47 protein-coding genes and 1 pseudogene (1 of these 48 running past the window's edge) are annotated in these 49,684 nt (G+C 67.9%); 33 read left to right on the top strand and 15 right to left on the bottom strand.

Annotated features, from left to right (window positions below; translation table 11 throughout):
- Window positions 1–838, top strand: an 838-nt coding sequence (locus RR3_RS22750) for a hypothetical protein (protein ID WP_255325558.1), incomplete at its 5' end; no start/stop codon positions are given.
- A 74-nt stretch (window positions 839–912) separates the two neighbouring features.
- Here the strand turns inward: RR3_RS22750 and RR3_RS22745 are convergent.
- Window positions 913–1,269, bottom strand: coding sequence for a type II toxin-antitoxin system PemK/MazF family toxin (locus RR3_RS22745; protein WP_040270293.1), 357 nt, complete (start codon window positions 1,267–1,269; stop codon window positions 913–915).
- The gene (locus tag RR3_RS22740; RefSeq protein ID WP_040270291.1) at window positions 1,266–1,478 is read right to left on the bottom strand and encodes a ribbon-helix-helix protein, CopG family; all 213 of its coding nucleotides are present in this window, start codon (window positions 1,476–1,478) and stop codon (window positions 1,266–1,268) included. The genes RR3_RS22745 and RR3_RS22740 overlap by 4 nt, the downstream gene beginning before the upstream one ends.
- A gap of 209 nt (window positions 1,479–1,687) precedes the next feature.
- On the opposite strand from RR3_RS22740, the gene RR3_RS22735 reads away from it, so the two are divergent.
- The gene (locus RR3_RS22735; protein ID WP_040270289.1) at window positions 1,688–2,269 is read left to right on the top strand and encodes a GNAT family N-acetyltransferase; all 582 of its coding nucleotides are present in this window, start codon (window positions 1,688–1,690) and stop codon (window positions 2,267–2,269) included.
- 7 nt (window positions 2,270–2,276) lie between these two features.
- Here RR3_RS22735 and RR3_RS22730 read toward each other — a convergent pair whose 3' ends face one another.
- Window positions 2,277–3,308, bottom strand: coding sequence for a Ppx/GppA phosphatase family protein (locus RR3_RS22730; protein ID WP_040270287.1), 1,032 nt, complete (start codon window positions 3,306–3,308; stop codon window positions 2,277–2,279).
- A 113-nt stretch (window positions 3,309–3,421) separates the two neighbouring features.
- Window positions 3,422–4,396 carry a GlxA family transcriptional regulator gene (locus tag RR3_RS22725; RefSeq protein WP_040270285.1) on the bottom strand — a complete coding sequence of 325 codons (975 nt, stop codon included), beginning with the start codon at window positions 4,394–4,396 and terminating at the stop codon, window positions 3,422–3,424.
- Window positions 4,397–4,532: 136 nt separating this feature from the next.
- Between RR3_RS22725 and RR3_RS22720 the strand changes: the two genes are divergently transcribed.
- From RR3_RS22720 to RR3_RS22645, 16 genes are all read left to right on the top strand, one after another.
- Window positions 4,533–5,171 (top strand): isochorismatase family protein, encoded by a 639-nt coding sequence (locus RR3_RS22720; RefSeq protein ID WP_064065754.1) that lies wholly within the window; start codon window positions 4,533–4,535, stop codon window positions 5,169–5,171.
- A gap of 97 nt (window positions 5,172–5,268) precedes the next feature.
- A complete protein-coding gene (locus tag RR3_RS22715) occupies window positions 5,269–6,219 on the top strand; it encodes a formylglycine-generating enzyme family protein (RefSeq protein WP_040270283.1) in 951 nt (316 codons plus the stop codon).
- Window positions 6,220–6,371: 152 nt separating this feature from the next.
- Entirely contained in the window at window positions 6,372–6,602 is a 231-nt protein-coding gene (locus RR3_RS24995; protein WP_017679960.1) for a hypothetical protein, read from the top strand.
- A gap of 160 nt (window positions 6,603–6,762) precedes the next feature.
- Window positions 6,763–7,710: an ERCC4 domain-containing protein gene (locus RR3_RS22705; protein WP_017679959.1), complete on the top strand. Its 948-nt coding sequence runs from the start codon at window positions 6,763–6,765 to the stop codon at window positions 7,708–7,710.
- A 246-nt stretch (window positions 7,711–7,956) separates the two neighbouring features.
- A complete protein-coding gene (locus RR3_RS22700; RefSeq protein WP_040270267.1) occupies window positions 7,957–8,709 on the top strand; it encodes an SDR family NAD(P)-dependent oxidoreductase in 753 nt (250 codons plus the stop codon).
- A 146-nt stretch (window positions 8,710–8,855) separates the two neighbouring features.
- Entirely contained in the window at window positions 8,856–9,896 is a 1,041-nt protein-coding gene (locus tag RR3_RS22695; RefSeq protein ID WP_064065753.1) for an LLM class flavin-dependent oxidoreductase, read from the top strand.
- A complete protein-coding gene (locus RR3_RS22690; protein WP_064065752.1) occupies window positions 9,893–11,518 on the top strand; it encodes a long-chain-fatty-acid--CoA ligase in 1,626 nt (541 codons plus the stop codon). Before RR3_RS22695 ends, RR3_RS22690 begins: the two co-directional genes overlap by 4 nt.
- A gap of 80 nt (window positions 11,519–11,598) precedes the next feature.
- Complete coding sequence (locus RR3_RS22685; RefSeq protein ID WP_072786563.1) at window positions 11,599–13,563, top strand: LLM class flavin-dependent oxidoreductase; 1,965 nt, start codon at window positions 11,599–11,601, stop codon at window positions 13,561–13,563.
- Window positions 13,560–14,285 carry an SDR family NAD(P)-dependent oxidoreductase gene (locus RR3_RS22680; protein ID WP_064065751.1) on the top strand — a complete coding sequence of 242 codons (726 nt, stop codon included), beginning with the start codon at window positions 13,560–13,562 and terminating at the stop codon, window positions 14,283–14,285. Before RR3_RS22685 ends, RR3_RS22680 begins: the two co-directional genes overlap by 4 nt.
- 144 nt (window positions 14,286–14,429) lie before the next feature.
- Window positions 14,430–14,855 carry a nuclear transport factor 2 family protein gene (locus RR3_RS22675; protein WP_017679954.1) on the top strand — a complete coding sequence of 142 codons (426 nt, stop codon included), beginning with the start codon at window positions 14,430–14,432 and terminating at the stop codon, window positions 14,853–14,855.
- A 47-nt stretch (window positions 14,856–14,902) separates the two neighbouring features.
- Complete coding sequence (locus tag RR3_RS22670; protein ID WP_017679953.1) at window positions 14,903–16,000, top strand: LLM class flavin-dependent oxidoreductase; 1,098 nt, start codon at window positions 14,903–14,905, stop codon at window positions 15,998–16,000.
- 63 nt (window positions 16,001–16,063) lie between these two features.
- Complete coding sequence (locus RR3_RS22665) at window positions 16,064–16,558, top strand: flavin reductase family protein (protein WP_017679952.1); 495 nt, start codon at window positions 16,064–16,066, stop codon at window positions 16,556–16,558.
- A gap of 5 nt (window positions 16,559–16,563) precedes the next feature.
- Entirely contained in the window at window positions 16,564–17,811 is a 1,248-nt protein-coding gene (locus RR3_RS22660) for a bifunctional 3,4-dihydroxy-2-butanone-4-phosphate synthase/GTP cyclohydrolase II (RefSeq protein ID WP_064065750.1), read from the top strand.
- Window positions 17,812–17,891: 80 nt separating this feature from the next.
- Window positions 17,892–19,793, top strand: coding sequence for a helix-turn-helix domain-containing protein (locus RR3_RS22655; RefSeq protein WP_064065749.1), 1,902 nt, complete (start codon window positions 17,892–17,894; stop codon window positions 19,791–19,793).
- 96 nt (window positions 19,794–19,889) lie between these two features.
- The gene (locus tag RR3_RS22650; RefSeq protein WP_064065748.1) at window positions 19,890–20,942 is read left to right on the top strand and encodes a phosphotransferase family protein; all 1,053 of its coding nucleotides are present in this window, start codon (window positions 19,890–19,892) and stop codon (window positions 20,940–20,942) included.
- Between the two features lie 26 nt (window positions 20,943–20,968).
- Window positions 20,969–22,264 (top strand): acyl-CoA dehydrogenase family protein, encoded by a 1,296-nt coding sequence (locus RR3_RS22645; RefSeq protein ID WP_064065747.1) that lies wholly within the window; start codon window positions 20,969–20,971, stop codon window positions 22,262–22,264.
- Window positions 22,265–22,350: 86 nt separating this feature from the next.
- Here RR3_RS22645 and RR3_RS22640 read toward each other — a convergent pair whose 3' ends face one another.
- Window positions 22,351–23,277 (bottom strand): oxygenase MpaB family protein, encoded by a 927-nt coding sequence (locus tag RR3_RS22640; RefSeq protein WP_064065746.1) that lies wholly within the window; start codon window positions 23,275–23,277, stop codon window positions 22,351–22,353.
- Between the two features lie 174 nt (window positions 23,278–23,451).
- Between RR3_RS22640 and RR3_RS22635 the strand changes: the two are divergent.
- Window positions 23,452–24,695, top strand: a pseudogene (locus RR3_RS22635) (integrase catalytic domain-containing protein).
- Between the two features lie 260 nt (window positions 24,696–24,955).
- A complete protein-coding gene (locus tag RR3_RS22630; protein WP_064065745.1) occupies window positions 24,956–25,870 on the top strand; it encodes an LLM class flavin-dependent oxidoreductase in 915 nt (304 codons plus the stop codon).
- Between the two features lie 186 nt (window positions 25,871–26,056).
- Here the strand turns inward: RR3_RS22630 and RR3_RS22625 are convergent, their stop codons facing one another.
- Window positions 26,057–26,608, bottom strand: coding sequence for a TetR/AcrR family transcriptional regulator (locus tag RR3_RS22625; RefSeq protein WP_010593345.1), 552 nt, complete (start codon window positions 26,606–26,608; stop codon window positions 26,057–26,059).
- A 165-nt stretch (window positions 26,609–26,773) separates the two neighbouring features.
- Between RR3_RS22625 and RR3_RS22620 the strand changes: the two genes are divergently transcribed.
- Window positions 26,774–27,307 (top strand): thioesterase family protein, encoded by a 534-nt coding sequence (locus RR3_RS22620; protein WP_010593346.1) that lies wholly within the window; start codon window positions 26,774–26,776, stop codon window positions 27,305–27,307.
- Here the strand turns inward: RR3_RS22620 and RR3_RS24740 are convergent.
- Complete coding sequence (locus RR3_RS24740; RefSeq protein WP_159105356.1) at window positions 27,276–27,449, bottom strand: AMP-binding protein; 174 nt, start codon at window positions 27,447–27,449, stop codon at window positions 27,276–27,278. The genes RR3_RS22620 and RR3_RS24740 overlap by 32 nt on opposite strands.
- A 409-nt stretch (window positions 27,450–27,858) precedes the next feature.
- On the opposite strand from RR3_RS24740, the gene RR3_RS22610 reads away from it, so the two are divergent.
- The 10 genes from RR3_RS22610 to RR3_RS22565 all read left to right on the top strand — a co-directional run bounded on the left by RR3_RS22610 (window position 27,859) and on the right by RR3_RS22565 (window position 37,929).
- Window positions 27,859–28,662 carry an enoyl-CoA hydratase-related protein gene (locus tag RR3_RS22610; protein WP_010593347.1) on the top strand — a complete coding sequence of 268 codons (804 nt, stop codon included), beginning with the start codon at window positions 27,859–27,861 and terminating at the stop codon, window positions 28,660–28,662.
- A gap of 106 nt (window positions 28,663–28,768) precedes the next feature.
- Window positions 28,769–29,905, top strand: a complete 1,137-nt coding sequence (locus RR3_RS22605) for an acyl-CoA dehydrogenase family protein (protein WP_010593348.1) — start codon at window positions 28,769–28,771, stop codon at window positions 29,903–29,905.
- Window positions 29,906–29,937: 32 nt separating this feature from the next.
- The gene (locus RR3_RS22600) at window positions 29,938–30,834 is read left to right on the top strand and encodes an SDR family oxidoreductase (protein WP_010593349.1); all 897 of its coding nucleotides are present in this window, start codon (window positions 29,938–29,940) and stop codon (window positions 30,832–30,834) included.
- A 104-nt stretch (window positions 30,835–30,938) separates the two neighbouring features.
- Complete coding sequence (locus RR3_RS22595) at window positions 30,939–31,751, top strand: PaaI family thioesterase (protein WP_010593350.1); 813 nt, start codon at window positions 30,939–30,941, stop codon at window positions 31,749–31,751.
- A 48-nt stretch (window positions 31,752–31,799) separates the two neighbouring features.
- Window positions 31,800–32,072, top strand: a complete 273-nt coding sequence (locus tag RR3_RS22590) for a WhiB family transcriptional regulator (RefSeq protein ID WP_010593351.1) — start codon at window positions 31,800–31,802, stop codon at window positions 32,070–32,072.
- 148 nt (window positions 32,073–32,220) lie between these two features.
- Window positions 32,221–33,201, top strand: a complete 981-nt coding sequence (locus RR3_RS22585; RefSeq protein ID WP_010593352.1) for a quinone oxidoreductase family protein — start codon at window positions 32,221–32,223, stop codon at window positions 33,199–33,201.
- 106 nt (window positions 33,202–33,307) lie between these two features.
- A complete protein-coding gene (locus tag RR3_RS22580; protein ID WP_010593353.1) occupies window positions 33,308–33,835 on the top strand; it encodes a MarR family winged helix-turn-helix transcriptional regulator in 528 nt (175 codons plus the stop codon).
- 210 nt (window positions 33,836–34,045) lie between these two features.
- Window positions 34,046–35,200, top strand: coding sequence for an acyl-CoA dehydrogenase family protein (locus RR3_RS22575; RefSeq protein ID WP_064065744.1), 1,155 nt, complete (start codon window positions 34,046–34,048; stop codon window positions 35,198–35,200).
- A 27-nt stretch (window positions 35,201–35,227) separates the two neighbouring features.
- Window positions 35,228–36,025 (top strand): SDR family NAD(P)-dependent oxidoreductase, encoded by a 798-nt coding sequence (locus tag RR3_RS22570; protein WP_010593355.1) that lies wholly within the window; start codon window positions 35,228–35,230, stop codon window positions 36,023–36,025.
- Window positions 36,026–36,261: 236 nt separating this feature from the next.
- Window positions 36,262–37,929 carry an AMP-binding protein gene (locus RR3_RS22565; RefSeq protein WP_064065743.1) on the top strand — a complete coding sequence of 556 codons (1,668 nt, stop codon included), beginning with the start codon at window positions 36,262–36,264 and terminating at the stop codon, window positions 37,927–37,929.
- Between the two features lie 125 nt (window positions 37,930–38,054).
- On the opposite strand, the gene RR3_RS22560 is transcribed toward RR3_RS22565, so the two are convergent.
- Together RR3_RS22560 and RR3_RS22555 are read right to left on the bottom strand one after the other, a co-directional pair.
- A complete protein-coding gene (locus RR3_RS22560) occupies window positions 38,055–39,050 on the bottom strand; it encodes a helix-turn-helix transcriptional regulator (protein WP_234420111.1) in 996 nt (331 codons plus the stop codon).
- Window positions 39,051–39,199: 149 nt separating this feature from the next.
- Entirely contained in the window at window positions 39,200–40,357 is a 1,158-nt protein-coding gene (locus RR3_RS22555) for a LuxR C-terminal-related transcriptional regulator (RefSeq protein WP_010593358.1), read from the bottom strand.
- Between the two features lie 265 nt (window positions 40,358–40,622).
- Here RR3_RS22555 and RR3_RS22550 point away from each other — a divergent pair, with 265 nt between their 5' ends.
- Both RR3_RS22550 and RR3_RS22545 read left to right on the top strand, forming a co-directional pair.
- On the top strand, window positions 40,623–41,924 hold the full coding sequence (locus RR3_RS22550; protein WP_010593359.1) for an MFS transporter: 1,302 nt from the start codon (window positions 40,623–40,625) through the stop codon (window positions 41,922–41,924).
- 26 nt (window positions 41,925–41,950) lie between these two features.
- Window positions 41,951–42,964, top strand: coding sequence for an Rv3169 family protein (locus tag RR3_RS22545; protein WP_010593360.1), 1,014 nt, complete (start codon window positions 41,951–41,953; stop codon window positions 42,962–42,964).
- Between the two features lie 162 nt (window positions 42,965–43,126).
- Here RR3_RS22545 and RR3_RS25045 read toward each other — a convergent pair whose 3' ends face one another.
- The 6 genes from RR3_RS25045 to RR3_RS22515 all read right to left on the bottom strand — a co-directional run.
- On the bottom strand, window positions 43,127–44,209 hold the full coding sequence (locus RR3_RS25045; RefSeq protein ID WP_234420216.1) for an acyl-CoA dehydrogenase family protein: 1,083 nt from the start codon (window positions 44,207–44,209) through the stop codon (window positions 43,127–43,129).
- A 192-nt stretch (window positions 44,210–44,401) separates the two neighbouring features.
- On the bottom strand, window positions 44,402–46,060 hold the full coding sequence (locus RR3_RS22535; protein ID WP_010593362.1) for an AMP-binding protein: 1,659 nt from the start codon (window positions 46,058–46,060) through the stop codon (window positions 44,402–44,404).
- Between the two features lie 236 nt (window positions 46,061–46,296).
- Complete coding sequence (locus RR3_RS22530; protein WP_010593363.1) at window positions 46,297–47,097, bottom strand: SDR family NAD(P)-dependent oxidoreductase; 801 nt, start codon at window positions 47,095–47,097, stop codon at window positions 46,297–46,299.
- Complete coding sequence (locus RR3_RS22525) at window positions 47,097–48,050, bottom strand: acyl-CoA dehydratase activase (RefSeq protein WP_010593364.1); 954 nt, start codon at window positions 48,048–48,050, stop codon at window positions 47,097–47,099. The genes RR3_RS22530 and RR3_RS22525 overlap by 1 nt, the downstream gene beginning before the upstream one ends.
- Window positions 48,051–48,080: 30 nt before the next feature.
- Window positions 48,081–49,421 (bottom strand): 2-hydroxyacyl-CoA dehydratase subunit D, encoded by a 1,341-nt coding sequence (locus RR3_RS22520; RefSeq protein WP_010593365.1) that lies wholly within the window; start codon window positions 49,419–49,421, stop codon window positions 48,081–48,083.
- A 30-nt stretch (window positions 49,422–49,451) separates the two neighbouring features.
- Window positions 49,452–49,684, bottom strand: the 3' portion of a protein-coding gene (locus tag RR3_RS22515) for a 2-hydroxyacyl-CoA dehydratase subunit D (RefSeq protein ID WP_010593366.1). Its footprint extends 916 nt past the window's final position; 233 of the gene's 1,149 nt are visible here — the last part of the coding sequence; the start codon falls outside the window, past its right edge; the stop codon is at window positions 49,452–49,454.

The following is a 49,684-nucleotide window of genomic DNA, read 5'->3' as shown; positions in this document are numbered from 1 at the left end:
GTACGGCACGATGTCGATCATGTGTTCCGATGTGGCGGCGAACCTGCTCGACACGGTGCCGGGCCGCATGCTCGTCCAGCGGTATCTGCGTGCCTACCGCACCGCGGATCCGCAGCCGTCCGTCACCGAGTTCGTCGAGGCCGGCTCGCTCGAGGATTTCGTCGAGGACACGCTGCGGATCATCGGCGAGTACCTCTACGGCAACGGCGCCAACGAGATCCTGGATCTGGCTGTCGCCTCCCCCGCCGTCCGTGAGATGAGCGAGGCGATCTGCGCAGCCCTGCGCGCGCCGAGCCGCGACACGCTGGTCAGCCCGCAGGTGCATCAGGGCGCCGTCACCGAACTGAGCGTGCCACGGGTGCGCAACCGCGCGCGGCCCGGCGCGCTGCCCGACGGCGCGTTCTGGACCGCGACACCCCTCGACGACGGGACATCCGACACGTGGGGCACCAGCGGCGAGAACCTGCGCAGCGCGACCGACCCCGCCCGCTACACGGTGCACTTCGACCCGGACGTCGCGCGGATCGTCCGGATCGACACCGCCGACGACTGGGCCGAGCTGATCGCCGCGCATCCGCTCGAGTACCGCGGCGCGCACGTCCCGGACTGGCCGTCGATCGCCGAGCGGTGGGACGCGGTGCACCTGTCGGCCCTCGGCCTGCTGTGCGCCCATCCGCGGCTGTCGGAAGTGCCGTACGACCGGTACGAGGCGGGCGGCTACCGGCACAGCCAGTCCGGGCCGTGGCCCGGCGTCGGGGACTGGTCGACGGTGAGCACCGCATGGCTGCGGATCCCCGAGCGGTTCGAGATCCGCCCCACCGCCCCGGTCAGGCGATGAGAACCAGGGTGACGGACCTCGACCGGCAATGCGACCGCAACTCCCCGCGATCGCCCGGCCAGACATCGTGGCCGTCAGCGCAGATCGAGATGCAGCCGTAGAGCTTCGTCGAGCGCTGCGAGTGTTCTCACCCCGAGTTTTCCGACAGGTTCGGCGTCCAGGCGGCGCACGGACACCGAACGTACCTGTTCTGCCTGAGCTTTCGACGCTCTGGTCAGACCCGACTCGTCGGGTTCCACGAGTACCTGGAACGGAAAGACGTGTGAGGTGCTGGCGATCAGAGGAACGACGGTGACCACTCCTCTGCCCAGGTTCTCGGCGGTCGCGTTGGCGCGGTCGTTGCTTACCACCACTGCCGGCCGACGCTCGGCCGCTTCGCCACCCTGCGCCGGGTCCAGATCGACCCAGTGGATCTGCGCTCGGCGGATCATTCGGTGTCGGCCGTGGTGACGTCCCACGCGTCGTCCGTGTCGACCTCGGCAAAGGCCGTGGCATAGTCCCGTTCGAGTCCGGCTGCCGCGAGCAGGCGGACAGCGGCTCGGACGCCCGCCGACCGGCCGCGGAGCCCATGATCCCGGATGTACTCGTCGAGGACGTGGACATCCTCGTCCGGGAGACTGATCGTGAACTTGACGGTCATACTGCAAGCATGACCGAAGTATGACTGGTGCACATGATGCGATCCGCGGAGTCGGGTGCGATCAGTCGGGGCCGGGCAGGGCGTGTCCCCACGGCTCCGGCATGGACGCGATGCCGAGCGGCCGGAGACCGGAAAGCACCCCGTCACGCGACTGTGAGGAACTGAAAAGAACTCGCGGCCGCCGCAGGCGTGCCTCTACGCTCGGCGCGATGACCGAGATCCGCCCCGCCGAGCCCGCCGACGTCGACCGCGCGACCCGCACCCTGGCGCGCGCCTTCGCGGACTATCCCTTCACCCGCCACACCGTCGATGCCCGCGACCACCTGCGCCGCGTCGAGGAGTTGCAGCGGTTGTACCTGACCGAGATCGGTCTGCGCTGCGGGCGGGTGTGGGTGTCCGACGACGCCTCGGCCGTCGCGGTGTGGACCATCCCCGAATCCACCGGCATGCCAGAGGCTTTCGCACGCATCGCCGGCCGCGTCGCCGAACTGTCCGGCGATCGGGCCGGCGCGGCGGCGGCCGCGGAGGAGGCGCTGGCGCCGCTGCGGCCCACCGAGCCGGCGTGGTTCCTCGCGACCGTCGCCGTCGATCCGGACCGGCAGGGCTCGGGTCTGGGCGGCGCGGTCCTCGGTCCCGGCCTCGGGGAAGCCCGCGGGGCGGGGGTACCGGCGTATCTCGAGACGTCGTCGGAGCGGAACGTCGCGTTCTACCGCAGGCTCGGGTTCGACGTCGTCGGGGCGGTGGACCTGCCCGGCGACGGGCCGCGCACGTGGGCGATGCTCCGCGAGTAGTGTCCCGTCACGCGAATCCCGTTCGCCTCGACGCTTCCGTCGGCAACGACACCAGCTGCGCCTTCTCCGGCTCGGAGGGCACCAGCGGTTGCAGCGGCAACGCGGCGTCCGGGGCGGTCACCGTCGCCAGGTGCTGCAGCATCACGCCCTCGCGCAGCGCCCACGGACTCACGTCGAGCAGATCGACGTCGAGCGCGCGCATCGCCTCGTCGGCGACGATCGCACCGGCCGGGATCTGCCGGGCCCGTGCGGGCGAGATGCCGCGCAGCCGCGCCCGCTCGCTCGTCGGCAGCTGCGTCAGCCGTCCCGCCCAGCGGTGCACGTCGCTGCGGCGCAGGGTGCGGCGCACGAACGGGCCTCGTCGCTGAGGCGCCGCGCCGGTCAGCCGGGCCAGCTGCTTGAACGTCTTGGACGTGCCCACCACCCGTCCGAACTCTCCTTCCCAGCGCAGCCGCTCCGCCGACTCGCTCAGCGTGTCGCGCACGAAGTGACGCAACTCCCTGACCTGGCGCCGGCGCGGCGGGTCGGAATGGAGATAGGTGCGGGTGAGCAGCCCGGCGCCGAGCGGCAGCGACAGGACGAACTCCGGTTCGGCGTCGCGCCCGAACGCGATCTCCATCGATCCGCCGCCGATGTCGAGCATGAGGATTCGGCCCGCGGACCATCCGTACCAGCGGTGCACCGCCACATACGTCAACCGGGCCTCCTGCAACCCGGACAGGTACTGCGGACGGATCCCGCATTCGGCGTGGATCTGTTCGAGGACCGCATCCCGGTTCGCCGCGTCACGAATCGCCGCGGTGACGAACGGGTACAGCTGTTCCACCTCGTACCGGTGCGCCGCCGCGAGGGTGCGGCTCACGGCCTGGCAGACGCGTTCGATACCGGCCTCCTCCAGGCAGCCGTCGTCGCCGATCGCCTCCCCCAGCAGCGTGGAGGTCTTGACCGCGTGGATCGGCAGCGGCGGGGCCCCCGGCAGCGCCTGCACGATCTGCAGTTGCGCCGAGTTCGAGCCGATGTCGAGGACTCCGAGCCGCACACCTTCGAGTATTCTCCGGTCGCCGCTCCCCCACCACCGTTCCGAGCCGCCGTATCGTGCGGGTGACGAACGGCGGCCGGCTCACCGCGGTGACGGCGGATCGGTTTCCGGTGTCACAGCCGTGACTTCGTGCGCACCGGCGGGGTCGATGCGAACTGCCTCCGATAGGCCGTCGGGGTGACCGCGAAGGCGGCACCGAAGTTCTGCCGGAAGGTGACGGGACTTGGGAAGCCACACGCGGACGCGACGGCGTCGATGCTCCAGTCGGTCGTCTCGAGCAGAACGCGCGCCTCCTGCAGGCGACGTTCGAGGATCCAGCGTGCCGGTGTGGTGCCGGTGGCCTGCCGGAAGTGGCGGACGAAGCTGCGCCGGCTCATCTTCGCGTGGTCGGCGAGACGGTCGACCGTGAGCGGTTCGTCGAGCCGGGTCAGCGCCCACTCGAGCACCTCGGCGATCGCGGTGTCGGTGGCGGGCCGGGCGAGGGGACGCTCGATGTACTGCGCCTGTCCGCCTTCCCGGTGCGGAGCCACGACCAGGTGCCGGGCCACGCGGGCGGCGATCGCCGAGCCGAGGTGCTTGCGCACCAGGTGCAGGCAGGCGTCGATCGCCGAGGCGGTCCCCGCGGAGGTCAGGACGTCGTCGTGGTCGATGTAGAGCACCGACGAGTCCACCTCCGTGCCGGGGCAGCGTTCGGCGAGCAGCGGCATCGCCTCCCAGTGGGTGACCGCCGAGCGACCGTCGAGCAGTCCGGCCTCGGCGACGGCAAAGGCGCCCAGGCACAAGCCGGCGATCACGGCGCCCCGCGCATGTGCCTGGTACAGAATCTCTTTCAAGGTGTCCCCGACCGGCTCCGGGGGATGGGACCACGACGGGACGATCACGATGTCGGCCCAGTCGACCGCCTCCGGCCCGGCGACCTCTCCGATCGGGTACCCCTCGGCGGTGCGGACCGACCCGGCCCGGTCGCTCCACAATCGGGTCTGCCAGTCCGGGGCGAGATCGAGCCGGCTCACCTCGCCGAACACCATCAGCGGTGCGGCGAGGTGGAACATGGTGATGCCGTCGAAGGCGTAGACGGCGATGCGCATCCGATCCTCCCGAATTGGCCCGACTTCATCGAAAGTGTGCATTAGTGCCACTCACGGTCAGGGTAGCGCGCGGGAACAATCGAACGGGAGGCGCCCCGCCGGGGCGCGAAACCCCTCGACCACCCGGGAGAACACTGTGACCGCACCCCGCCGCGCCCTCGTCGTCGTCGACGTCCAGCAGGAATACTTCGACGGCCCGCTCGAGATCCAGCATCCGCCGCGTGAGGAGTCGCTCGCCAACATCGCCGCCGCTCTCGACGCCGCCGCGGCCCACGACGTGCCGATCGTCGTCGTCCAGCACCGCATGCCCGACGGCGCCCCCGTCTTCGTCGAGGGCTCGACCGGGTGGTCGCTGCATCCGGAGATCGAGCGGCGCATCGACCCGGCGTGCAAGCGGGTCGACAAGCAGTACGCGAGCGTCTTCGCAGGCACCGACGTGGCCGAGTGGCTGCGTGCCCGTGAGGTCGACACCGTCACGATCGTCGGCTTCATGACCAACAACTGCGACCTCGCGACCGCCGCGGAAGCCGAGGCGCTCGGATTCGCCACCGAGGTCCTCTCCGACGCCACCGGCGCGATCCATCTCGCCAATCAGGCGGGGCAGGTCTCCGCTCAGTCCCTGCACGCCACGCTGATGGTGTTGTTGCAGTCCAACTTCGCCGCGGTCACCACGACCTCCGAGTGGATCGCCGCCGTGAAGTCCGGCGCGACGCTGCCCACGAGCAATCTGGTCGAGTCGGCCCTGCAGGGACGTTCGGCGGCCGCGCCGGTCTGACAACCAGCGGCGACATACCAAGTCCCGCCGGCACACGAAGTACCTGCCGGCGGGACACCCCGCCCACTCGGCTCGCAACTCTGCGAACCTGGAGTACATGGCCACTCACCCAGCGACGTCCGCCCCGCCGAAGAACATGACCTGGATCCCCGGCGGAACGTTCTGGATGGGGTCGGAGGAGTTCTATCCCGAGGAGCGTCCCGTGCACCAGGTCCGGGTCGACGGGTTCTTCATGGACGAGCACCCGGTGACCGTCGCCGAGTTCCGGCGGTTCGTGAAGGACACCGGGCACGTCACCACCGCCGAGACGGCACCCGATCCGAAGGACTACCCCGACGCCGAACCCGACCTGCTGGTGCCCGGGTCGCTGGTGTTCGTGCCGCCGCCCGGGCCGGTGCCGCTCGACGACTACCGCCGCTGGTGGGCGTGGACGCCGGGCGCGCAGTGGCGGCACCCGGAGGGGCCCGGCAGCACCGTGGCCGGACGCGACCGTCACCCGGTCGCGCACGTGTCGTACTTCGATGCGCTCGCCTACGCGCAGTGGGCCGGTAAGGAGCTGCCGACCGAGGCGGAATGGGAGTTCGCCGCGCGCGGCGGCCTGGATCGGGCGCGGTTCGTGTGGGGCGACGAGTTCGCTCCGCGTGGCCGTTACCGCGCCAACACCTGGCAGGGCCGCTTCCCGTGGGAGAACACCGGCGAGGACGGCTTCGTGGGGACCTCGCCCGTCGGGTCCTACCGTCCCAACGGGTACGGACTGGTCGACATGGCCGGCAACGTGTGGGAGTGGACGACGGACCACTACACCGCGCACCACGGCGCCGACGGACGGGACACCGCCCCCGCGCATGCCTGCTGCATCCCGAGCAATCCCCGCACGGGTGCCGGCGACGGGTCCGGCCCGTACCCGCGGCGCGTGATCAAGGGTGGGTCGCACCTGTGCGCGCCGAACTACTGCCTCCGCTACCGCCCGGCGGCGCGGCAGGGCGAGTCGGTCGAGACGTCGACGTGCCACATCGGTTTCCGCTGCATCGTGCGCCCGAACATGTGACGAGGCCGGTGACCGGCATCGCGGTCACCGGCCTCGCAGTGCCGGGGGTCAGCGCGGAACGTCGCCGAGGATCGACACCCGCTCCATCACGCGCCGGTGCGGGAAGCACCGGCGGGTACTGCTCCCTCATCTGCTCGAGGCGCTCGGCGGTCGTGCTCCGGCCGAAGGACGGCACGAAGTCGTGCTCGTTCCTCGCCGTCTACGTCACGGCGCTGGTCCCCCTCTACGCGGCAGTGGTCCCGGAAAGCCCGGTCGCGGAGGAGACCGCCGAGTTCGGCCGGTTCGCGTTCACCGGAACGCTCCATCACGTCCGGATCGATCTTCCCCCCGGCGGGGGTGTGCGGGCCGACGACCGCCGCCGGGTCGCGCTCGCCACCCACTGATCGCTCGCCGACTGCGCAGTTGTCGTGGCGCCACGCCGATGCGGGCGACGACAACTGCGCAGTCGCGGCCGAGTCGGAAGCTCGAATTCGGAGCAAAGAGCGTGGCCGAAGCGGCAGGCAACATCTCCGCGTGCTCGCCCGGAGTGAGAACCTGACACCTGTGGAGATGGTGATCGCGGTGAACCCCGACCCGGCGTCCAAGCTGGGCTACCTGCTGCGCGTGCCCCTCGACGGCGGACTGGTGTTCCGCACCTCCGGCACCTGGCCGCGCACGAAGGCGCTCTACTGCCACCCCGTGCCGAGCGACGAATGGCCCGCCGACCCCGAGGTCGTCGAACGCGTCGCCGTCCGGTCGTGCGCACGCCGCGGCGCGGCGATCGACCTGGTGCTCGACCGCGGCCGGGAGAACCGGTCGCAGATCGTGTACACCACCGCCCGCGGACGCGACGTCGTGTTCTGGCAGTCCCCGCGCACCCGCAAACAGGCCCGCCCCAATGTGCGCACCCCCACCGCCCGCGCCGCAGGCGTCGCCGACCTGCCGATCGTCGTGGACTCGCACGAGCGCTACGCCTACCGGTTCGCCGACCAGCAGGTCGTCCTCACCAAGCGGGCGCTGCCGTGCGGCGACTACGGCGTCTTCCACGACGACCGACTCGTGGCCTCGGTCGAGCGCAAGTCGGTGCCGGACCTGGTAGGCAGCCTGACCAACGGCACGCTGCGCTACGCACTGGCCGAGCTGGCCGCGCTGCCGCGCGCCGCGGTGGTCGTCGAGGACCGCTACTCGGCGATCTTCGCCCTCGACCGGGTGCGGCCCGCGACCGTCGCCGACGGTCTGGCCGAGTTGCAGGTGCGCTGGCCGAACGTGCCGATCGTGTTCTGCGACACCCGCGCCCTCGCGGAACAGTGGACCTACCGGTACCTCGCGGCCGCGTACGTCTGGGCCGAGACCGAGAGCCCGGCGATCGCCCGCATCGCCGCACCCGCCCCCACGACACCGTCGACAGCCGAGGTGCGAGCATGGGCCCGCACGCAGGGCCTACCCGTGCCGGACCGCGGCCGGCTCCGCCCCGAGGTGTGGCAGGCGTGGCACGAGGCTCACCCGGACTGACGCGAGCGCCGACTGCGCACATCTCGTGACGACACGCCGGGCAGTGGCACGAGAAGTGCTCAGTCGCCGTGCGGTTCGGTGGCGTGCGCGCTCGCAGCCCCCGAACCCGTCCGTTGTGCATGCCTCCAAACACCTTCCCGCAACGGTGTGTCGCCGGGGACATCCGATCCCTACTGTCGGCGGCACCGACGTGTCCTGCATCACACCGAGGACGTCGGGCCTCCATCGAACAGAAGGAAGTCGACGATGACACTGAACGGGAAGATCGCGATCGTCACCGGCGCCGCGCAGGGAATCGGCGCAGCGACCGCCCAGCGGCTGGCCGCCGAAGGCGCGACGGTGATCGCGGCGGACATCCAGGACGCCGGGGCGACCGTGGACGCCGTCCTCACCGCCGGCGGCAAGGCCGAGGCGCACGCCCTCGACGTGCGCGTCCGGAGCAGCTGGGCCGACACGGTCCGCGAGGTGATCGAGCGGCACGGCCGCGTCGACCTGCTCGCCAACGTGGCCGGTGTCGTCAACATGATCAGCGAGGACAGCGTCGTCGGGCTCACCGAGGAGGCGTGGGATCACGTCATCGGCACCGACCTGAAGGGTGTGTGGCTCGGGATGCAGGCGGTGATCCCGAACATGATCGAGCGTGGCGGCGGCCGGATCGTCAACATCGCGTCGATGGCGGCGCTGCGCGGCCTGCCGAACCTCGCCTCGTACTCGGCGGCGAAGGGCGGCGTCGTCTCCCTCACCAAGCAGGCAGCGTTCGAGTACGGCGACAAGAACGTCCTCATCAACGCGATCTGCCCCGGCACGATCGACACCCCGATCCTGGCGGACATCACCGACGAGATGCGCGCCGCGAACGCCAACGCCCACATCGTCCGGCGTCTGGGCCGGCCGGAGGAGATCGCGTCGATGGTCGCCTACCTGATGCGGGAGGGCAGCTTCCTGACCGGCGAGATCTACCCGGTCGACGGCGGGTGGGCCGCCAAGGGCAACTTCTGACGGACCGCCGCGCGAGCGTGGGTGGATCCGGCAGCACGGTTGGATTCACCCACAATCGCCCTCCCATCCCCCTCTTCACCGTCGGGCCTCATGCCACCAGGGTGTGATCTGCGACATAGCCCGATCCGACTCGAAGGACGCGCACCGTGAACGACGAGCACTGCACTTTCGGCCTGTGGTACGACTTCCGCAACCCCACGCGATGGCCGCGCAGCTTCACCGACTTCTACCGGCAGAGCCTCGAACAGATCGCCTGGGCCGAACGCTGTGGGATCGGCTCGGTGTGGTTGACCGAGCATCACTTCATGGAGGACGGCTACACCCCGTCGCCGTTCGTGCTCGCCGCCGCGATCGGATCGCACACCGAGCAGCTGCGCATCGGCACCAATCTGATCGTCGCCCCGCTGCACAACCCGATCCGGCTCGCCGAGGACGCGGCCACCGTGTCGCTCCTGACGGCGGGCCGCTTCGATCTGGGAGTCGGGCAGGGGTACTGGCAGCCGGAGTTCGAAGCGTTCGGCCGCTCGCTGCGGCACCGGCCGAGCCTGCTCGAGGAGGGCATCGCGCTGATCCGGCAGGCGTGGGACGGCGACTGCGTCGAGTTCCGGGGCAGCCGCTTCGACTTCCCGGCACTGCCGGTGACGCCGCAGCCGGAACGCACCCCGCAGGTGCTCGTCGGCGCGATGGCCGACCCGGCCATCGACCGGGCGGCACGCATCGCCGACGGGTTCCTCAGCACCCAGAACGCGCACCACGAGACGTACCTCGACGCACTCGAGCGGCACGGGCGCCCCCGCGACGCCGGCCGCATCTACGCCGGGCAGTGGGCGGTGATCGCCGACGATCCGGAACGTGAATGGGCCCGGATCGGGGAGCACGCGCTGTACCAGATCAACGGCTACATCCGGATGGGGGCGTTCGGGCCGCCGGAGTCCACCCCGTTGTTCGACTCGCCGCAGGCACTCGTCGACGCGGGGGCGTTCCAGCTGTGGGACGCGGCGACCGCGGTGCGGGAACTCACCACCCTGCTCGTGGCCCGGCCGCAGGTCAAGGACGTGCACTTCTGGGCGCAGCTGCCCGGCGAATCCGTCGACAGCGGTTCGGCCCGGATCGAGCTGCTCACCTCGAAGGTGATGCCCGAGGTCCGGTCGGCGGTGGCCGCCGCCCGGCAGGAGGTGCCTGCATGACCCCGTCTCCGGGCAGCCCGCTGGTGATCACCGACTTCCTGTATCGCGCGCGGGAATTGTTCTCGGCCAAGACGATCACGCAGTACCAGGACGGCGGGGCGATCTCGCGGTACACGTACCGCGACTACACCGACCGGGTGTTCCGGTTGGCGGCGGCCCTGATCGAACTCGGGGTGCGGCCCGGCGACCGGGTGGCGACACTGGCCTGGAACCATCGCCGGCACCTCGAGCTGTACCTGGCGGTGCCCCTGGCGGGTGCGGTGTTGCACACCGTCAACCTGCGGCTCGAGGCCGACGAGATCGCCTACATCGTCGACCACGCCGACGACCGGATGATCTTCGTCGACACCGCGCTGCTGCCGCTGCTCGACACCGCCCGCGCCCGGCGGCCCGGCATGCTCGTCGTCACCACCGACGGCGACGGGATCGACCTGCCCGCCCAGGACGCACTCACCGACGCCGCCGCACCCTTGACCGAGCCGGTTCCCCGCGACGAGAACGACCTCGCGGCACTGTGCTACACGTCCGGCACCACCGGTTTCCCCAAGGGGGTGGGGTATTCGCACCGCGGCCTGTACCTGCACACGTTCACCGCGTGCCTGGCCGACGGGCACGCGATCTGCGAGCGCGACACCGTCTGCCACGTCGTGCCGATGTTCCATGCCAATGCATGGGGAATTCCGTTCGCGGCGTTGATGACCGGCGCGAACCAGGTGCTGCCGGGACCGCACCCCGCGGTGCCGGACATCGCCCGGATCCTCGAGGCCGAACGCGTCACCTACGTCGGGATGGTGCCGACGGTCGCCGTCGAGCTGGTGCGCCACGCCCTGGCGACGGGAACGGACCTGACGAGTCTGCGCGCACTGGTGCTCGGCGGCTCGACCCCGACCCCGGAACTGATCCGCAGCATCGAGGAGGACCTCGGGGTGCCGGCCTATCAGGGCTGGGGCATGACGGAGATGTCGCCGATGGGCACGTTCGCCCGGCCTCCCCGCGCCGCCGACGACGATCCGGGCAGGCGCTACGAGTACATCCGCCGGCAGGGGCGGTTGCTGCCCGGGTTGCGGTGGAAGCTCGTCGACGACGACGGCGCTGTAGTTCCCCACAACGGTGTCGATCGGGGTGAGCTGCTCATGCGGGGCCCGTGGGTGGCCGAACGATACTTCCGCGACGAGCACCCGGAGGCGTTCGTCGACGGCTGGTTGCGCACCGGCGACATCGCCACCATCGACGAGGAGGGTTACCTCACCATCGTCGACCGGGCGAAGGACCTGATCAAGAGCGGCGGCGAGTGGATCAGCTCGGTCGCGCTCGAACAGGCATTGGTGCAGGTCCCGCACGTCGCCGACGCCGCGGTCGTGGCCGTGCCGCACGAGAAGTGGCAGGAGCGGCCCCTGGCGTTCGTCGTCGCCGAGGAAGGGCAGGTTCTCGACCCGGAGGCGGTGCGTACCGCGCTCGCCGACCTCGCACCCCGCTGGTGGGTGCCCGAGCAGGTGGTGGTCGTCGAGTCGTTGCCGCGCACCAGTGTCGGCAAGGTCGACAAGAAACGCCTGCGCAGCACCGTCGACGCCCGGGTGTTTGTGGACTCCCACAACGGCGGCGGAGCCAGATTCCCCGCCTGAACCGGGCACCGCTCTAGCGTCGGGTCCACCGGTGCGGCGCGGGCGGCCCCGCCGGAGGCGTCGTCGCAAGGAGGCACACCGTGAAGTTCGGCATCTTCTACGTCCTCGAGTGCCCGGACCGGGACTTCTCCCGGGCCTACCGCGAGATGCTCGAACAGATCGCCTACGCCGAGCAGCTCGGCTTCGACGAGGTGTGGCTGGCCGAGCATCACGGCAGCGACTACGGGTCGATGCCGTCGCCGCAGGTGGCGGCGGCGGCGATCGCCGCCCGCACCGAACGGATGCGGATCGGCATCGCGGTGAGCAACCTGACGTTCGACTGGCCGGTGCGCATCGCGGAGGACTACGCGATGGTCGACGTCATCTCCGGTGGCCGCCTCGATTTCGGGGTGGGGCGCGGCTACCAGCCGGACGAGTTCCACAACATGGGCGTCGCCGATCTACAGGGCGAGAGTCGCGAGGTGTTCGTCGAGGCGCTCGAGATCGTGCGGGGCCTGTGGAGCAAGAAGCCCGGCGAGCCGTTCTCCTACCACGGCAAGCACTTCGACCTCGACAACGTCGACTGCCGCCCGACCCCGGTGCAGCGGCCGACCCCGCCGATCTACATTGCCTCGATCAGCCCGGAGACCCTGGATCTGGCGGCCGACCAGGGCTACAACATGCTGGTCACGCCGACGTTGATGACGATGCCGGAGCTTAACGCGTTCGTCGTCGACGCCAAACGACGGCTGCGCGACCTCGGCCGGGACGTGCTGAGCCTGGATTTCCCGATGAACTGGCAGATCCACCTCGCCGACACCGAGGACGTCGCGGTCGAGAACGCGCGGGACGCCCTGACCTGGTATTTCGATGCGGCGCTCGCGGCGGTGCCGCAGGGCCCGGACGTGCCGGCGACCTACGAACGCTACGCCGAGCTGGTCGCCGCGGCCGACGAGGCCGGCGGCATGACCGTCGAGGGGCTGCGCGACGGCGGCGTCGTGTACGTCGGTGATCCCGACGGCCTGACCCGGCAGCTCGAGTCGCTGCACGACGAGACCGGCCTGCAGCACCTGATCTGCTGGATGCGGTTCGGCGGCCTGGCCCACGAGAAGGTGATGCGGTCGCTCGAGCTGTTCGCCGAACACGTCATGCCCCGGTTCCGGGATCGCCCGGCCGTGGTGCCGAGGGCCCTGCGGCCCGACCCGGCCACCCCTCTGCTTTCCCATCCGCTCGATCCCACTTCCCCACTCGCACAGGAGGACATCATGGGTTATCTGCCCGTCGAGAACGACCGCCGGATCTACTTCGAACACCACCGCGGGGAGGGTCGGCCGATCGTGCTGATCCACGGCTGGGGTGCCACGGCCCGCGCCTGGGACACGACACTGCCGGCGCTGCGCGCCAACGGCAACGAGGTCGTGACGCTCGACCTGCGGTGCTGCGGCCGATCCGACAAGGACTTCGACGACGTGTCGATCGCCGCGCTGGCCGCCGACGTGGTGGCGCTGGTCGAGCACCTGGACCTGGACCGGCCGGTGATCAACGGCTGGTCGCTCGGCGGGGCGGTGGCGACCGCGGCCGCCGCGCAGCTCGGGGAGCGGGCGTCGGCCTTGGTGCTCACCGGTGGGGCGTCGCCGCGGTACACCGCCACCGACGACTGGCCGCACGGGGGGACGGTCGCCGACGTCGAGGGTGTGCTCGCCGGCGCCGCCGCGAACCGGGCCGAGACGTTCCGCGGGGTCGCCGCGGCGGTGTGCGCCCAGGATCCCGGCGAGGCCGTGCTCGAGTCGATCTGGGACATGTTCATGTCGATGGGTCCGCGGGGCGACGACTCGCTGCGCGATCTGGCGACGATCGATCTGCGCAAGGAGATCGCGGCGCTGGAGGTGCCGATCCTGCTGCTCCACGGGCGGCTCGATGCGTTCGTGCCGTTCTCCGGCGCCGAGGCGGTGCCGGCGCTCAACGACCGCGCCGAGGTCGTGGAGTTCCCGTCGAGCGGGCATGCCCCGTTCCTCGAGGAGCGGGACCGCTACCTCGCCGCGTTGACAGGATTCCTGAACCGATGAGCGGCGTCAGGACGTGGCTGGTCACCGGCGGTTCCCGGGGCATCGGGCGGGCCGTGGCGGAGGCCGCGGCCGTCCGCGGCGACAACGTGGCGGTGTTCGCCCGCAAGCCGGCGACGGCGCCGTGGACGCACCCCGAGCGGGTGGTGGAGATCAACACCGACATCAGCGATGCGGCGTCGGTCGGGCTCGGGGTGGACGCGGTGTTCGACCGGTTCGGGGCGCTCGACGTCGTGGTCAACGCCGCGGGTGTGCACCGCGGCGGCCAGATCGACGATCTGCCCCGCGCCCACTGGGACGAGGTGCTGGCCACCAACCTCACCGGCGCGTTCGAGGTGGCCCGGACCGTCGTCCCCCGGCTGTCCGCAGGGGCGGCGATCGTCAATGTCGGTGCGGTGGTGGGTTTCCGAGGGTTCCCCGGCGACGTCGCCTACGGTGCGGCGAAGGCCGGGCTGAGTGGGCTGACCCAGGTGCTCGCCGTCGAGCTCGCACCGCGGGACATCCGCGTCAATCTCGTCATCCCCGGTTTCGTGGACACCGACATGACCTCGGCGTTGACGGGCCGGGCCCGGGAGCGGGTCGTCGCGGCGATCCCGATGGGCCGAACGGGCCGCCCCGAGGAGATTGCGCAGGTCGTCGTGGGTGTCGCGGACGCGCCGTACATGACCGGCTCGGTGGTGGCCACCGACGGTGGGCTGATGTCCTCGTTCAGCTCGCGGTCGTGACCGTCCGGTCGTTGTAGCGGCCTACAACGACCGGAAAACCGGCGTGACCCACACCACAGTCTTCCGGATACCGTCGGAGGCAGCAGTTGGGAAGTTCTTCCCCCGCTCCCTGATTCGTCCAAGTCCTCACTCGAAGGAGCTCAGATGGACAACGTCGCGACCGCCGGAAGCCTCGAAGCGGCCAACAAGAAGCTCGTCGCCGAGTTCATGGAGGTGTTCACCTCCGGCGACGTCGAGGCGATCCTCGGCTACCTCGCCCCCACCGCCACGTGGTGGGTGGCCGGCACCATCGACGGAATCTCCGGGACCAAGACCAAGGAGGAGTTCCGCGAGATGCTCTCGGGCCTGTCCGCGACCACCAGGACCGGGGCGATCGCCCTGACCCCGCGGGCATGGACTGCCGAGGGCGACCGGGTCGCCGTCGAAACCGAGTCGTACTCGGAGATGGCCAACGGCCGCGTCTACAACAACCTCTACCACTTCGTCTTCGAGATCCGGGACGGCCTGATCCAGTCGGTCAAGGAGTACCTCGACACCGAACACACCCGGGCCGTGTTCCTCGCACCCTGATCCGCTTCCCGTCTCCCTCCATCCCCCTCACACAAGGAGTTACGTCCATGGACGTCGGCATGCTGCTCGTGTTCCAGAACTACCACGAAAACGTCAGCGACCAGGAAGTGTTCGTCCGCGAGCTCGAGATGGGCGTCGCCGCGGAGAAGTACGGCTTCGATGCCGTCTGGTCCGCCGAACACCACTTCGACGACTACTCGATGTGCCCGGACAACATGCAGATCATGTCGTACCTCGCGGCCCGCACGTCGACCGTCAAGCTGGGCACCGGCGCGGTGATCCTGCCGTGGAACAATCCCGTCCGCGTCGTCGAGAAGATGACGATGCTCGACATGATGTCCGAGGGTCGCGCCCTGTTCGGCATGGGCCGCGGGCTGGCCAAGATGGAGTACGACGCGTTCGGCATCCCGATGGACGAAGCGCGTGGACGGTTCATCGAAGCCGCCAACCTCGCGATCGAGGGGCTGCGCACCGGTGTGGTGGACCAGCCCGACGGCGAGTTCTACCCGCAGCAGCGCGTCGAGATCCGTCCGGCCCCGAACCCGGCCTACGAGTGGGGACGCGACCGCCTGTTCGGCGCCGCGATGTCGCCCGACTCGGTTCCGGTCATCGCCGATCTCGGCGTCCGCATGATGACGTTCATGCAGTTCGAGTTCGGTAAGCACGCCGAGGCGATCAATCGGTGGCGCGACCTGTACCGCGAGCGCTGGAACACCGAGCCGCTGCCGCCGGTTATCCAGGACTTCGTGATCTGCCACGAGGACGCGGAGGAGGCCCGTCGCCTCGCCTACGAGCACGTCGCGCGGTATTTCCTGTCGGTGATCAAGCACTACGACTTCGCCGGCGAGCACTGGCGCGAGACGAAGGGCTACGAGACCTACCAGGTCGGCGCCGACATGATCCGCGAGGCCGGAATGGAAGCCGCGGCCGACGCGTACGTCGAGGCCAACGTGTACGGCACGCCCGAGCAGATCGTCGAGAAGTACGCCGCCCGGCACGAGATGATCGGCGACTTCTTCGCCAATGCGGCGTTCGCGTTCGGCGGCCTGCCGATCGAGCAGGCGGAGAAGGCCCTGAAGCTCTACGGCGAGAAGGTCGTCCCCGAGCTCCACAAGATGAAGGCGCCGGTTCCGGCGAACGCCTGAGCCGTTCGGGGCGGTGCCCGGTCCCGTCGGGCACCGCTCCGGCCGACCCCGTCGGAGGACGAGATGAATCCAATTGCCGCCCAAGAGTTCACCGCCGAGTTCCGGGACGTGATGGCCAGTGTGTGCACCCCGGTGACGGTGGTGACCGCACTCGACGGTGCCCGCCCGCACGGCACCACCGTCAGCGCCTTCGCCTCGCTGTCGCTCGATCCTCCGATGGTCCTGGTGGCCCTCGACCGCGGGTCCGACCTGCTCACGGTCGTGCGGTCCGGAGGACGTTTCGGGGTGAACGTCCTCGGCCACGGCCAGGACGCCCTCGCCCTGACGTTCGCCCGCAAGGGCACCGACAAGTTCGACGGGGTCGACTGGTCGCTGTCGGCCGGGGTGCCGCGGGTCGACGCGGCGCCGGGGTGGTTGGCGTGCCGGGTCGCCGACCTCGTCGACGGCGGCGACCACGTCGTCGTCCTCGGGCACGTCGAAGCCGCCGCCCGCGTCGACCATCCGCCGCTGACGTACCACCGGCGCACCTTCGGCACCCACAGCGCAGAACAGGAGTAGTCGCCATGCCACGGACCAGCCCCGCTCAGGACGTCGAACTCGCGGTCGAGACCCTCGCCGCCGGCGGCATGGTCGTCGTCGTGGACGACGACGACCGGGAGAACGAAGGCGACCTCGTCGCGGCCGCCGCCACGATGACCGCCGAGCAGATGGCGTTCATCGTCCGGCACACCACCGGCATCGTCTGCGCGCCGATGACCGCGCACCGCGCCGACACCCTCGACCTGCCACTGATGGTCGAACGCAACACCGACGCGCACGGCACGGCGTTCACCGTCACCGTCGACCACGTCTCCACCGGGACCGGGGTCAGCGCGCAGGACCGGGCCGCGACCGTGCGGGCACTCGCCGACGACACGACCGAACCTGCGGATCTGCGCCGGCCGGGCCACGTCTTCCCGCTGCGCGCCCGCGAGGGCGGGGTGCTCGCCCGCGCCGGGCACACCGAGGCGACCGTGGATCTGCTGCGTCTCGCCGCGGCCGGGGACGTGGGGGTGATCGGGGAGATCGTCGCCGAGGACGGCTCGATGCGCCGCGGCGCCGATCTCGTCGCGTTCGCCCGGGAGCACGGCCTGCCCCTGCTGCGGATCGCAGACCTGGTGCGATACCGGGCTGCGACGGAGCCGTTCGTCGAGCTCGTCGCCGAGGCGACGATGCCCACCGAGTTCGGGGAGTTCCGGGCCGTGGCGTTCCGGTCGGTGCTCGACGGCACCGAGCATCTCGCACTGGTCATGGGTGACGTCGCCGCCGCCGGGCGCACCTCCGACGGGGTGCTGGTGCGGGTGCACAGCGAGTGCCTGACCGGCGACATCCTCGGTTCGCTGCGATGCGACTGCGGGGCGCAGCTCGAGCGTGCGCTCGCCGAGATCGCCCGGGAAGGGTGCGGGGTGCTCGTGTACCTGCGCGGCCACGAGGGCCGGGGCATCGGGCTGGCCCACAAGATCCGCGCGTACTCGCTGCAGGAGCAGGGCCTCGACACCGTCGATGCGAACCGGGCGCTCGGTCTGCCCGACGACTCGCGCAGCTACGGGGTGGGCGCCCGGATCCTCGCCGACCTGGGCGTGCGGCGGATGCGGCTGATCACCAACAATCCCGGCAAACTCGGTGGGCTGGAGGGCTATTCGATCGAGATCGTCGGGCGGGTGGCGTTGCCGACCGTCGTCACCGCACACAACGTGCGCTACCTGCGGGCCAAGCGGGACCGGATGGGCCACGAGCTCGACGGCGCACTGGCGACTGTGATCGCGACCTGATTTCCCGTAGATTGTGATAATGAACAACATCGACACGTGGCGGCGCCGCACCCTCGGGCGCCGGGAGGTGAGGTAGACGCATGGCGCTGCCGAGCGGGAACGTCGAGCCGACGACGCCTGAGCACGGCTCCGCCCGTGCGACGGTCCCGACCGCCGCCCACGCGCCCACCCTGGTGGCCCACCCCGCGACCCGGCCCCGCGAACGCGACGTCATCACCGCGTTCGCCGAGATCACCGGGGAAGCCATCGGCGACGCCGACCTCGAACAGCTGCTGCGCTCGGTGTGCGTGAAACTGTGCACCGTGCTCGGGGTGTCCCGCAGTTCGCTCTACCTCAGACGCCCCGACGGCCGGTTCCGCGGCGCCGCGGGACACTGCGCCGACGAGGGTGACATCACCGAAGCCGTCAAGCGCCAGGAATCCGGGATCGCCGGCGACCACTTCAGCCGGGAGATCATCGAGACCGCCCGGTCGGTGCTCATCGAGGACGTCCCCAACGACCCGCGCCCCCATCGCCGGACCATGGAGCACTGGCGGGTCCGCGCCATGCTCGGGGTGCCGTTGGTGTTCGACGGAGAGGTCATCGGCCTGCTCTTCGTCGACAACAAGGATCTTCCCCGCCGTTACACCGCCGAGGACATCGAGATCGCCGAGATGTTCGCCCAGCTCAGCGCGTTGTTTCTCACCCAGGCGATGCTCAACTCGCGGCTGCGGGCACAGGCCTCGGAGATCACCCGCAGCCGCAACACGCTCGCCTACCTCGCCGACGTGCACCGCAAGCTCACCAACGCCGTGCTCGAGGGCGCCGACATCCAGCGCGTGGTGCGGCTGCTCAGCGACCTGTCGACCAAGCCCGTCGTCCTCTACGACGAGGACTTCCGGGTACTCGCCTGGGCGGCGCCGGTCACCCTCGGATTGGACCGCGCCCCGGTGATCTCGGAGCAGATCCGGCGCATGCCCTCGGTCGAGGCCGAACTCGCCGGCCTGAGCCCGGACCGGCCGTCGGCCGTGGTGCCGCCCACGTTGTCCGTCGGCCTCGGCCGCCGGCATCTGCTGTGCCGGCTGATGATCGAGGGCAAACCCAACGGCTACCTGGGCATCGTCGAGGTCGGCCGTTCGCTCGAGCAGGTCGACGCGAACATCGCCGAACACGGCGCGACGGTGCTGTCCCTGCAGATCCTCTCCGAACGCCGGCAGATCGAGACCCAGGGCCAGGCCCGCGACGACTACCTGTCGGATCTGCTGCGCAACACCCGCGACAAGGAACACCTGGTGCGGCGCGGCCCGCAGTTCGGTATCGACCTCACGTATCCGCACGTGCTGGTCCGGTTCACCCTCGCGGCGAACCAGCGGATGTCCGCCTCCGCCGCGCAGCGTCTGGTCACCCGCCGCTTCCAGGAGGTGCTCGGGATCGACGAGCCGGCGGCGGTGAAACTGCCCGGCAGCGTGATCGTCCTCGTGCCGCTGCCCGACGGTGGCTGCGCGGAGGAACTGCAGCGGGTGCGCGACGCGGTGTCGCGGATCCGCGCGTCGCTGCAGCCGCAGCTGGCGACCGGCGCCACCGTCATCTCCGGTGTGTGCCGGGAGGTCACCGACTTCTCGCAGGCCGCCCGGGAGATGCGGGAGGTCGCCGAGATCGCGCGGTCGTTCGAATGGTCCGCCGGGGTCCTCGACGTCACCGAGCTCGGACTGTTCCGGCTGGTCGTCAGCTCCGGCCGGGTCAAGGAGGCGGTGCACTTCGCGCACGAGTACCTGCACGCCGTGCAGACGGCCGACGACGGCGTCCTGCTCGACACGTGGCGCGCGTTCGTCACCGCCGAGGGGCGGGTCCAGGGCGCCGCACAGACGCTGGACGTGCACGAGAACACGGTGCGCTACCGGATGGGCAAGATCAAGGAACTGACCCGGCTCGATCCGGCCAGTCTCGACGTCATGCTCTCGGCGCGGCTCGCCTTCCAGATCCTCGACTTCTCCGGGAGCTGACCAGCGCGGACCCTACTCCCACGGCGGTTGTGGAAACCCACAACGAGCGACGAAAGCCGCACTGCCCCCACCGGACCCGGCCGATACCGTCGTGGTATGCCGACCGATATGACAGACAGCGAACTGACGGGGATCGATCTCCCCGCGCTGCGCGACTGGATGGACGCAAGCGGCCTCGGTGCCGGCGACCTCACCGAGGTCTCCCCGATCGGCGGCGGAACGCAGAACATCATGCTCGCGTTCGAGCGGGCGGGAACCCGCTACGTTCTCCGCCGCGGACCGAAACACCTTCGCCCGCACTCGAACCGGATGATGCTGCGGGAGATGACCCTGCTGCGTGCCCTGGCCGGGACCGCGGTGCCGCACCCGAGCTTCATCGCCGGGTGCGAGGATACCGACGTCCTCGGCGCCGTCTTCTATCTGATGCACGCTGTGGACGGCTACAACGCAGCGGAGAGCCTGTCCCCCGCCCACGCCGCCGACCGGGACACCCGCCGTCGCATGGGCCTGGCAATGGTCGACGCGCTCACCGAACTCGGCCGGGTCGACCCTGCCGCGATCGGTCTGACGGGATTCGGACGCCCGGAGGGGTTCCTCGAACGGCAGGTGGGCCGCTGGACCAGCGAACTCGAGTCCTACACGCTGCTGTCCGGATATCCCACGGTGCTGCTGCCCGGCGTCGACCGCCTCGCGTCGTGGCTCGACGACAACCGGCCCCGGCAGTGGACACCCGGCATCCTGCACGGCGACTACCACGTCTCCAACGTCATGTTCGATCGGATCGCCCCCACGGTGAATGCGATCGTCGACTGGGAGATGGCCACCGTCGGCGATCCGCTGCTCGACCTCGGCTGGATGCTCGCGATCTGGCCCGAGACCGACGGCGAGCCCGACCTGCTCGAAAGCCGCCTCGCCGACGCCGGTGGACTGCCCACCCGTGCGGAACTGGTGCGGCGGTACGCCGAGAACACCGACCGCGATCTCGCCGCCCTCGACTGGTACACCGCGCTGGCCGCGTTCAAACTCGGCATCATCCTCGAAGGCACCTACGCCCGCGCCTGTTCCGGGCAGGCCCCCCGCCCGGTCGGCGACCGGCTGCACCGGTACGCCCTCCACCTGTTCGAGCGCACCCTGCGCTTCCTCGACTGACCCGCCGACCCCGGAGGTAGACACACATGGCATGGGATTTCTCCACCGAACCCGAATTCCAGCAGAAGCTGGACTGGATGACCGCCTTCGTGCGCGAGGAGATCCGTCCGCTCGAAACCCTCGAGCTGACCTGGCCGCAACTGCTCACCGCGATTGCGCCGCTGCAGCAGAAGGTCAAGGCGCAGCAGCTGTGGGCCGCGCACCTCGACCCCGAACTCGGCGGACAGGGCTACGGCCAGGTCAAGCTCGGTCTGATGCACGAGATCCTCGGTTCGTCACCCCTCGGTCCGATCGTGTTCGGCTGCCAGGCACCGGATTCCGGCAATGCGGAGATCCTCGCCGCGGTCGGCACCGACGACCAGAAGCGCCGCTGGCTCGACCCGCTGCTCGCCGGTGAGAAGTACTCGGCCTTCGCCCTGACCGAACCGGACAACGCCGGCGCCGACCCGACCAACCTGCAGACCACCGCCGTCCGCGACGGCGACGACTGGGTGCTGAGCGGCGACAAGTGGTTCATCAGCAACGCCTCGACCGCCGACTTCGTCATCGTCGTCGCAGTCACCGATCCCGACGCCGAGCGACACCGCCGCGCCTCACAGTTCATCGTCCCCATCGACACCCCCGGCCTGGACGTGGTGCGCGACATCGCCTCGATGGAGAACCCGTCGCCGCGCGAGAACACCTACGGCTCGCACTGCGAGGTGACCCTGCGCGACGTGCGGGTCGGTGCCGACGCGCTGCTCGGCAATCCCGGCGACGGCTTCCTCATCGCCCAGAAGCGGCTCGGCCCCGGCCGCATTCACCACTGCATGCGGTGGATCGGCCAGGCCAACCGCGCCTTCGACATGATGTGCGAACGCGCCACCTACCGCTTCGCGCACGGCAGCGTCCTCGGCGAGAAGCAGACCGTGCGCAACTGGATCGCCGACTCCGCCGCCGAGATGCAGGCACTGCGGCTGATGACGCTGCAGGCCGCCTGGGTGATCGACACCCAGGGCACCAAGGCGGCCCGCAAGGAGATCGCCATGATCAAGTACTTCGGCGCGAAGATCCTGCACGACATCATCGACCGCGCCGTGCAGACCCACGGCTCCCTCGGCTACAGCTCCGATCTGCCGCTCGACTTCATGTACCGCGCCGCGCGCGCCGCGCGACTCTACGACGGCCCGGACGAGGTGCACCGCGACACCGTCGCCAAGCTGATCCTGCGTGGCTACGAAGCCCCTGCCGACCGGATCCCCACCGAGCACGTGCCCACCCGGCGTCGCGCAGCGCGGGACCGCTACGCCGCGCTGTTCGACGAGGTGCTCGCGTCCGTGTGAACCCGGGGCGCGCCCGGCGACCGAGCGTGCACTTCTCGTGCCACTGCCCGGCGTGTCGTCACGAGAAGTGCACGTTCGTCGAACGCTCAGGAGGTGCCGGCGGGCTCGTGCGCGCCGGTGTAGTGCATCGGGCTGTCGCGCAGGTGCACCGGCGGCAGGTTGCGGTCGGGGGTGTGCACGACGGGTGCGTCCGACGGGACGCGTCCCCGGGCGCGGTCCCAGCCGGCGCGGGCGCGCGGGTGGTAGCGGTAGCGCCGGGGAACGAGCTTCTCCCCCAGCCCGATCGAGCGCCCGATGATGCGGTGCAGGCGCTGTTCCCGGCGCGAGAAGGGGTAGCCCAGGAGTTCGCGCACCGGCGGGTCGTACAGGCCGATCGTCAGCCAGACGAACCCGCGGGTCACGGGCGGCCGCAGCACCGCCCACACGCTCGCAGGCACCCACCGCAGGAACGGCGGCCGGCCCAGGTGCGAGAGGTCGAGCACGTCGCGGGTGGCCTTGTTGTCCTCGAGCACCTCGCGGCACATGCGGTCCCAGTAGGCGAGGAAGTCCTCCCAGCTGCCGGGGACGGGCCGCATCGACATCCCGTAGAGCCGGTACCACTGGACGTGCTCGTCGAACAGCCGGTGCTTGTCGGCGAGCGGGAGCGGACCGTCGAACCACTCGATCGAGACGACGAGGCTGTAGAAGAACGTCGCGTGCGCCCAGTAGAAGGTGTCGGGGTCGAGGGCGTGATAGCGCCGGCCCTGCTTGTCGATGCCCTTGATCGTGTCGTGGTACCCGCGCACCTGGGCGGCGGTCTCCGGGGCGCGCGGACCGTCGAAGACGACGCCGTAGATGGGGTACAGCGAGCGGTACAGGCGTTCCCAGCGCTCGTCGAAGAACTGCGAGTGCTCCTCCACGGCCGCGCCGAGACCGGGATGCATGTTCTGCATCGATCCGGCCCACGGCCCGAACACCATTCCGCGCCAGCCGCCGAAGTACTTCCACGTCAGGTTGTCGGGCCCGAGCGGCACGAGCTCAGTTTGACTACGCACGTTGTCAGTTTGAGGGCGGGGCACGGAGGGTGTCAAGGGCGCGCGTTGACTCATCCAAAATGCGCGCGTAGAGGTAGTCGTTGCCTCAAATGAGAATGCGCGCGTACGGTGCGCCTGCCGTGTCCGGCCTGGGCCGGGCGGTAGGCCCGGACGATGGGGCTGTCGATGAGTCAACGCAAGGCCGTGACCAAGACGATCGCGACGCGGTACGCCCGGGCCGACAAGGCCACCAAGGGTGTCATCCTCGACGAGTTGTGTGCCACGACCGGCTGGCACCGCAATCACGCCCGCAAGGCGTTGATGCAGGCGTTGCGGCCCACCGCGGTCAGGCGACGCACCCCGAGATCACCGAAGTACGGCTCCGACGTGATTGCGGCGCTGCGGTTCTGCTGGGCGGTGCTCGGTGCGCCGGCGGGCAAGCGCCTCGCGGCGGTGCTGCCGGACCTGGTGCCGATCCTGCGTCGGTTCGGCGAGTTGAGCATCGACGACGCCACCGCAGAGTTGTTGGTGTCGATGTCGGCGGCGACCATCGACCGCCGGCTTGCCGAGGACCGGCGCAGGCTCGATCCGAAAGGCAGAGCGCACACCAAGCCGGGGTCGGGTGCTCGAGTCGCAGATCCCGATCCGCACGTGGGCGCAGTGGGGCGACGCCGTGCCCGGGAACGCGCAAGATCGACCTGGTCGGGCACGAGGGCGGCAACGCGGTCGGCGACCATGCCTACACGTTGACGGTCACCGACATCGCCACCGGGTGGACGGAGAACCGGAGCGTGCCGAACAAGGCGCGCAAGTGGGTGCTCGCCGCCCTCGAGGAGATCGCCGGCATCCTGCCGTTCCCGATCCGCGGGGTCGACTCCGACAACGGCAGCGAGTTCATCAACCATCACCTGCTCGCCTGGTGCGCGCAGCGGCAGATCACCTTCACCCGGTCCCGGCCCGGCAACTCCAACGACGGCGCGCACGTCGAGCAGAAGAACTGGGCGATTGTACGGACCGTGGTCGGCTACCACCGCTACGACACATCGGCAGAGTTGTTGGTGCTCAACGGTATTTGGGTTCTTCAATCGAGTCTGTCGAACTTCTTCTGCCCGCAGCAGAAGCTGATATCGAAGGTACGTGACGGGGCGAAGGTGACCAAGAAGTACGACACCGCGACCACTCCGCATCGTCGCGTCGAGCGGCACGATGCCGTCACCGCCGAGGACAAGGCGATCCTCGCCGGCACCTACGTCACGCTCAACCCGGCAGCGATCCAGCGGCAGATTCAGGCCCTGACCGCCGAGCTGCTCACGCTCACCACCGCCAAGGCCGGCCCGGGGCGTACCCCCATCGTCGAGCCCTCCTCCACGCGCGCATCCTTGAATGAGTCAACGAAGCGCACCTCGCGCGCATCTTGACGTGAGGCAATAGGGGGCGCGCGGACTTGCTCGCATCTTCGGAATCGGCCCACGCCAGGCCATGTGCGGATGCCGGAGGGGCGGACAAGTTCGGCCGCAGCGTCGGGAACGGCGATCGGTCGGCACGCAGTGCTTGCTCCTGTCGAACCGCGCTGATGCCGAGCCGGGGATCGACACGTCGATCGACACCCGCGAGGCGCCCTCTTGCCACTCGACGATTTCGGACCTATGGTCAGTCCAATACTTCGGAAGGGGGTCGCGTGACCGTCCAAGTCGGTTTGTCGATCACAGATTCCATACTGGTTCCCGACCCGCTCGCCCGGCGACGACTGCTCGCGTCCGTCGCCGATGCCGGGTTGGACCACATCACGGTCGGGGATCACATCAGTTTCCACGGCGGTACCGGCTTCGACGGGACGGTCTCCGCCACCTCGGTGCTCGCAGCCCACGACACGCTCTCCGTCGTCATCGGCGTCTACCTGCTTGGGTTGCGGCATCCGATGCTCGCAGCTCGACAGATCTCGACCATCGCGCAGCTCGCCCCAGGGCGGTTGATCCTCGGCGCGGGAGTCGGCGGCGAGGACCGATCGGAGATCTCCAACTCCGGAGTGGACCCACGCACCCGGGGTCGCCGCTTGGACGAAACACTCGAGGTTCTCCGGGCATTGTTGTCCGGCGAAGAGGTCACCCACACCGGAGAGTTCTTCACCCTCGACCGTGCCCGGATCCTGCCCGCGCCCCAACCGACCGTGCCGATCGTCATCGGCGGCCGAGGCGACGCCGCGATCCGTCGAACCGCGAAGTACGGCGACGGATGGCTCGCCATCTTTTCGACGCCCCGCCGATTCGGCGAGACACGCACCGCGATTCTCGACGCTGCCGCCCGCGAGAACCGCACGCTGAGCACCTTCGGAGTCAACGTGTGGTGCGGACTCGACGACGACGCCGCCACGGCCGACCGCCTGGTGGGCGAGCAGATGCAGGCCCTCTACCACCTTCCCCGGGACAAGTTCCGGCACCTGGCACCGGCCGGCACGCCCGAACAGGTCGCCGAGTGGCTGCACCCGTTCGTCGACGCAGGAGCGGACAGCATCACGCTCATCCCCGCCGCAACCTCGATGGAGGCATCCGTCGAGCACGCCGCCGCCGTGCGGAAGCTGCTCGTCGAGAGCTGATCGCCGCACCTCGGGATCCGACTCCGCACACACCGCCTCGCAGCGCAGTTCGTCGGTGAAGCCGACCTGGACGACAAAGATACGAGCGCCGTGACAACGTGATCGTTCGGCGGCGGAACCACCTCGCCGACCACCGCGCCGATCGCCGACGAGCATCGGCCCCAGGGAGTCGGGCAGCGACGGTGGTCAGCCACGGAAGGCGTCGAGCCCCTCGTTCGTGAGACGGACGATCAGGTCGGCCAGCCCGGGGGTGCGGCTGACCTTGGTCGGCCAGTAGGCGATCGAGAAGATCGTGCCCAGGCAGGTCTGGGTCGCCACGGCGACCTCCGCCGGTGTCGCCCGGGGGAGACACCGGGCCACCGCGGTTTCCCAACAGCCGACATAGAGCTTGCGCCGGCGATTGACCTTGCGGCGCCAGGGGTCCACGAGTGACCGGTCTTCACGCTGGGTCACATTGACCAGGTGTCGGTGCCGGATCGCGAACTCGACATGATGGCGGACCAGACGCTCGAAGTCGCTGTCGGCGTCCTCGTCCATGGGCTCCGCGGCGCGGATCAGCTCGTCCATCGCCTCGTCGAACAGGGTGGCCAGGATTTCGTCCTTGCCGGAGAAGTGCCGGTAGATCGCCGGCCCGGTGAGTCCCGCACGAGCACCCAGCTCGTCAACGCTCGTTCCGTGGAATCCCTTTTCGTAGAACAGTTCTGCGGCGATGTCAAGAATCTTCCGGCTCCTGTCCACTCGCCGAGTTTAGCACGATGTGTGAACGATCGTTATACTGCGGGAACGCTTCCGGCCGTGCGACGCGGGCCGAGCGACAGGGACGGCGCATGCCGACGGTCGCGCCTCGAAGGCATGGACGCGCCGGCAACCGACCGCCGTCAGGATGCACCCGTCAGGAGACCGATGACCGCCACCGTCACCCTGCCCACCTACGACCAGGTCGTTCGTCTTCCTCGCGAGTACGGCCCGTTCGTCGTCCCGCCGGACTTCGAGGACGCCAACGGTCACATGAACATCCGGCACTACCTGGATCTGGGTGCCGAAGCGATCGACACCGCGTTCCGCAGGATCGGTCTCACCGACGACTACCGGGCCACACGCAGGCAGGGCTTCTTCACCGCGGAGCATCACCTGAAGTACTACGCGGAAGTGCACGTCGGCCACCGAATCTCGGCCTACTTCCGGGTCGTCGAACGCTCCGACAAGATCATCCACGGCATAGCCCTGCTCGTCGACGACACGGCCGAGGCGCTGGCGAACACACTCGAGGTCGTCGCACCCCATGTCGACCTCACCACCCGGCGCGTCGTTCCGTTCGCCCCGGACGTCGCGGAGGCAGTCGATCGGGAACTCGCGGCCACCGAGGAGGTCGGCTGGCCGGCGCCGCTGTGCGGAGTGATGGGGATCAGGTCGCGGCGGAATCGAGCCGGTCGATGACCGGCACCACGACGAGACCGGCCTTGGCGATACCGAACATCGTCACCACAGCCTCGACGGAGTTCGCGTAGTAGAGCAGAACGCGTTCGCCGGCGGCCAGACCCGCCGGTCGAGCAGGTCGCTCACGGCCATCCGATTCCAACGCTGATCCGCGTAGCGGGCGTGCAGTGTCGTGACGTCGAATTCCATGAAGTTCATTCTCCGTGGATGAGGGCATGGCGGAACGCGCCCGGTCGGGAGCACAGCGACGAGCGAACCCTACGGTCGGTCGGTCCCCCGCGACGCACCTCGAACCGGTCGCGAATGTCGATTCCTGCAGGTAACTCCCGCGAGGATTCGACCGGGATCGTCCTCCGCCCCGGTTCAGCCGTGGGCATACTGCGCGGTTCCCCCCCTCGGCCTCGGGCCGCAGCTCGCAACCCACCCCTTGAAAACGATCGTTAACGCGGATACATTTGTCATACGGTCGGACCAAACCCGACGACCCCGTCCCCGCGACCTGTTCTCGCGGCGACGGCGAGCCACCAGAGCAGGAAGGGACCAGCAGGTCGATGACTGATTTCACCGCATTCACGGACGTGACGTACGAGGTCGACAACGGGCTCGCCTGGATCACGATCAACCGGCCGGATCGCTACAACGCCTTCCGCGCCCGCACGGTCGACGAGCTCGTCAAGGCCTTCAAGGCGGCTTGGGGCAGCTCGGAGGTCGGCGCCGTCGCACTCACCGGCGCCGGCGAGAAGGCCTTCTGCTCGGGCGGCGACCAGAAGCAGCGCATGGAGACCGGTGACTACGGCCCGTCCGACAGCGGCCTGTTCGAGGTCGAGGCCCTGCACCGTGTCATCCGGGACACCCCGAAGCCCGTCATCGCCGCCGTCAACGGTGTCGCCGTGGGCGGCGGACACGTGCTGCACCTGCTGTGCGACATGTCCATTGCCGCCGAGCACGCCATCTTCGGACAGAACGGCCCGCGGGTCGGATCCTTCGACGCCGGCCTGGGCACCGGTTACCTGGCCCGCGCCATCGGCGAGAAGCGGGCGCGGGAGATCTGGTTCATGTGCCGCCGCTACAGCGCCCAGCAGGCCCTGGAATGGGGTCTGGTCAACAAGGTCGTGCCCGCCGACCAGCTCCGCGCCGAGGTCCGGGCGTGGGCCGACGAGATCCTGCAGCTCTCCCCCACCTCGCTCAAGGTGCTCAAGCAGTCGCTCAACGCCGACACCGAGCACTTCATCGCCCAGGGCAACATGGCCTACTCCACGCTCAAGCTGTTCGGTGAGTCCGCCGAGGCACTCGAGGGCATCAGCGCGTTCAACGAGAAGCGCAAGCCCGACTTCTCGAAGTTCCGCGGCGCCTGACCGCCCCCAGCTCCCGGGCGGCGGGACACCACCGTCCCGCCGCCCGGTGACCTACCTTCCCGATTCTGTCGTCCTCCCCGGTCCTTCACAGAGAGCAGTTGTCGACATGCGCTTCAGCCGAGAACAACAGGAGTTTGCACTCGCGGTCCGCGAGTTCTGCGACGCCGAGTGCAAAACTCTTCAACAACGCGATGCTCTCACCGCGGACGGCACCGTGGCCAACAGCCAGGTCATCCTCGACAAGTTTGCGGGGCTCGGCTGGCTCGCGGTGTCGTTGCCCGAGGAATTCGGCGGTGGCGGCGCCGGGATGATCGAGGAGTGCATCTTCCTTGAGGAGACCTCTCGCGGCCTCGCCCCCATCACCGGTTACTCGACCGGCCTGACCGCCGCCCAGACGTACCTGCGCTACGGGACCGAGGAGCAGAAGCGCACGATCGTCTCGAATATGGCCGCGGGCAAGCTCGAGGCGATCGCCCTGAGCGAGCCCGGGGCGGGATCCGACCTCGGCGGCGTCCGCATCAAGGCCGAACTCGTCGACGACCATTACGTGATCAACGGCCAGAAGACGTGGATCTCCGCAGCCCACGTCGCCGAGCACGTCCTGCTGCTCGCCCGCACCGACTCCTCCGGTTCCAAGCACGAGGGTCTGACCCTGTTCATGGTGCCCACCGATACTCCGGGCCTCGAGATCCACGGTATTGCCACCATGGAGGCCCGCACCTGCAACGACCTCTACTTCACCGACGTGGCCGTCCCGGTCACCGCAGTGGTCGGCACTCCGAACCAGGCGTGGCGCCACCTCATGCGCGGCCTGAGCGTCGAGCGGCTCATCATCGCCACGATGTCGCTCGGTGCGGCCGAACGCGCGCTCGACGACGTCATCGCGTTCGTCACCGAACGCGAGCAGTTCGGTCGCAAGGTCGGCAGTTTCCAGGCGATCCGTCACCGCATCGCCGACCTCGCCACCGAGATCGCCTTCGCGAAGTCCTTCGTCTACGAGGTCGCCGAACGCATCGACGCCGGTGAGGAGGACAATCTCAACCGTGAGGGCTCGATGGCCAAGCTCAAGTGCACCGAGATCGCGAAGAAGACCACCCTCGAAGCCATGCAGATGATGGGCGGCTACGGCTACACCCGCGAATACGGGATGGAGGAGCAGGTGCGTCGATCCCTCGCACCGACGATCTACGGCGGCACCAACGAGATCCAGCGCGAAATCATCAGCAAGAGCCTGGGACTGTGATTCCCGATTCCCCGACCGATAGGACCCCTGGCATGACCACCTCCCCGTTCACGTCCGAGGCTCTCGCCGGCAAGCGAATCCTCATCACCGGCGGCGGAACCGGCCTCGGTCGCGGCGTCGCCCGCCACCTGGTCGACCACGGCGCCGACGTCCACCTCTGGGGTCGCCGGCCCGCCGTCCTCGAAGAAGCCGCCACCGAGGCGTCCGTCTCGCGACCCGGCTCGGTCCACTGGCAGACCGTCGACGTCCGCAACGCCGACCTGGTGTCGTCGGCGATGGACGAGATCTGGACCCTGCACGGCCCGCTCACCGGCGTGATCAACAACGCCGCCGCCAACTTCATCGCCCCCACCGAATCACTCAGCCCGCGAGCCTTCGAGGCCGTCACCTCCACCGTGATGAACGGGTCGTTCAACACCACCCACGCCGCCGGTCGCCGCTGGATCGAGGGCGGCACCAAAGGCGTGGTCCTGTCCACGCTGACCACCTGGGTGTGGAGCGGCTCGGCGTTCGTCGTCCCCTCCGCGATGGCCAAGGCGGCCGTGCATTCGATGACGATGTCCCTCGCGGTCGAATGGGCGCGTTACGGAATCCGCCTCAACGCTATGGCCCCGGGTCCGATCCCCACCGACTATGCCTGGGAGATGCTCAACCCCACCGACAAGAGCGCGGTCGGCGCCACTCAGGCCGACCAGGTCCCGATGGGGCGGATGGGCACCATCGAGGAACTTGCCAACCTGACGATCTTCCTGCTGTCCGACGCCTGCGACTACCTCACCGGCCAGACCATCGCCATGGACGGCGGCCAGATGCTCGCCGGCCCCGGCACTTTCGCCGGTCTGACCTCCATGACCGACGCGGACTGGGCCGCCGCACGCGAACGCAGTAAGGCCGCAAGCGAGACCGCCAAGGCTCAACGCGGCGTCTGAGCTTCCCACCCCGACGGGCCTGACCGCCGGAGACCACTCTCCGGCGGTCAGGCCCTCGGGCGCGTTCCCGCACTCGGCGACACCGCACGTCCGTCAGGAGAGCCATGACCACCGACAACCCCACCGCGCTCCGATTCTTTTCCACCGGCGCCGAAAGACTGTTTCGAGTCGCCGACGTGACCGGGGACGACACCAACGGGTACACCGAAATGGTCACGGGGCCATGGCTTGCCGACGAACTCGGACGACCGTGCCGAGGAACTCTCGGTGTCGCGATGGACGACGTGATGGGACATCTCGTCAATGGAATGACCCCCGAAGGATTCTGGGCCGTGAGCACCGAAATCCATCTCGACTTCGTAGCGGACCCACCGGTCGACGGATCGGTTCTCCGCGCCGAGAGCTGGGTTCTCGGTCGAGGGGCGCAGACGGGGCTGGCCGGTGGTCGGGTCGTCGACGCGCACGGCCGTCTGATTGCGTGCGGGTCCACCCGCCTTCAGACCGTGCCGCTCACCGACCCACCGGGCGCACCCGTGGTCTCCCCCGACGACCTGGACTCTCGACTCCGTGCCCACTCGATCATCGACCTGCTGGGGGCAGAGCACGCGCGGGGGGCCAATGGGATCGAGTTCGGCCCGTCTCCGACGCTCGCGAATCCGATGGGCAACATCCACGGCGGTGTGCTCCTGTGCGCCTCCGAGATCACGGGTTCGGCCGCGCTACCCACCGACGCGGAGTTCCGCACCACCTCGATCCACATCTCGTATCTGCGCCCGTGTCCGTCGGACGAACCCGTCACCTTCGCGCCGAAGGTTGCGCACCGGGGTCGCAGCCTCGGGATCGTCGAGGTCTCCAGTCGCACCACAGCCGGAAAGACGTGCACCACCGCCACCATCACCTGCAGTGCGGTCCACTGACCGGCGGAGGACACCCCTTCCGACCCGCAACAGCCCCAGGGAGTGCTCATGACAGCCTCGGTCGTCGTCGCCGTCGCGGACTGGCAGCGGGACGGCCGCTGCCGGGATGCGGACCCCTCGCTGTTCTTCGGACCGGAGAACGAATCCGGTCACGAACGAGCGCTGCGCGAAACCGAGGCGAAGCGCGTGTGTCAGCCATGCCCCGTGCTTCTCCGATGTCGACAGCATGCACTGGCCCACTTCGAGCAGTACGGCATCTGGGGCGGCCTGACCGAGATCGACCGCAAGCGACACCGACGACCGCTGTGGAGATCCTCGTAGCCAGCGGGGGTGAGGCCGGAACGAACCGATCCCGACGGCGCCCACCGGCTCGTCCCTCGGATCGGCGCCGGTGAGGAGCGCGGCCTGCCCGTCGCCACAACGCAGGGGTGTGCAGTATCGTGCAAATGGTACGACCGAAAGGATCTTTATGGACGCCGTGGTGATGCAGGAGTTCGGGGGACCCGATGTCTTGAGGTGGCAGTCGGTCCCCGATCCGACAACCGGCCCGGGGTGGGTCACCGTCCGACTGAAGGCCGCCGCACTCAATTGGCACGACGTCCTGGTGCGACAGGGCAAATACTCGTCACCCCTGCCCCACATTCTCGGCGCGGACGGCGCGGGTATCCGCACGGACACCGGCGAGGACGTCCTCGTGCTCCCGTCGCTGTGGTGGGGCGATCGTGAAGCGGCCCCAGGGGCGCAGTGGGAGATCCTCGGGGATCACCAGCGCGGCACCTACGCCGAGTTGGTCCGAGTCCCGAAGGACTGCGTCGCTCCCAAGCCCCGCAACCTCACCTGGGAGCAGGCCGCTGCACTGCCCCTGGTCGGACTCACCACGTACCGCGCCCTGTTCACACGCGGCCGACTCCGCGCCGGCGAAAACATCCTGGTTCTCGGCGCCGGTGGCGGCGTCGCGACCATGGCCGTGATGCTCGCGGCCGCCGTGGGTGCGCGCGTCACCGTCACCTCCTCGTCCACCTCCAAGATCGCGCAGGCGCAAGAGCTCGGTGCGACGAACGGCGTGTTGTACACCGACCCGGCATGGCCGGACGCCGCGCGCCGACTCTCACCCCGCGGCCGGGGCTTCGATCTCGTCCTGGATTCCGTCGGGACGTGGGAACAGTCCGTCGCAGCATTGCGGCCGGGTGGTCGATTGGTCGTGCTGGGGGCATCACGCAGCGAACGCGCCACCCTCGACGTCCGCCCGTTCTACTTCGGGCAGTACGAACTGATCGGGACCACGATGGGCAGCCCGCACGACTTCAGGGGCCTGTTACGTCTGCTGGACGCCGAAACCGTTCCCCCACTGCCCATCAGCGCGGTGTTCCCTCTCGCCGAAGCGGCCGCCGCACACAAGCACCTCGAACAGGGAAGCGGGTTCGGGAAGATCGTTCTCTCGAACAGCTGAGAGCCGTTCGCACGCCGGCAGTCCATGCCCATGTCGCTATCATCGAATCCCGATACGACCGGCTGTCGGTCCGAGACGCGATTCGGCGACGACGAGAGGACGCGCAGTGGCGAGTGAACGGCCGGCCCCTGCCGACGACAGCCGCGACGTGATCGACTGGATGCGCGCCGAGTGGACGGAACGGCGGGATTCGGGCGAACTGGAATTCGCCACTACGATGGCCCTACTGCGTACGCACCAGTGGATCGTCCGCGCCATGGATCAGGAACTGCGCTCGCTCCGATTGTCACGCAACGCCTACCTCATTCTGACGTCGCTGCAACTCTCCGAGGACCGAACCCGCCCGCTCGGAAAGCTGAGCAAGTACCTCATGGTCCATCCCACCACGGTATCGATGGCCGTCGACCAACTCGAAAAGGCCGGCCTCGTCGAACGCCACGCTCATGCGACGGATCGCCGGACCGTTCTCGCCACTCTCACCCCAGCCGGCATGGACGTGGTCGAGGAAGCGAACGATCGACTCGCCGGCGCCCGGTTCGGTCTCGCCTCGGTCGACACCGAGACACTGGAATCCCTGATCGCACACCTGCAGCTCGTCCGCCGCGCCGTCGGCGACATCGAGACCGGCCACTGAGCGACTGAACCTTTCGCGGCAGTAGCAGTCGTGTGCCGCGCTTCTCCGGCTCCCGCCCCACACCCCTTGCCAGAACAACTCTATCGACCTACTATTCAAATCTAGAGTTCTTTCCCGGCAGGGAACAGGTCCACCCGCCTTCACATTGCGCGTCAACGCTTCCCTCGCCGTGATCACCCCCGATCGAATCACGCACAGGAGCACTCTCCGATGGTTTCCTTCGCATTCACCGACGAGCACGAGGAGTTCCGAAAGACGCTGACAGCGTTCAGCGACCGCGTTCTCCTCCCCGGCTACCGCGACCGAGCAGCATCGACGGACTTTCCCTTCGACATCCTGAAGAGACTCGGCGACATCGGCCTACTGGGCATCGGGCTACCCGAGCAGTACGGCGGGACCGGCACCGAAGATCCGATTCTGCTCGGAATCGCCACCGAGACTCTCGCATACGGCGACGTGAACATGGCATCGGCTCCCGTACAGATCGGTCTGGTCGCCTCCCAGCTGGCGCTGTGCCGGGACGAGGTCCAGGAGCGTTACCTTCCACCACTGATTCGCGGCGAACAGACCGTCGCCATAGCCTTGACCGAGCCGGGGTCCGGATCCGACGCGAGCGCCCTTCGCACCACCGCCACCGCCGTGGCGGGCGGGTGGCGCCTGACCGGTGAGAAGACCGCGATCTCGTGGGCGATGAACGCCACCGCGGCACTCGTCTATGCCCGCGAGCCCGGATCGGAGCGGGCGCGGGGCGTCAGCTGCTTCGTCGTCCCGCTCGACGCGGACGGAGTCACCGTCAGCCACATGCCGGGCATGGGTTGCCTCCCGCTGGGCTGGGGAAGCATCCACCTGTCCGACGTCTTCGTCCCCGAATCGCATCTCGTCGGCGAACTCGGCAAAGGCTTCCACTCGGTCATGGAGCATTTCGACTTCAGCCGTGCCGCCCTCGGGCTGATGTGTCTCGGAGCCGCGAAGCAGAGCCTCGAGGAGGCCGCCGACTACGCCCGGCATCGGGAAACCTTCGGGCATCCTCTCTCCGAACACCAAGGCCTCGCATTCCAATTCGCAGAACACGCCACCTACCTCGAGGGTGCCCGCTGGATCTGCTATCGGGCGCTGTGGCTGCGGGAAACCGCTCAACCGCACACCGCCCTCGCGTCGATGAGCAAGTGGTGGCCGCCCGTCGTGGCCAAGAACGCGATCGAGTTCGCCATGCGGGTCCACGGAAACCTCGGTTACTCGACCGAATCACCTCTGCAGCAGAGATACCGCGACGTCACCGCCTACCTCGTCGCCGACGGCACGGCCGAGATCCAGAAGCGCGTCATCGCCAAGGACATCTTCGCCCGCGGCACGGTATCTCTCTGACCCACCACTCCCGAACGGAATACACGAATGAGCACGCCTGACATTGCAGCACCGAAGGAACTGAAGGACAGCAGCGCCCTGGTCGTGGGAGGCACAGCCGGAATCGGCCTGGCGACCGCCGTGGGCCTCGCCCAGTCCGGGGTACCGCGGATCATGATCGTCGGTCGCGGATCGGAACGTGGAGCTGCTGCCCGAGAACGTATCTCGTCCGCCAACTCGTCGTGCGACGTGACCTTCCTGTCCGCCGATGCGACCACCGTCGACGGCGCCGCGCACATCGCGTCCGAGGCCGAACGGGTCCTGGACGGCGTCGACATCCTGGTCTCCACGACAGCCGCCGACACCCGGCCGGAACTCTTCGCGAACATCCCCACCGACGACATCGCACGCATCTTCAACCAACTCGCACTGCCGTGCATGTACCTTGCGAGCGAAATCGTTCCGCACATGTCGGCAAGGAAGTCCGGGGTGATCATCAACGTCGCCTCGGATGCCGCGAAGACCGCCACGCCCGGCGAAGCGGTCATCGGAGCAGCCAAGGCGGCGATCGTCATGTTCACCCGAACCCTGGCTATCGAAGCCAAGCGCAACGGGATCCGAGTCAACGTCCTGACCCCGTCACTGGTCGCCGGAACCGGCTCGACCGAGCGGATCACCTCCGACGGATTCAGCGCCAAACTGTTCGCCAAGGCCGCCCAGCAGGCCCACCTCGGCGTCCCCGAATCCGAGGACCTGGCAGCACTCGCGGTCTTCCTCGCCTCCCCCGCCGCACGGCGGCTCACCGGACAGGCGATCAGCGTCAACGGGGGGATATCCGCGGCCTGAAAATTACCTCCGAAGCGAAGACTCGACCCTGTTTCACCATCAACCACGCCGCTGGGGGTAGGGCGCGTTTGCGCCACTCCCGGCCTCTCATCCCATCGGGGCAACTTCTTCCCCCTCGAGGCTGAGATCGCGTCCGAATCGTTCTCTTCCCCATTCCCGGTCGACATCATGGTTCGACTGACAACTTCGGCCCGCTTCCGCCCTGCGGAGGGGCACCTGAAAGCAAGGATCCGCACATGGACGTCGTGGAGCACAGACGGGCAATCCTTCCCGAGGACCGCTACAGCGCGAGCACTCTGCACGCGTTCCGCTCGAACGGCTACTGGCGTGACGAGAGCCTGACCGAACACGTCGACCGCTGGGCGGAGGTCGACCCGGGTTTCGTCGCCGTCACCGACGGCTATGCAGCGCTCACCCGCAGCGAACTTCGCGCACAGGCGTACCGACTGGCGGCGTCTCTGAGAAGACTCGGAATCTCCGCTGGCGACCGGGTGCAGGTGCAGCTGCCGAACTGGAACGAATTCGTCGTCATCTATGTGGCCGTGGCCCGGATCGGCGCCGTTCTGGTGCCGACGATGCCGGTTTACCGACATGACGAGGTGCGCTACGTCCTCGAGCACTCCGGTGCCAAGATCTCCTTCGTCACCGAGGAGTTTCGCAAGTTCCGCTATGCCGACATGTTGACCGACGTCCGTCGGGAAGTGCCCGGCCTCGAGCACGTCGTCGTCGTACGCGGGGCGGTAGGCGTCGGAGAGCTCTCGTTCGATTCGCTGATCGCCGGCAACCATGTGCCCGGTAACGACGAGCTCGGATCGCCACCGTCGGCCGATGCCGCCCACGCGATCATCTACACCTCCGGGACGGAATCACGTCCGAAAGGTTGCCAGCACACGTTCAACACCCTGTCCTTCACCGTTTACGGTCTCGGTCGTGAGGTGATGGGCCTGAATTCCGACGATGTGGTCTTCATGCCTTCCCCGGTGACGCATGCGACCGGGCTCGCCGTGGGCGTGGCGACACCGTTGATCCTCGGAAGCGGAATTCACCTTCTCGACGTGTGGGAGCCCAACGAGGGACTTCGACGTATCGCGGAGTACAGGACGACCGTCAGCATGGCCGCGACGCCGTTCCTCCAGATGGGGCTCGGGGCGATCGAGGCCGGCGCAGTTCACGACCTGAGCTCGATGCGACTCTGGGTGAGCGCCGGGGCCCCGATCCCGGAAACCCTACTGCGGAATTGGAAGGCGGCGCTCCCCGATTGCACCCTCCTTCCGGTGTACGGCAGCAGTGAGGGACTCCTGGTGACAGCCGTGCGCATCGACGATCCCGTCGAGAAGGTGCTCTCCTCCGACGGGCGGGCCTTCGACGGCGTCGATCTCGAGGTCCGCGACGAAGAGGGGACCGTCCTGCCGGCAGGCGAGGAAGGTCAGATCTTCTACGGAGGACCGGGCATCTTCCTCGGATACTGGCGTGATTCCGAGCGCACGGCCGCGTCGGTCGACGGCCGTGGGTTCCTCGCGTCCGGTGATCTCGGCCGCGTCGATGCGGACGGCTATCTCCGGGTCACGGGACGAATCAAGGACCTCATTATCCGTGGAGGCATGAACATTTCGGCACGGGAGGTGGAGGAGCACCTCTTGGCGCATCCGCGGATCGTCGCGGCAGCTGCGGTGTCGATGCCCGACGCCCGCCTCGGCGAGAAGGTGTGCGCCTTCATCGTCGTCAACGACTCCGCGCCGACTTTGGAGGAGGTGGCCGACTTCCTCCGGAACGAACGCAAGGCCATGATGCAGAAGATTCCGGAAAAGCTTGTGGTTGTGGATCAACTCCCTACCACCGCGACCGGAAAGATCCAGAAGTTCCTCCTCCGCAAGCAGGCAGCCGAATCGGTTACCGACGCCTGATCGGCTACCGCCGCCCGGGGCGGCTCATCGGGAGCCGGCCTCGGACGGCAGGCCACGAAGGAGTTGTGCACTTCGAGATCGCCGGCCACCGCGTATCTGTCCGTCAGCGAAAGGATTCGAGCTGCCTACCGCGAGCCTGTCATCTCGAGGTAGCGGTAGATGGCTTCGGACCGATTCATCGCGCCCAGTTTTCGGAGAATCTTCTTGACGTGTGTCTTCACCGTGAAGATGCTGATCACCAACTCCTCGGCGATGTCGGCGTTGGACGCACCCCGGACAACCAATGCGAAGACCTCACGTTCACGAGCAGTCAGAGAGCCGAGCGCCGGGATATCCAGGTCTTCGTTCGAGCCCCCCGCCGGCGCGACGGCCCACCGAGTGGAGTTCTCGTCGACGAAATGCACATCGGCATGCTCGAGAAGCTCGGCTTCCCTGGCTTCCTGCTGCAATCGTTGGATTATCAGGTTCTTCTGTTCGCTGAGGCGATCGGCGAGCATCAGCCGTTCGAACAGCGTTCCGGAACTTCGCGCGAATTCGCCGACCACATCGCGTACCACCGCGTCCAACGCTTCACCGGTGGTGCGGCTTCCGTGCACGAGCCCGATCACACCGGTCGACACGGCGATCGGAGCCACCACGTACGAGCTCGAGGCGAGCATCTGCGCAGCCTCCTGCGTCGGTCCGACGTCGGTGCCCGAGCCGGCGAGTACCGCCGACCGTGTCTCCCAGGCCCTGCCCTCGGCCGATTCGGAGGTGAGGGGTAGGGCGTGCGGCAACTGGAGTACCTCCTCCGTCCTTGACGCGCTGTAGAGTTCGAGCGCTGTCCACGTTCCTTTGTGTACCTCGGACAACAGTATTCGGTCGAGGTGGGCGGTGTGCGCCACTTCTCGGCAGATGAGTTTGCGGAGACCGGCGACCGACTCGGCTCCGCGAAGACGACGGATCGCGCCGGCGAAGTCGTGGGGCGAGAACGCATGTACCGGTCCGGAATGCTCCGTGCGGATTCGCCGGCGCAAGTCCTGGAGGTCGACGATGAGGCGACCGAGTGCCCGTTGCCGCTCCGGGTCGAGGTCGGCAAGCGCGGCGAACGCAGATTCGGTGGCTTCGTCCAGCAGTGTCATTCGAGTGTCGAGTGAATCCGACCGAGTCGTGCAGGGACGCGGACCGACGCCGTAGGTGTTCCGGAGATGGTCGAGGAGGGCGATCACGGCGTGTGACAATTCGCGGTCGACGGCCGCCCGGGCGGCTCTTTGCCCCTGAGATTTCTCCTTCATCGCGGTCGTCGAGCCTGGCTCGAGTAGAGAGCAGCCGCGGCAGCGCGCGTAGGTGCGTGCAGCTTCTTGAGTACCGCTTTCACGTGCGATTTCACGGTGCCCTCGGAAATGACCAGTGCTCGGGCGATCTGGCTGTTCGTTGCTCCGGTGGCGAGATGGGAGAGGATCTCGCGTTCGCGGGGGGTAAGTACCGAGGCCAGTTCGACCACATGGTGGTCGTCGGGCTTGCCAACGGCACCGTCCGCCGGACCGTCGGCACGGCGGGAGAGAATCGCGTCGGCCTTCGAGATCCGATCGAGCATGGCCTGAGTTGCGTCGAACGACTTCTCGATCCGTGCACGCTGTAGTTGTAGCCGATGCTTCAGAACGGCCTGTTCGTAAATGATCGCCAGGATGGTTGCGAACGTGTCCAATCGGTCTCGATCCCCCGGGTCGAGCGCCTCGGTCGAGCCAGGACGATCGGCATGGAGCAGCCCGATGACCTTTCCCCCGGACATGACCGGCGCAGCGACGTACGCCGACGTCCGGGACGCACTGACCATCTCCCTGTGTGTGCGGTTGTCATCGGCCGGGGCCGCAACCAGCGCCGGAACCCGTCGACGTACCAGCTCGGTTTCCAGAGGTGCCTCCACCAACGAGAGTTCGGCGGAGTCTACGTAGTCGGAGAAGTCGAGGGGGGAGCCGTCGAGTTCGGGCCGCAGATAGAGGCGGCGCGGCTGCCACCGAGTGCCCGATACCGCGGAAATCAACGAGCGTGCGAACGGCAACGCGGTGCAGACGATCTCTGGAGCCGACTCGATGATCTCGCGCGGCGGAAGCTCCCGAAGTTGGAGTGCCGCGTCGTGCACCTCGACCACTTCGGCGACAGGACGAATCGCCTCGGCCTTGGCGAACTGCTCCTCGAGGTGTTCGATGCGGACGAGAACTCGACACGCGTCCTCGATGTCCGTTCCGGTCACCCGTCCCTCGGTCAGCGCCCTGGCGAGTCGACGCCGTGCCATGGCCAGCGACACCGACAGCGCGGAAGAGCGCATGTCGCAGGTTCGGTCGCCCAGCAGTTTGCCGGCCGTACCGAGGCACTCGGCGGCTCGCTCTACGAGATGCGTGAAGTCATCCGACTCACCTTCGTCTCGCATCCCGACCTCGTTGTCCACGGCACTCCCACCTCTTTGTGATTGAAATCACCGATCGATGGTACCCAGACGGGGACCTACAGTCCAATGGTATGACCCATCGCTCACGGGATCACGCTGCGCCGCACGTGCAGCACGCTGTCGCCCCGCCCGCTCATCCGAACACTTTGGACTGTCCTTTACATTGGACTGTCCGTATGCTCTCATCGTGTGACGGAGACCACGCCTCGTGGATTCGTGCGCAGCATCGCCGCCCCGACCACCGATATCAATCACAGGAGCTTCCATGAGCGCAGTCGGCACGACTGGGTTGCAGGCGCCCTCGCGGCACTTGAACCGCTGGTGGTACGTCATCACCGGCTTTGTCACCCTGTTGTTCGGCACCAGCACGGTCAACGTTCTGTTCAACGTCCTCGGCAAGCCCATGACCGAGGAGTTCGGATGGGACCGCAGTGTCATCGCCAACGGCTTGTCCCTCGAGACGGTGATGGTCGGAGTCAGCATCGTCATCCTCGGCTTCCTCATCGACCGCTACGGTCCGAAGATGCCTTCGGTACCGATGGCCTTGGCGTTCGGAATCGGCCTCATGCTGATGTCCGCACTTCCGAACAACGAAATGCTCTTCTTTGCCCTCTGCATCGTGATCGGTGCCGGCGCGGGCGCCGTGAACCCGGTGGCGCACTCCACCGTGGTCAGCGCGTGGTTCCAGGATCGCCGTGGCATGGCGCTGGGCGTCCTCATGGCCGGTCTCGGCGCCTGCGGGGTACTGATGCCCTATCTCGCGAACTGGGTGTTGGGTATGGGCGGCTGGCGCGTCGCCTTCCTCGTCATCGGCGCCGTGTGCACCGTAATCCCGGCGTCGGTCTACGCATTCGTCACCCGGATGCCCGCCGAACACGATGCCGAGCGCACGGCCGCACGTCTGCAGGGCCGGATGGCCGGGGAGTCCCTCCTCACCGTGGCGCGGAAATATCGACAGTTCTGGCTGCTCTCCGTCGCGATCTTCGTGGTGTCCTCGGCCACCTTCGGTCTGATGTCGCAGGTCGTGCCGATGACCACCGACAAGGGCATCAGCCAGGGGACTGCCGTTTCCATCCTGTCCGTACTCAGCCTGGCGTCGATCTCCGCTCGTCTACTCGTCGGCTATCTGCTCGACCGGTTCTACGCTCCAGTCATCGGCTCGATCATCTTCGCTTTGTGCGCAGTCGGAGTCTTCCTCATGATCACCTCGTCGGAGATCGGCCTGCTCTTCGTGGGTTCCCTGCTGATCGGCCTGGGTTTGGGATCCGAGGGCGACCTCGCCGCCTACATGGTGAGCCGATACTTCCCCAAGCACTCGTACGGCCGCGTGCTGGGATTCATCTACTTCCTCTACGCCCAGGGCGCGGCATTCGGCATCTTCCTGCTCGGACAGATCTACGGCGCCACGGGCTCCTACCGTGCCGGCGCGATACCGATCATCGTGCTGGTCGGCATCGGCATCGCCTGCCTGCTGATGATGGGCTCCTACCGCTTCACCCTCGACCACAAGCAGGTCGACGCTGCTGATGAGGCCCAGGAGACAATGACATCACCGGTTTCCAACTGATAACCCGTCGACCAGAAGGAGCACGAATGACCGACGGATTCCACGACGCCTTGGTAACCCGGGCCACCCCGGACATGCCGGAGAAATTCTTCGACCGGTTCATGTTCAATCTTCATCCGGACGGCAGCACCGCACCGTCGGTGATCCTCGGTGCCGGAGTCTATCCGCCGCGCAACGTCGTAGACGGCTTCGTGGTGCTGACCACCGGGTCCGAGCAACGCAACCTCCGCTTCTCCACAGAGCACAACACCACCGACGCCGCGTCCGTCGGACCCCTGCGCTGGGAGACCGTCGCGGACAACACGGCGTGGCGAATCCAGCTCGACGAGAACAAAACCGGACTCGAACTCGACCTCCTCTGGCACGCCCGGGCGCCCTACTGGCTCGGGTCGGTGGATGTGGCGAACACCGACGGAAACGTCACCTCGTTCGACCACCTCTTCCAGCCCGGCCGCTACGAAGGCACGCTCACGTTGGACGGCACCACCACCGATGTCGCCGGATGGTACGGACTGCGGGACCGCTCCCGCGGAGTACGCACCATGTCCGGAGGCCAGGGCCTGCACATCTGGTACCAGGCCCAGTTCCCGGACCGCACGTTCGGATTCCTCCTCGTCGAGGGCCGAAACGGCGGACGGATCCTGCTGGAGGGCGCCGTCATGCACGACGACGGCCGACTCGACGACATCACCGGCGTCCGGCACAACCTGGCGTTCACGGCAGGCAACGACCTGACCAGCGGCACCGTGGAGATCGTGACCGCCGCCGGCGCGACCTACCGCCTCGACGCCGACGCCTCGGCCGGCGGTGGATACATGGCCGGTGGCGGTTACGGCGGACACCACGGAAAGGTTCGCGGTCGCGACTTCGAAGAGTTCGACGTCTATCCCCTCGACGGGACGGTGGGACCGACGACTCTCGACTCCGCCCTGACGGACCGATGCTGCACGTTCGGCTGGAACGGACAGACCGGATACGGCATTTTCGAATTCGCCCTGTCGCGGTCGTCGTCGTACGCCTACCGCCCCTCCTTGGCGTAACACGCCGAGCCCGTGACTACCCCTGCGCCTATCTGAGGGTGCAGGGGTAGCCCAGGGCGGAATCACGTTCAGACTCGAGCTCGCATCCGCACCATGAGATCGGCAGGCCCGGCCATTCGGGTCCCCCTTCGCCTGTCGGTAGGTGATGGACACTCGACGAACTCACTGTGTCGCGGGCGCGGGGCGGGCCGCTCCTCTCTGCCACGACGAGGCCGCGTCGCTGCCGCGCCTCTCGTAGGGAACGAAGTCGGTCCCATACTTCTCCCGCATGATGATGATCTTCTGGATCTGTGCCGTACCGTCGGCGATCTCGACGGACATCACATCACGCAGGCGTTGCTCGAACGGAAGTTCCTGCGAGTAACCGTAGTTGCCGTGCAGGAGGAGACATTCCTTGACCGCTGCGCTCGCGACGAGCGGGCCGTACCACTTCGCCATCGCCGCCTCGATGGTGTGGGGCAGACCGAGGGAGCGTTTCTCGAGCGCCGCGTAGCAGATCATCCGCGCCGCCTCGACCTTGGTGAGGTGTTCGGCCATGGGAAACGACACGCCCTCGAACTTCGCCGGCGGAGCACCGAACGCCGTGCGCCGGCGCACGTACTCGGCTGTCTCGTCGAGGGACGCCCGGGCCGCGCCGAGTCCGGTCAGTGCGAGCAGCGGCCGAGTGAAGTCGAACCCGTTCAGCACGCGGGAGAACGCACGGCCTTCGAGGCCGATCAGGTTCTCCGGTGGCACCTCGGCTCCGTCCAGATGCAGGACCCCGCGACCGAGGATGCCCCATCCCGTATCCGCAACCGTCGACGTGGCAATGCCACGCGCATCGAGCAGCACCAGGAACGTCGACACGCCGGCATCCTTGCCGTCCCGGATGGTCCGTGCGGCGAGGATGATCGCTTCCGCGTCGGCGAGCATGGTCACCGACGTCTTCTCGCCGGAAATGGCGTACCCATCTGCGGTAGCTCGCGCGACGGTCTTGATGTTGGCGGCGTCGGATCCGGTCTCGGGTTCCGTCGAGCCGAACGCGACGTACGTTTCACCCGCAATCAGGCGCGGCAGCCACGCCTCGGCGATCGTCTCGGATGCGTGGTGCCGGATCAACGTGCTCATCAGCATGACGGGGATCGTGATGTTGGCGACGTTGAAGTCCGCGTAGGCGAGTTCCTCGACGGCGACGCCGGCCGCAACAAAGTCCTCCCGCTCGAGAGGGTTGTACCCCTTCCCCGCGAGCAGACCGTTGAGTCCCAGGCCGGCGATCTCGCGATGCAGATCCCATGGGAACGTGGCGGATTCCGTGCACTCGAGATACCGGGTGCCGGGCGTTTCGCCGCGTAGGCCCGCACCGCGTCACGGATCCCGCGCACATCGGAGTTCAGCAACTGTGTCAAGGTGTGGTCCTTCCGCCGGTCACGGGTCGGTTCTCGGCCGCGGCGGACGTCGTCACGACACCAGATCGGCCGAGGACTGCTCGGCCGCGTCGCCCTCGGCCATCGGTGCCGCGGTCAGCGTCCCGGCGGCGATCTGTTCCTGCACACGGAACTTCTGGATCTTGCCCGACGGGGTCATGGGAAGGGACCGGGTGAAGTACCACAGGGCGGGCGTCTTGTGTGCGGCGAGCCTTTCGCGGAGCCAGGACTTCAGCTCCGCCGCGCTGGGGGGCGAGTCGGGGTCCTTCACCCGTACGACGGCGCCGATCTGTTCACCCCATTTCTCGTCCGGCACACCGATGATCGCCACCTCGGCGACGGCGGGATGCCGGTAGAGCAGTTCCTCGATCTCGCGGGGATAGATGTTGAGGCCGCCCCGGATGATCATCTCCTTGAGACGACCGGTGATCTGGAGGAACCCACGGCGGTCCATCACACCCAGATCGCCCATGCGCAGCCATCCGTCCGCATCGATGGTGGCGGCAGTTTCGTCGGGCATGTCCGAGTACCCGAGCATCACCTGGTAGCCGCGACAGCACACCTCGCCCTGCTCACCGACGGGAACGACCTCGTCGGAGAACGGATCGACGATCTTGACCTCGAGTTCCGGCAGCGGCTGTCCCACCGTGGTCGCCTGGTCGACGACATCGTCCGTGATCCGCGTCTGGCTGATCACTCCGTGCATCTCGCTTTGGCCAAACAGGATCGTGAAGTTGCAGTCGAGTTCCTGGGTCACCCGTTCGACGAGCGCCTCGGGTACTGCCGCCGCGCCGGACATGACGGTGTGGATGCTCGACAGGTCACGCGTGTGCCGGTCCGGGTGGTCGAGCAAAGCGATGAGCATCGTAGGCACCATCAACGAGTGGGTGCCCCGGCAGGTCTCGATCATCTCGAGCATCGCGGCCGGCTCGAAGGCCGGCAGGATCACGTAGGTTCCATGGACGGCGAACGTACCGAGCTCGGTGACGCCACCGCCCCCGATGTGGTACATCGGCATGGCATTGACACACACCAGCGGGTCTGTCCGGCCGGCCCGTTCGAACACGAACGCGGCCTCGTTGACAAGACCTTTGTGGTGCAGCAGTGCGCCTTTCGGGAATCCGGTGGTGCCCGAGGTGTACTGCAGTTGCACCGCGTCCGTCGGCGCGACGGCCGGGAACTGCGCGTTCGGATCACCCGTACGCACGAACTCGGCCCACTCGCTGCCGGACACCACTGTGTGCAGTCCGGGCAGAGTCGGCCGGACCTCGTCCAGAATCGCGGACAGATCCGCACCGCGATAGGACTCGCGGAAGAAGAGACCGGCTGCCTCGGACTGCCGCAGGATGTATTCGAGTTCGTGTGCGCGATACGCCGGATTGATGCCGACCAGCACCATGCCCGCCATCGCGATGGCCTGGTGCAGGATCACCCAGTCGGCACTGTTGGGCGCCCACACCGCGATCCGATCCCCGGGGGAGAAGCGTGTGAGCAACGCGTGGGCCGTCGATTCGGTGTCGGCGAGCAACTGGCGGTAGGTCCATTCTCTCCGGTCCGCCGGGTCGGCAACGCCGTCGACGAGCGCGACGCGGTCGGGAACGGTCGCGGCCCCCTCCCGAAGAAGATCACTGAACGTGATGTCTCGAATGCCCGTGCTCGTGGCCGCCGGCCAATAGGACATCTGTAGCGACATGGTGTGCTCCTGCTTTCGGCTGCGCGAGATGGAAGAAAGGAAGACTGCAGGGACCGACCAGGGCCCTGGACCGGGCACCCCGAATTGTAATCGCGGTCACACAAAATATAGTACGCGTCAGTTGCCTTCCGCTACAGATCTGTCAAACATTTTGGAAGACGACACCTCCGGGTCCATCCCCGAAGCACCTGAAGCCGGCCGAGGTTCCCACCTCGGCCGGCTTCTCGCGGCAACCACTATCCCGCGGAAATCCCCCCGTTCGGGCTGACCACCTGCCCGGTGATCCGCCGCGCCTGCGCACTACAGAGGAACAGCACGAGGTCGGCAACATCGCCCGGCTCCGCCACCCCCAACGACGCCAGCCGACTCGCCTTCTCGAACAGCTTCGCACTGAACGGCTCGGACATGACGCGATCGAAGCCACCGGTGTCGCGGATGAGCGACGGCGTCACGGCATTGACTCGGATGCCGTCCCTCTTGGCTTCCATTGCAAGGGTTTTGGAGAACATGACGATCGCTGCCATGGCCGCACCGATCACACTCTCGCCCGGCGTCGGGTGCTTCGCCGCATCGGAGGCAATGTTCACAATCACCCCGCCGCGCTGCTGTCGCATCGCGGGCAGGACGGCTCGGCACATGTTGATCGGACCGAGAGCCTGGCTCAACAGCACCCCCGGAATGTCCTCGGGGTCCATCTCGTGGAACAGTCGCGGGTTGAACGAACCCGTCGTGCTGTTGACGAGGATGTCGGCAGCACCCAGCGAATCCGCAAGTTCCGTCACAACCCGCACGGCCTCCCCCGGAACATTCACGTCGGCCGCAGCGAACAGACACCACACGCCGGGTGCGAGGGTCCGAATGTGCTGTGCCGCTTTCTCGCCACGTTCGACGTTGCGCCCCACCAGACCGATCCGCTGGACGCCCGCACGCACGAACCGACGCGCCACCTCGAGCCCGACACCACTCGTCCCCCCGACGATGTAGATCGTCGACTCGGCCGGTACCGGCACCCGGAACTCACTCGGTTCTCTCATCATCAATCGTTCCTCCGCAGATCGAGCATCACCGGTCGGCCGGCATGCGCATGATCACCGTCCAGGACACCGTCGCAGCTCGCACAGTGCTGACCACCGCCCGGACTTCGCGATGCCATGTTCGTCTCCGTCGCGGCATCGCGAGCGGGCAGGGCTGTTCGGGCGCCGCGATACTCGTCGCGTGCAAGCAGCCCCGCGCCGTAGGCACCGGCGATCTGCGGCTGGTCGAGCACCTCGATCGGATGTCTCAACGCCTGCGATACACACCGGATCGCAGCCGGGTTCTTGGCCACACCGCCGGTCATCACCGCCGGTGTGGCCCTGCCGACTTGACCGACCAGCCCCAGGGTGCGCGCCGCAACCGCACGGTGCACGGACGCGGCGATGTCGGCCTTGTCCTGCCCCTGTGCGAGCAGGGAAATCACCTCGGTTTCGGCGAATGTGGCACACATACTGCTGACCTCGAGGCCGTCGGCACCGGCGAGCGCAAGATCCCCCACCGCATCGATGTCGATCTCGAGCGCGCGGGCCAGCACATCGAAGAATCGACCCGTTCCGCTCGCGCAACGGTCGTTCATGGCGAAACGTTCCACCAATCCGTCGTCGTCGACGATGATCGCCTTGCTGTCCTGGCCGCCGATGTCGATGACGAGCCGGACCCCCGGACGCAGTGCTGCCGCGCCGCGCGCATGGCAGGTGATCTCGGTGAAGGTGCGGTCGGCGCCCGGAACCAATCGGCGGCCGTACCCGGTGCTCACTGTCCATCGAATGGCCTCGCGTGGCACTCCTGCCGCGACGGCGGCACCCTCGATCGCACGGGTGACAGCTTCGCGGCTCACAGCGCCCATCTGCACGACATCCGTCCCGCACAACGCACCGTCCTGATCGACGACGGCAGCCTTCGCGGTCGTCGATCCCAGATCGACGCCCATGACGAACCACTTGTCGGTACTCATCGCACTCGTCTCTTCCGGTACGGTATCGCGCTAGACCGCGGACCTCATCCGCTGCACATCGATCGCCTCCAGCATCGCTTCGAGGCGGCTGTCGAACAACTCGTCGTTGTAGAACGATGCGTCGGCAACGTCCCCCTCGAAGAAGAACGACTTGACTCCTCGCCCGGTCTCGGCGGCCCGGGCGAGCATCGACTGCGGGTTGGTCATCGCCCGGCAGGTCCGGGTGGAGTGGAAGGCGATGCCGTCGATCGCATATTCGTCGAGACGACGCAACAACAGCTCCTGCAGGTTCTTCAGCCCGTGGTTGAGCGGGCAGAGCAGGTAGTGTTGCGCCATACCGAGCAGCGGATTGTCGACGTCGATGAGTTGTGGTTCCTGCCAGAAGGATTCGTGGGTGTACCGGCCTGCCACCACGGCCACGTCGTACTCGGCGAACTTCCTGGTCAGGAATCCGAGTTTGTTCCAGTTCATGATCCCGTCGAAGTAGACCCGGTAGCGCTCGTTCTCCACGGCGCTGACACCGTCGGCGATCCGCTGTTCGATCTCGGTCTTCACCCCGGCGAAGTAGTCCACGAGATCCTGGTTGCCAGGCAGGAAGTTGATCGGCGCGATGCTCGCCACCCAGTCCCAGTAGGTCGCCGGGGTCGGCGCCTGCCGGCAAAGTTCCATACCTTCGAGACGCAACTCCGAAGCTCGCTTGATGTATGACATGCTCTCGCTGAGCGCATCCCAGTCGAACGGCCGGCCGGTCTGGTACTCCAGGAAGTCGACCAGCTCCCGGAGCTGGCCCTCGACGTACTTGCCGACCTCGACCCACTCCTCCCCGCGCATGTATCCCGCGTCGGGTTTGTTGCCCCACAGCATCGGGAGCGAGACGTTGAACAGAGGCAACTTGCGGTCGAACACTCGGTACGTCATGGCGTCCCACTGCTGTCCGGTGCTGCAGCCGGCATATCCGTTCACGAAGAAGTCCGGAGCGGGCAGCTTGCTCGCGAGCTCCTGCTGATCGGTCAGGCCCACGACGCCGGTCTCGCTCCGCCCGCTGTTCTGATGCGTCAGCACGGCGCAGCCGAGGTGCGTGCGGGCGTACGAGCACAGCTCGTTGATGTAGCCGTACTCGGCCCCGGCGGCCTGAGCCGGACCCTCGAGATGCTGGGCGGCCAGTCGTGCAGCGAACGCCTCACCGTGGCACCATTCGAGGCCGGCCGCCTGGAAGAGCGGGTTCAACGCTGCGCCGTTGTACCAGACGACGTGCTTACCGCGCTCCTTCGCGGTGAAAATGTTTTCCCAGTAGTCGGCGACCAGCTTGCCGCCGACGCGGGTACTGGACAGACGGTGGGCCTTGTCCTTGCGCGGTTGTGCAACAGTCATCACGATCTCCCTCGGGTGGTCGAGCAGGTTTCAGGACAGCACCGGCGCGGGGAGCCGGCGGATTCGCTCCACAAAGGTCTCGACCCGGGTCCGGAGTGTTTCCACAGGATTGCCCTCGTGTTCGGTTTCGATGAGGAGCACGGGGGTTCGGTTACTCTCCAGCGCTTTCCGCAGTTCCGGGTAGTAGAGCATGTGAGGTTCGCAGAACTTCGCCATCATCACGATCACGCCGTTCGCGTTGCTTCGAGCGAGTTCGTCGATCA

The sequence above is a fragment of the Rhodococcus ruber NBRC 15591 genome, from assembly GCF_001894945.1.
In the GTDB taxonomy this organism is placed as follows: domain Bacteria; phylum Actinomycetota; class Actinomycetes; order Mycobacteriales; family Mycobacteriaceae; genus Rhodococcus; species Rhodococcus ruber.
This window is presented reverse-complemented; position numbering and strand designations above follow the sequence as displayed.

Bases quoted from the DNA above. Each gene is read 5' to 3' on its own strand.
- RR3_RS22745 (WP_040270293.1), bottom strand. From the start codon at position 1,269: ATGATCCGCCGAGCGCAGATCCACTGGGTCGATCTGGACCCGGCGCAG.
- RR3_RS22740 (WP_040270291.1), bottom strand. From the start codon at position 1,478: ATGACCGTCAAGTTCACGATCAGTCTCCCGGACGAGGATGTCCACGTC.
- RR3_RS22735 (WP_040270289.1), top strand. From the start codon at position 1,688: ATGACCGAGATCCGCCCCGCCGAGCCCGCCGACGTCGACCGCGCGACC.
- RR3_RS22725 (WP_040270285.1), bottom strand. From the start codon at position 4,396: ATGCGCATCGCCGTCTACGCCTTCGACGGCATCACCATGTTCCACCTC.
- RR3_RS22715 (WP_040270283.1), top strand. From the start codon at position 5,269: ATGGCCACTCACCCAGCGACGTCCGCCCCGCCGAAGAACATGACCTGG.
- RR3_RS22700 (WP_040270267.1), top strand. From the start codon at position 7,957: ATGACACTGAACGGGAAGATCGCGATCGTCACCGGCGCCGCGCAGGGA.
- RR3_RS22690 (WP_064065752.1), top strand. From the start codon at position 9,893: ATGACCCCGTCTCCGGGCAGCCCGCTGGTGATCACCGACTTCCTGTAT.
- RR3_RS22680 (WP_064065751.1), top strand. From the start codon at position 13,560: ATGAGCGGCGTCAGGACGTGGCTGGTCACCGGCGGTTCCCGGGGCATC.
- RR3_RS22675 (WP_017679954.1), top strand. From the start codon at position 14,430: ATGGACAACGTCGCGACCGCCGGAAGCCTCGAAGCGGCCAACAAGAAG.
- RR3_RS22670 (WP_017679953.1), top strand. From the start codon at position 14,903: ATGGACGTCGGCATGCTGCTCGTGTTCCAGAACTACCACGAAAACGTC.
- RR3_RS22665 (WP_017679952.1), top strand. From the start codon at position 16,064: ATGAATCCAATTGCCGCCCAAGAGTTCACCGCCGAGTTCCGGGACGTG.
- RR3_RS22660 (WP_064065750.1), top strand. From the start codon at position 16,564: ATGCCACGGACCAGCCCCGCTCAGGACGTCGAACTCGCGGTCGAGACC.
- RR3_RS22655 (WP_064065749.1), top strand. From the start codon at position 17,892: ATGGCGCTGCCGAGCGGGAACGTCGAGCCGACGACGCCTGAGCACGGC.
- RR3_RS22650 (WP_064065748.1), top strand. From the start codon at position 19,890: ATGCCGACCGATATGACAGACAGCGAACTGACGGGGATCGATCTCCCC.
- RR3_RS22645 (WP_064065747.1), top strand. From the start codon at position 20,969: ATGGCATGGGATTTCTCCACCGAACCCGAATTCCAGCAGAAGCTGGAC.
- RR3_RS22620 (WP_010593346.1), top strand. From the start codon at position 26,774: ATGACCGCCACCGTCACCCTGCCCACCTACGACCAGGTCGTTCGTCTT.
- RR3_RS22610 (WP_010593347.1), top strand. From the start codon at position 27,859: ATGACTGATTTCACCGCATTCACGGACGTGACGTACGAGGTCGACAAC.
- RR3_RS22605 (WP_010593348.1), top strand. From the start codon at position 28,769: ATGCGCTTCAGCCGAGAACAACAGGAGTTTGCACTCGCGGTCCGCGAG.
- RR3_RS22600 (WP_010593349.1), top strand. From the start codon at position 29,938: ATGACCACCTCCCCGTTCACGTCCGAGGCTCTCGCCGGCAAGCGAATC.
- RR3_RS22595 (WP_010593350.1), top strand. From the start codon at position 30,939: ATGACCACCGACAACCCCACCGCGCTCCGATTCTTTTCCACCGGCGCC.
- RR3_RS22590 (WP_010593351.1), top strand. From the start codon at position 31,800: ATGACAGCCTCGGTCGTCGTCGCCGTCGCGGACTGGCAGCGGGACGGC.
- RR3_RS22585 (WP_010593352.1), top strand. From the start codon at position 32,221: ATGGACGCCGTGGTGATGCAGGAGTTCGGGGGACCCGATGTCTTGAGG.
- RR3_RS22575 (WP_064065744.1), top strand. From the start codon at position 34,046: ATGGTTTCCTTCGCATTCACCGACGAGCACGAGGAGTTCCGAAAGACG.
- RR3_RS22570 (WP_010593355.1), top strand. From the start codon at position 35,228: ATGAGCACGCCTGACATTGCAGCACCGAAGGAACTGAAGGACAGCAGC.
- RR3_RS22565 (WP_064065743.1), top strand. From the start codon at position 36,262: ATGGACGTCGTGGAGCACAGACGGGCAATCCTTCCCGAGGACCGCTAC.
- RR3_RS22560 (WP_234420111.1), bottom strand. From the start codon at position 39,050: ATGACACTGCTGGACGAAGCCACCGAATCTGCGTTCGCCGCGCTTGCC.
- RR3_RS22550 (WP_010593359.1), top strand. From the start codon at position 40,623: ATGAGCGCAGTCGGCACGACTGGGTTGCAGGCGCCCTCGCGGCACTTG.
- RR3_RS22545 (WP_010593360.1), top strand. From the start codon at position 41,951: ATGACCGACGGATTCCACGACGCCTTGGTAACCCGGGCCACCCCGGAC.
- RR3_RS22535 (WP_010593362.1), bottom strand. From the start codon at position 46,060: ATGTCGCTACAGATGTCCTATTGGCCGGCGGCCACGAGCACGGGCATT.
- RR3_RS22530 (WP_010593363.1), bottom strand. From the start codon at position 47,097: ATGATGAGAGAACCGAGTGAGTTCCGGGTGCCGGTACCGGCCGAGTCG.
- RR3_RS22525 (WP_010593364.1), bottom strand. From the start codon at position 48,050: ATGAGTACCGACAAGTGGTTCGTCATGGGCGTCGATCTGGGATCGACG.
- RR3_RS22520 (WP_010593365.1), bottom strand. From the start codon at position 49,421: ATGACTGTTGCACAACCGCGCAAGGACAAGGCCCACCGTCTGTCCAGT.